Annotated in this window: 56 protein-coding genes (1 of these 56 cut by a window edge); 29 read left to right on the top strand and 27 right to left on the bottom strand. The window is 71.4% G+C overall.

All coding sequences use genetic code 11. The features are described 5' to 3' along the window. Nucleotides 1–12 precede the first annotated feature (12 nt). The 7 genes from mobF (at nt 13) to SPOPO_RS0124435 (ending at nt 6,995) form a co-directional block, all read left to right on the top strand. Entirely contained in the window at nt 13–3,198 is a 3,186-nt protein-coding gene (mobF, locus tag SPOPO_RS0124465; RefSeq protein ID WP_028985088.1) for a MobF family relaxase, read from the top strand. A gap of 395 nt (nt 3,199–3,593) precedes the next feature. Next, nucleotides 3,594–3,818 carry an excisionase family DNA-binding protein gene (locus SPOPO_RS0124460; protein WP_019877809.1) on the top strand — a complete coding sequence of 75 codons (225 nt, stop codon included), beginning with the start codon at nt 3,594–3,596 and terminating at the stop codon, nt 3,816–3,818. Between the two features lie 121 nt (nt 3,819–3,939). Beyond that, a complete protein-coding gene (locus tag SPOPO_RS0124455) occupies nt 3,940–5,136 on the top strand; it encodes a tyrosine-type recombinase/integrase (RefSeq protein ID WP_019877808.1) in 1,197 nt (398 codons plus the stop codon). Between the two features lie 74 nt (nt 5,137–5,210). Continuing rightward, complete coding sequence (locus tag SPOPO_RS0124450) at nt 5,211–5,453, top strand: DUF433 domain-containing protein (protein WP_019877807.1); 243 nt, start codon at nt 5,211–5,213, stop codon at nt 5,451–5,453. After that, complete coding sequence (locus SPOPO_RS0124445) at nt 5,450–5,818, top strand: DUF5615 family PIN-like protein (RefSeq protein WP_019877806.1); 369 nt, start codon at nt 5,450–5,452, stop codon at nt 5,816–5,818. The genes SPOPO_RS0124450 and SPOPO_RS0124445 overlap by 4 nt, the downstream gene beginning before the upstream one ends. A gap of 304 nt (nt 5,819–6,122) precedes the next feature. Then, entirely contained in the window at nt 6,123–6,428 is a 306-nt protein-coding gene (locus SPOPO_RS0124440) for a type II toxin-antitoxin system Phd/YefM family antitoxin (protein ID WP_019877805.1), read from the top strand. A 3-nt stretch (nt 6,429–6,431) separates the two neighbouring features. Then, complete coding sequence (locus tag SPOPO_RS0124435; protein ID WP_019877804.1) at nt 6,432–6,995, top strand: type II toxin-antitoxin system RelE family toxin; 564 nt, start codon at nt 6,432–6,434, stop codon at nt 6,993–6,995. A gap of 297 nt (nt 6,996–7,292) precedes the next feature. Here the strand turns inward: SPOPO_RS0124435 and SPOPO_RS0124430 are convergent, their stop codons facing one another. Further along, nucleotides 7,293–7,847 (bottom strand): hypothetical protein, encoded by a 555-nt coding sequence (locus SPOPO_RS0124430; protein WP_156870213.1) that lies wholly within the window; start codon nt 7,845–7,847, stop codon nt 7,293–7,295. A gap of 160 nt (nt 7,848–8,007) precedes the next feature. Here SPOPO_RS0124430 and SPOPO_RS0124425 point away from each other — a divergent pair, with 160 nt between their 5' ends. Together SPOPO_RS0124425 and SPOPO_RS35360 are read left to right on the top strand one after the other, a co-directional pair. Continuing rightward, nucleotides 8,008–8,334, top strand: a complete 327-nt coding sequence (locus SPOPO_RS0124425; RefSeq protein WP_156870211.1) for a hypothetical protein — start codon at nt 8,008–8,010, stop codon at nt 8,332–8,334. Between the two features lie 134 nt (nt 8,335–8,468). Then, nucleotides 8,469–8,963 carry an excalibur calcium-binding domain-containing protein gene (locus SPOPO_RS35360; protein WP_028985083.1) on the top strand — a complete coding sequence of 165 codons (495 nt, stop codon included), beginning with the start codon at nt 8,469–8,471 and terminating at the stop codon, nt 8,961–8,963. On the opposite strand, the gene SPOPO_RS0124415 is transcribed toward SPOPO_RS35360, so the two are convergent. Further along, nucleotides 8,964–9,452: a hypothetical protein gene (locus tag SPOPO_RS0124415; protein ID WP_156870207.1), complete on the bottom strand. Its 489-nt coding sequence runs from the start codon at nt 9,450–9,452 to the stop codon at nt 8,964–8,966. A 40-nt stretch (nt 9,453–9,492) separates the two neighbouring features. Further along, nucleotides 9,493–10,287, bottom strand: coding sequence for an alpha/beta hydrolase (locus SPOPO_RS0124410; RefSeq protein ID WP_019877800.1), 795 nt, complete (start codon nt 10,285–10,287; stop codon nt 9,493–9,495). Between the two features lie 152 nt (nt 10,288–10,439). Between SPOPO_RS0124410 and SPOPO_RS0124405 the strand changes: the two genes are divergently transcribed. The 4 genes from SPOPO_RS0124405 to SPOPO_RS0124390 all read left to right on the top strand — a co-directional run bounded on the left by SPOPO_RS0124405 (nt 10,440) and on the right by SPOPO_RS0124390 (nt 15,624). After that, on the top strand, nt 10,440–11,393 hold the full coding sequence (locus SPOPO_RS0124405) for a helix-turn-helix domain-containing protein (protein ID WP_019877799.1): 954 nt from the start codon (nt 10,440–10,442) through the stop codon (nt 11,391–11,393). Between the two features lie 54 nt (nt 11,394–11,447). Further along, complete coding sequence (locus tag SPOPO_RS0124400; RefSeq protein ID WP_019877797.1) at nt 11,448–12,647, top strand: phosphodiester glycosidase family protein; 1,200 nt, start codon at nt 11,448–11,450, stop codon at nt 12,645–12,647. A 193-nt stretch (nt 12,648–12,840) separates the two neighbouring features. Then, nucleotides 12,841–14,280 (top strand): phosphodiester glycosidase family protein, encoded by a 1,440-nt coding sequence (locus SPOPO_RS0124395; RefSeq protein ID WP_019877795.1) that lies wholly within the window; start codon nt 12,841–12,843, stop codon nt 14,278–14,280. An 87-nt stretch (nt 14,281–14,367) separates the two neighbouring features. Beyond that, nucleotides 14,368–15,624: a phosphodiester glycosidase family protein gene (locus SPOPO_RS0124390; RefSeq protein WP_019877794.1), complete on the top strand. Its 1,257-nt coding sequence runs from the start codon at nt 14,368–14,370 to the stop codon at nt 15,622–15,624. Nucleotides 15,625–15,658: 34 nt separating this feature from the next. On the opposite strand, the gene SPOPO_RS33280 is transcribed toward SPOPO_RS0124390, so the two are convergent. Together SPOPO_RS33280 and SPOPO_RS0124380 are read right to left on the bottom strand one after the other, a co-directional pair. After that, nucleotides 15,659–16,462 (bottom strand): DUF2817 domain-containing protein, encoded by an 804-nt coding sequence (locus SPOPO_RS33280; protein ID WP_019877793.1) that lies wholly within the window; start codon nt 16,460–16,462, stop codon nt 15,659–15,661. 30 nt (nt 16,463–16,492) lie between these two features. Continuing rightward, complete coding sequence (locus SPOPO_RS0124380; protein ID WP_019877791.1) at nt 16,493–16,747, bottom strand: hypothetical protein; 255 nt, start codon at nt 16,745–16,747, stop codon at nt 16,493–16,495. A 496-nt stretch (nt 16,748–17,243) separates the two neighbouring features. Here SPOPO_RS0124380 and SPOPO_RS0124375 point away from each other — a divergent pair, with 496 nt between their 5' ends. Both SPOPO_RS0124375 and SPOPO_RS0124370 read left to right on the top strand, forming a co-directional pair. Then, entirely contained in the window at nt 17,244–17,948 is a 705-nt protein-coding gene (locus SPOPO_RS0124375; RefSeq protein ID WP_019877790.1) for a hypothetical protein, read from the top strand. 221 nt (nt 17,949–18,169) lie between these two features. Further along, nucleotides 18,170–18,982 carry a hypothetical protein gene (locus tag SPOPO_RS0124370; protein WP_156870205.1) on the top strand — a complete coding sequence of 271 codons (813 nt, stop codon included), beginning with the start codon at nt 18,170–18,172 and terminating at the stop codon, nt 18,980–18,982. A gap of 62 nt (nt 18,983–19,044) precedes the next feature. On the opposite strand, the gene map is transcribed toward SPOPO_RS0124370, so the two are convergent. Beyond that, nucleotides 19,045–19,914 carry a type I methionyl aminopeptidase gene (map, locus tag SPOPO_RS0124365; protein ID WP_019877788.1) on the bottom strand — a complete coding sequence of 290 codons (870 nt, stop codon included), beginning with the start codon at nt 19,912–19,914 and terminating at the stop codon, nt 19,045–19,047. Between map and SPOPO_RS0124360 the strand changes: the two genes are divergently transcribed. Continuing rightward, a complete protein-coding gene (locus SPOPO_RS0124360; RefSeq protein ID WP_033385182.1) occupies nt 19,913–20,695 on the top strand; it encodes a helical backbone metal receptor in 783 nt (260 codons plus the stop codon). The two genes, map and SPOPO_RS0124360, sit on opposite strands and share 2 nt — an antisense overlap. On the opposite strand, the gene SPOPO_RS0124355 is transcribed toward SPOPO_RS0124360, so the two are convergent. Both SPOPO_RS0124355 and panB read right to left on the bottom strand, forming a co-directional pair. Continuing rightward, a complete protein-coding gene (locus tag SPOPO_RS0124355) occupies nt 20,591–21,457 on the bottom strand; it encodes a hypothetical protein (RefSeq protein WP_028985081.1) in 867 nt (288 codons plus the stop codon). The genes SPOPO_RS0124360 and SPOPO_RS0124355 overlap by 105 nt on opposite strands. 60 nt (nt 21,458–21,517) lie before the next feature. After that, the gene (panB, locus tag SPOPO_RS0124350) at nt 21,518–22,417 is read right to left on the bottom strand and encodes a 3-methyl-2-oxobutanoate hydroxymethyltransferase (protein ID WP_019877784.1); all 900 of its coding nucleotides are present in this window, start codon (nt 22,415–22,417) and stop codon (nt 21,518–21,520) included. A gap of 224 nt (nt 22,418–22,641) precedes the next feature. Here panB and SPOPO_RS31465 point away from each other — a divergent pair, with 224 nt between their 5' ends. Both SPOPO_RS31465 and SPOPO_RS0124340 read left to right on the top strand, forming a co-directional pair. Then, nucleotides 22,642–23,064, top strand: coding sequence for a cyclic nucleotide-binding domain-containing protein (locus tag SPOPO_RS31465; protein WP_019877783.1), 423 nt, complete (start codon nt 22,642–22,644; stop codon nt 23,062–23,064). A 178-nt stretch (nt 23,065–23,242) separates the two neighbouring features. Next, nucleotides 23,243–23,929, top strand: a complete 687-nt coding sequence (locus tag SPOPO_RS0124340; RefSeq protein WP_084671515.1) for a Crp/Fnr family transcriptional regulator — start codon at nt 23,243–23,245, stop codon at nt 23,927–23,929. A gap of 5 nt (nt 23,930–23,934) precedes the next feature. Here the strand turns inward: SPOPO_RS0124340 and SPOPO_RS0124335 are convergent, their stop codons facing one another. Continuing rightward, a complete protein-coding gene (locus tag SPOPO_RS0124335; RefSeq protein ID WP_019877781.1) occupies nt 23,935–25,686 on the bottom strand; it encodes an NAD+ synthase in 1,752 nt (583 codons plus the stop codon). Between the two features lie 111 nt (nt 25,687–25,797). On the opposite strand from SPOPO_RS0124335, the gene SPOPO_RS0124330 reads away from it, so the two are divergent. Continuing rightward, the gene (locus SPOPO_RS0124330; RefSeq protein WP_019877780.1) at nt 25,798–26,004 is read left to right on the top strand and encodes a hypothetical protein; all 207 of its coding nucleotides are present in this window, start codon (nt 25,798–25,800) and stop codon (nt 26,002–26,004) included. Nucleotides 26,005–26,022: 18 nt separating this feature from the next. Here SPOPO_RS0124330 and SPOPO_RS0124325 read toward each other — a convergent pair whose 3' ends face one another. Further along, complete coding sequence (locus tag SPOPO_RS0124325; protein WP_156870203.1) at nt 26,023–26,970, bottom strand: hypothetical protein; 948 nt, start codon at nt 26,968–26,970, stop codon at nt 26,023–26,025. A gap of 102 nt (nt 26,971–27,072) precedes the next feature. Between SPOPO_RS0124325 and glnA (SPOPO_RS0124320) the strand changes: the two genes are divergently transcribed. Beyond that, nucleotides 27,073–28,410 (top strand): type I glutamate--ammonia ligase, encoded by a 1,338-nt coding sequence (gene glnA / locus SPOPO_RS0124320; protein ID WP_019877777.1) that lies wholly within the window; start codon nt 27,073–27,075, stop codon nt 28,408–28,410. A gap of 294 nt (nt 28,411–28,704) precedes the next feature. On the opposite strand, the gene SPOPO_RS0124315 is transcribed toward glnA (SPOPO_RS0124320), so the two are convergent. Then, entirely contained in the window at nt 28,705–29,214 is a 510-nt protein-coding gene (locus SPOPO_RS0124315; RefSeq protein ID WP_019877775.1) for a PadR family transcriptional regulator, read from the bottom strand. A gap of 43 nt (nt 29,215–29,257) precedes the next feature. On the opposite strand from SPOPO_RS0124315, the gene SPOPO_RS0124310 reads away from it, so the two are divergent. Together SPOPO_RS0124310 and SPOPO_RS33275 are read left to right on the top strand one after the other, a co-directional pair. Beyond that, nucleotides 29,258–32,266, top strand: coding sequence for a bifunctional [glutamine synthetase] adenylyltransferase/[glutamine synthetase]-adenylyl-L-tyrosine phosphorylase (locus SPOPO_RS0124310; protein ID WP_033385181.1), 3,009 nt, complete (start codon nt 29,258–29,260; stop codon nt 32,264–32,266). Beyond that, nucleotides 32,263–33,513 (top strand): MFS transporter, encoded by a 1,251-nt coding sequence (locus SPOPO_RS33275; RefSeq protein ID WP_019877773.1) that lies wholly within the window; start codon nt 32,263–32,265, stop codon nt 33,511–33,513. The genes SPOPO_RS0124310 and SPOPO_RS33275 overlap by 4 nt, the downstream gene beginning before the upstream one ends. Here the strand turns inward: SPOPO_RS33275 and SPOPO_RS0124300 are convergent. Together SPOPO_RS0124300 and SPOPO_RS0124295 are read right to left on the bottom strand one after the other, a co-directional pair. Further along, entirely contained in the window at nt 33,495–34,142 is a 648-nt protein-coding gene (locus tag SPOPO_RS0124300; RefSeq protein ID WP_019877772.1) for a response regulator, read from the bottom strand. The genes SPOPO_RS33275 and SPOPO_RS0124300 overlap by 19 nt on opposite strands. Nucleotides 34,143–34,155: 13 nt before the next feature. After that, nucleotides 34,156–35,436 (bottom strand): sensor histidine kinase, encoded by a 1,281-nt coding sequence (locus tag SPOPO_RS0124295; RefSeq protein ID WP_019877771.1) that lies wholly within the window; start codon nt 35,434–35,436, stop codon nt 34,156–34,158. A gap of 204 nt (nt 35,437–35,640) precedes the next feature. Here SPOPO_RS0124295 and SPOPO_RS0124290 point away from each other — a divergent pair, with 204 nt between their 5' ends. Next, entirely contained in the window at nt 35,641–37,857 is a 2,217-nt protein-coding gene (locus tag SPOPO_RS0124290; protein ID WP_051098703.1) for an MMPL family transporter, read from the top strand. Nucleotides 37,858–37,920: 63 nt separating this feature from the next. Here SPOPO_RS0124290 and SPOPO_RS33270 read toward each other — a convergent pair whose 3' ends face one another. The 4 genes from SPOPO_RS33270 to SPOPO_RS0124270 all read right to left on the bottom strand — a co-directional run bounded on the left by SPOPO_RS33270 (nt 37,921) and on the right by SPOPO_RS0124270 (nt 41,146). Beyond that, nucleotides 37,921–38,808 carry a hypothetical protein gene (locus SPOPO_RS33270; protein WP_019877768.1) on the bottom strand — a complete coding sequence of 296 codons (888 nt, stop codon included), beginning with the start codon at nt 38,806–38,808 and terminating at the stop codon, nt 37,921–37,923. A gap of 152 nt (nt 38,809–38,960) precedes the next feature. Continuing rightward, the gene (locus tag SPOPO_RS0124280) at nt 38,961–39,686 is read right to left on the bottom strand and encodes a Clp protease N-terminal domain-containing protein (protein WP_019877767.1); all 726 of its coding nucleotides are present in this window, start codon (nt 39,684–39,686) and stop codon (nt 38,961–38,963) included. A gap of 52 nt (nt 39,687–39,738) precedes the next feature. Then, nucleotides 39,739–40,500: a L,D-transpeptidase family protein gene (locus SPOPO_RS0124275; protein ID WP_028985078.1), complete on the bottom strand. Its 762-nt coding sequence runs from the start codon at nt 40,498–40,500 to the stop codon at nt 39,739–39,741. A 40-nt stretch (nt 40,501–40,540) separates the two neighbouring features. Beyond that, a complete protein-coding gene (locus tag SPOPO_RS0124270) occupies nt 40,541–41,146 on the bottom strand; it encodes a hypothetical protein (protein ID WP_019877765.1) in 606 nt (201 codons plus the stop codon). Between the two features lie 65 nt (nt 41,147–41,211). Here SPOPO_RS0124270 and SPOPO_RS0124265 point away from each other — a divergent pair, with 65 nt between their 5' ends. Further along, nucleotides 41,212–41,787, top strand: a complete 576-nt coding sequence (locus SPOPO_RS0124265) for a peroxidase-related enzyme (RefSeq protein ID WP_019877763.1) — start codon at nt 41,212–41,214, stop codon at nt 41,785–41,787. Between the two features lie 59 nt (nt 41,788–41,846). After that, nucleotides 41,847–42,506 carry a DUF6226 family protein gene (locus SPOPO_RS0124260; RefSeq protein WP_019877762.1) on the top strand — a complete coding sequence of 220 codons (660 nt, stop codon included), beginning with the start codon at nt 41,847–41,849 and terminating at the stop codon, nt 42,504–42,506. 9 nt (nt 42,507–42,515) lie between these two features. Here SPOPO_RS0124260 and SPOPO_RS0124255 read toward each other — a convergent pair whose 3' ends face one another. Further along, the gene (locus tag SPOPO_RS0124255; RefSeq protein ID WP_028985077.1) at nt 42,516–43,274 is read right to left on the bottom strand and encodes an alpha/beta fold hydrolase; all 759 of its coding nucleotides are present in this window, start codon (nt 43,272–43,274) and stop codon (nt 42,516–42,518) included. Nucleotides 43,275–43,282: 8 nt separating this feature from the next. Further along, on the bottom strand, nt 43,283–44,161 hold the full coding sequence (locus SPOPO_RS0124250; RefSeq protein WP_019877760.1) for a homocysteine S-methyltransferase family protein: 879 nt from the start codon (nt 44,159–44,161) through the stop codon (nt 43,283–43,285). A 90-nt stretch (nt 44,162–44,251) separates the two neighbouring features. Between SPOPO_RS0124250 and SPOPO_RS33265 the strand changes: the two genes are divergently transcribed. After that, nucleotides 44,252–44,860, top strand: a complete 609-nt coding sequence (locus tag SPOPO_RS33265; RefSeq protein ID WP_019877759.1) for a TetR/AcrR family transcriptional regulator — start codon at nt 44,252–44,254, stop codon at nt 44,858–44,860. Nucleotides 44,861–45,032: 172 nt separating this feature from the next. Next, a complete protein-coding gene (locus SPOPO_RS0124240; RefSeq protein WP_342672922.1) occupies nt 45,033–45,380 on the top strand; it encodes a GatB/YqeY domain-containing protein in 348 nt (115 codons plus the stop codon). Nucleotides 45,381–45,856: 476 nt separating this feature from the next. Here the strand turns inward: SPOPO_RS0124240 and SPOPO_RS0124235 are convergent, their stop codons facing one another. Together SPOPO_RS0124235 and SPOPO_RS0124230 are read right to left on the bottom strand one after the other, a co-directional pair. Next, the gene (locus tag SPOPO_RS0124235; protein WP_245541752.1) at nt 45,857–47,287 is read right to left on the bottom strand and encodes a DUF222 domain-containing protein; all 1,431 of its coding nucleotides are present in this window, start codon (nt 47,285–47,287) and stop codon (nt 45,857–45,859) included. A gap of 115 nt (nt 47,288–47,402) precedes the next feature. Then, nucleotides 47,403–47,972, bottom strand: coding sequence for a hypothetical protein (locus SPOPO_RS0124230; RefSeq protein WP_169577228.1), 570 nt, complete (start codon nt 47,970–47,972; stop codon nt 47,403–47,405). 24 nt (nt 47,973–47,996) lie between these two features. On the opposite strand from SPOPO_RS0124230, the gene SPOPO_RS31445 reads away from it, so the two are divergent. Then, a complete protein-coding gene (locus tag SPOPO_RS31445; RefSeq protein ID WP_156870199.1) occupies nt 47,997–48,233 on the top strand; it encodes a hypothetical protein in 237 nt (78 codons plus the stop codon). Between the two features lie 180 nt (nt 48,234–48,413). Here the strand turns inward: SPOPO_RS31445 and glnA (SPOPO_RS0124220) are convergent, their stop codons facing one another. After that, nucleotides 48,414–49,838 carry a type I glutamate--ammonia ligase gene (glnA, locus tag SPOPO_RS0124220; protein ID WP_019877753.1) on the bottom strand — a complete coding sequence of 475 codons (1,425 nt, stop codon included), beginning with the start codon at nt 49,836–49,838 and terminating at the stop codon, nt 48,414–48,416. Between the two features lie 257 nt (nt 49,839–50,095). Here glnA (SPOPO_RS0124220) and SPOPO_RS0124215 point away from each other — a divergent pair, with 257 nt between their 5' ends. Further along, nucleotides 50,096–50,563, top strand: a complete 468-nt coding sequence (locus tag SPOPO_RS0124215) for an RDD family protein (protein WP_019877751.1) — start codon at nt 50,096–50,098, stop codon at nt 50,561–50,563. On the opposite strand, the gene SPOPO_RS0124210 is transcribed toward SPOPO_RS0124215, so the two are convergent. The 5 genes in view from SPOPO_RS0124210 to sucB are tightly spaced (at most 53 nt apart) and all read right to left on the bottom strand, a layout consistent with a single transcriptional unit that may run on beyond the window. Beyond that, on the bottom strand, nt 50,560–51,282 hold the full coding sequence (locus tag SPOPO_RS0124210) for a DUF4191 domain-containing protein (RefSeq protein ID WP_019877750.1): 723 nt from the start codon (nt 51,280–51,282) through the stop codon (nt 50,560–50,562). The genes SPOPO_RS0124215 and SPOPO_RS0124210 overlap by 4 nt on opposite strands. 53 nt (nt 51,283–51,335) lie before the next feature. Then, nucleotides 51,336–52,268 (bottom strand): lipoyl synthase, encoded by a 933-nt coding sequence (gene lipA / locus SPOPO_RS0124205; protein WP_019877749.1) that lies wholly within the window; start codon nt 52,266–52,268, stop codon nt 51,336–51,338. Further along, complete coding sequence (gene lipB / locus SPOPO_RS0124200; protein WP_019877748.1) at nt 52,265–52,963, bottom strand: lipoyl(octanoyl) transferase LipB; 699 nt, start codon at nt 52,961–52,963, stop codon at nt 52,265–52,267. Before lipB ends, lipA begins: the two co-directional genes overlap by 4 nt. Nucleotides 52,964–52,990: 27 nt before the next feature. Beyond that, the gene (locus tag SPOPO_RS0124195) at nt 52,991–53,872 is read right to left on the bottom strand and encodes a TIGR01777 family oxidoreductase (protein WP_019877746.1); all 882 of its coding nucleotides are present in this window, start codon (nt 53,870–53,872) and stop codon (nt 52,991–52,993) included. An 11-nt stretch (nt 53,873–53,883) separates the two neighbouring features. Next, nucleotides 53,884–55,215, bottom strand: partial view of a 2-oxoglutarate dehydrogenase, E2 component, dihydrolipoamide succinyltransferase gene (sucB, locus tag SPOPO_RS0124190; protein WP_019877744.1) — the 3' portion only. 480 nt of this gene lie beyond the right edge of the window; 1,332 of the gene's 1,812 nt are visible here — the last part of the coding sequence; its start codon lies beyond the right edge, outside the window; it ends in the stop codon at nt 53,884–53,886.

Raw genomic sequence — 55,215 nt, 5'->3', positions numbered from 1 at the left:
AGGCGTTCGCGAGTGTTGAGTTCGGCCAAGATCGGGACGTCGTCGTGGCGGTACTACACGGCCGGCGTGGCGTGTGCGGCGACGGACTACTACATCGGGGCAGGCGAGGCGCCGGGCCGATGGTCGGGTCGCGGCCTGGCGGAGCTGAGCCTGGACTCGGACGCGACGGTGAGCGAATCGGAGCTGGAGGCGCTCTTCGCCCGGGCGCTGCACCCGGTGACCGGGGAGCGGTTGGGCCGGGCGTGGCGCCGGGATGGCGTGACCGGGTTCGACCTCACCTTTTCGGCGCCGAAGAGCGTCAGTTCCTTATGGGCCCTGGGCGATCCGGACACCGCGAGTTCGGTGCGCGCCGCGCACCGGGCCGCCGTGGCGGCGGCGCTGACGTACCTGGACACGCACGCGTCCTGGTCGCGGCGGGGGATGGACGGGGTGGAACAAACCGCGTCCGCGGGGCTGGTCGCCGCCTCGTTCGAGCACCGGACCAGTCGGTGCGGGGATCCGCAGTTGCACACCCACGCGCTGGTGGTGAACAAGGTCCGCTGCGCGGACGGGCGGTGGCGCACCTTGGATGCCACCGAGTTGTACCACCACAAGAAATCCGCCGGAATGGTTTATCAAGCGGCGCTGCGCAGTGAATTGCACGCCCGGGTCGGCGTGGTGTTCGAGGAACCGAATGCGCACGGCCAAGCCGAAATAGCCGGTATCCCGGCCGGGTTGTTGAAGCTGTGGTCGAAAAGGGCCGCACAAATCGAACCCGAAGCCGCGGTGAAAATCGCCGAATACGAGAACTCCCTCGGCCGGTCCCTCACCTCCGCCGAGCAGGCGGCGGTGACCAAGGCCGCGGTGCTGAAGACCCGCCCGGGCAAGACCCACCCCGATCAGGCGACCCTGGGACAGGCCTGGGCCGACGAGGCGGAGCGCGCCGGCTACCGCCGTGAGGAGATCCTCGCGAACGTCCGGGCCGCGGCCGTCGACGCGCCCCTGGCTCCTACCTGCGAGCGGGAGGAGGTGGCGGCTGCCGCGGTCGCGGCCGCCGCTGGGGCGCGGGCCACGTTCTCCCGGGCCGACGTCGCCGGCCAGGTGGCGGCGCGGGTGCCGGTCGATGGCCGCGGCGCGGCCGAGGTCCTGCGCACGGTCGAGGCCCTGACCGACCGCGCCCTCGGCCTGGACGAGGCGGTGTCGGTCGGGCGGCAGCCGCACGGGGTCACCGCACGCGCGTCGGATGAGCGGTGGGCCGGCGCCGAGGTGCTGGCGGCCGAGGCGCGGGTGCTCTCGCTGGCCGACCGCGGTCGCGGCGGCGGCTACGGTCGGGTTCCCGCCGCGTCGCTGGTCCTCGCCCTGGAAGACGCCGGCCTGGACGCCACCCAGCGGGCTGCGGTGTGGGCCATCGCCGAGGGCGGGGACTTCCTCTCGGTGCTCACGGCCCCGGCCGGTGCGGGCAAGACCCGCACCCTCGGGTTGGCAGCGGAGGCGTGGAGCCGTGCCGGTCACCGCGTCCTCGGGCTGGCCCCGTCCGCGCGCGCGGCCGCCGAACTCGCCGACGCGACCGGCTCACGCACGGACACCCTCGCCAAGTGGGTCTATGACCACGCCCGGCGCGGGCGGATGCCGGCCGACGCCCGCGCCCGTGTCGTCCTCGACGCCCGCAGCGTGGTGATCGTCGACGAGGCCTCGATGGCCAACACCCACGCCCTCGACACCCTGATCACCGCCGCCGCCCGCGCCGGCGCCAAAGTCGTCCTGGTCGGTGACCCCGCCCAGATCGGGGTCGTCAACGGACCCGGCGGCATGCTCGCCGCCCTCGCCGCGGCCGGGCACGGCATCGAACTCGCCGGGGTGCACCGGTTCCGTCAGGACTGGGAACGCGACGCATCCCTCGCCCTGCGCCGCGGCGATCCCGCCGGGCTGACCGCCTACCGCGACCAAGACCGTCTGCACGCGTGCGCCGACGGCGACGGGGCTCTCGACGGGGTGCACGCGCAGTGGGCGGCCGAACGCGCCGCCGGGCGGGAGGTGCTGATGATGGCCCGCACCCGCGCCGACGTCGACGCCCTCAACACCCGCGCCCGCGCCACTGCCCAGGCCGCCGGCGACATCAGCGGGCCGGTCGTGCGCCTCGGTGAGCGGGACTGGCAAGCCGGAGATCTGCTGCGCACCCGCCGCAACGACCGCACCCTGCCTGCGGGGGACGGGCACGTGCGCAACGGCGACCGGTGGCGCGTCCTCACCGCACAACAGGACGGCCTGCTCGTCGAGCACCTCGACCGCGGCGACCGGACCTTCCTGCCCGCCGCCTACGCCGCAGCCCACGCCGAGTACGGCTGGGCCGCCACCATCAACGCCGCCCAGGGCGCCACCGTCGACGTCGGCCTGGTCCTCGTGCGCCCCGGGATCGACCGGGAACACCTCTACGTCGCGCTCACCCGCGGCCGCGACGCCAACCACGCCTACATCACTCCCGACACCGCCACGGACCTCGACGACCGTCACGGATTGCCACTGGTCGGACGATCCGGCGCGACGGACCAGGAGCGCGCTCTCGATGTGCTCGCCACCGCGCTGGCGAGCAGCGGCGCGCAGGACGCCGCCCACACCGCCCGCGAGAACGCACGCGTCCGCCCGGCCGAACAGGCGCGCCGCGCCGCCGAGGACGCGGCACGCCGAGCGGCCGAACCGGGCCTGCCCGCCGAACACGCCGCCCGGCCCACCGAGCTGACACTGCGCCAGCAACGGCGGGACCAGCTCAACCACGAGCAGCGCGAGCACCGGCAGGCCGCAGCCGCCGCTCGCATCGAACTCGCCGGTACCTCCTGGCTCCGTCCCGCGCGCCGCCGCGACCTCGCCGCCACCATCACCGAGCACGAGCAGGCGCTGCTCGGCAACATCACCGCAGCCGCGCAACTCCACCGGGAGATCGACGAACTCACCCGCCAACTCGCCGCCGACGCCCGTAGCCGCGAGACAGAGCACCGCGCGCGGGCCCTCCAGCACACAAGCGCCAGGTCCGCGCGAAGCGAGGTCTACCTCGCCCCGGCGGCCTCAGTGGAAACGATTCCGCGGCTGTCGGCGCGGACACGACGCGCCCTCGAAAGCGCCGCTGCCCGGGACGCGTTCCGTTCACCGGAGCGCAGCAGTCGGAGAGCGCACGAACACATGCACGACCGCGGCCGAGACGACGCTCCCGGGATCGGATGGTGAGGTCCAGGGATGGACAATCTGGGAGCCGCCAGCGTGGTGTGCAGCCCGTCCCCAAGGACCCGTCCAGCTCTTCGGGGCTGCTGCGTATCCCCGTGACAGCCACCAGGTAAGGCCGGTGTTATCCACCCGGATGACTGGTCGTCAACTTCCCGCTGTGCTCGGCAGTCGCCATCGTGGACACGTACGGACCTCCCCGGACCATCACAGCCGCCGACCGAAACTGACGGACGCTCACTCCGATCCGGACCAACCCCCTGGGCGACCGGACGGCCAGCGCATGTCAAGCATCCTGACAACCGGTGGGCAAGCATCCGGGCAACCACCAACAGGCACCCTTCGTGCCTGAACTAGCCCGGCCGCGGCCGGTGCCGACCCCGACAGCGAAGGACCAAGCCATGCCCGCAGTTCCGGACCCCCGACCCCGCCAAAACGCCGTCGCCGGTGACCTGCTCAGCGTCCCACAAGCGGCCGAACGCCTCGGCACGCCCGTGCGGTTCATCCGGCGACTCATTTCCGAGCGCCGAATCCGATTCTACAAAGTCGGGCGCTACGTCCGCCTCGACACCCACGACCTCGACGCCTTCATCGCCTCCGGCCGCGTCGAACCCGAGAACAAGTGACGGCCCTGGCCGCAACCGTCGATGACATCCGCTCTCGCGCGACCGAGGCGTCTTGTCGCCAGCCCGTCGTACCCTTCGAACGCTCCGCCGAACAGCCCATCACGGGCGAGGAGGCCTAGTCATGGCACATGTCGAAGACCGCTGGGAGAAGCAGGCCGACGGCGGCGTCCGCGTGCGGACCGACCGCTACGGCAAAGGCGACCGATGGCGGGCTCGCTACTTCGACCCGAACGGCCGGGAGCGCGCACGCACATTCGCACGCAAGGCTGATGCCGAGCGGTTCCTGGCTGGGGTGGAGGCGGACAAGTCGCGCGGGCTCTACGTGGACCCCGCCGCCGGACGGATCACGCTGCAGGAGTACGCCACGTCCTGGCAGGCAGCGCAGGTCCACCGGCGCACGACCGCCGCCGCCTTCGACTCCCACCTGCGCAACCACATCCTCCCGCTGCTCGGCCACCGCCCGATGGGAGCCATCACCCGTTCCGAGATCCAGGGCTGGGTCAAATCCCGCTCGGACGTGCTGGCACCCACGACCACCACGCTCGTGTACTCGGTGCTGCGCATGATCTTCCGCGCCGCCGTGGCCGACCGGGTGCTGGCGATCAGCCCGTGCGAACGGATCACCCTGCCCAAGGCGCCACCCCGCGAGGTCACGCCCCTCCCGGCCGAGGCGGTCGCCGGGCTCGCCGCCGCCGTGCCCGAGCGGTACCGGGCGCTGCTGATCTGCGCGGCCGGCACCGGGTTGCGCCAAGGGGAGGTCCTCGGACTGCGTCGCGACCGCGTCGACTTCCTGCGCCGGACCCTGACCGTGGACGGGCAGTTGATCCTGATGCCCGGAGCGCCCCCGTACCTGGCGCCACCCAAGACCACCGCCAGCTACCGGACCGTTCCCTTGGCCGACGTCGTGCTGGACGCGCTGGCCGCGCATGTGGCGGCCGTCCCGGCCGCGCTAACGCCTGACGCCCGCGGCCGTTCGGTCGAGCTGATGTTCAGCGACGACCACGGCCGGCCGATCGGGCGAACCTGGTTCCACCGCACCGTCTGGCGGCCTGCGGTGCTGGCGGCCGGTCTCCCGGCGGGCAGTCACTTTCACGAGCTGCGGCATTTCTACGCCTCCCTGCTCATCGACGGCGGGGAGAGCGTGAAGGTCGTCCAAGCCCGACTCGGCCATGCCACGGCGGACGAGACCCTCAACACCTACGCCCATCTGTGGCCGGACACCGAGGAACGGTCCCGGGCTGCGGTAGATGCCGGTCTCGGTCGTTCCCTGGCCGCCAGCCAGCCCAGAGAAGGGCAAGCGCGCAGGTCCGGGGACTAATGCGGGCAGCGACGCGGGCGACGCCGTAACCTTGGAAAGCCACGGCCGGACGGGCCGCGGCAAAACGTGGGCGAGTGGTGGTCGTGACGGTCTTCGAACGCATCACGGTGGAGCCGGGGAAGATGGGCGGCCAGCCGTGCATTCGCGGTTACCGCTTCACCGTGGCGCATCTGGTCCGACTGGTAGCCGCGGGCCAGAGCTTCGAGCAGATCCACGAGGACTTCCCGTTCCTCGAAGCCGACGATGTCCGCGAGGCCCTGCAGTACGCAGCGGCCGCGTCTGAGGTGACGATGCTCCCGTTGCAGGACAGCGCTTGAGGTTTCTGGTCGACCAGAACCTTTCGAGCGCGATCTGCCAGCCCCTGGCTTTGGCGGGTCACGACGTCGTTCACGTGCAGTCGGTGTCGCTGGACCGGGCCGACGACGCCCAGATCCTGGAGTACGCGGCGCAGGAACGGCGCATGATCATCAGCTCCGACACCGACTTCGGAGCGCTTCTCGCCGCCAGCCGCTCGCGAGGGCCCTCCGTGGTGTTGACCAGGGAAGTGTCAACTCTTCCTGTCGGCGAGCTCGCGAGGCTCTTGGTGGCCAACCTTCCAGCCGTGGCTGAGGACCTCGAGGCGGGCGCCATCGTGGCGGTGACGGCTTCGGCGATTCGGGTTCGGAAGCTGCCCCTGCCGTAGCCCGGCGGGTTGCTGGACAGACGCTGACGGACCGTCATAAACCGCTGCGGACCGCGGTGTCTCGTCGAGCTGTGACGGCCCAGAGACGGCCCAGACGGGCCTGTGGACGACAAAACCGCAGGTCAGGGGCCTACTCGGACGTATCGCCACAGAATCCGGCTTACAGGCCGGCTCGTCGCCCCGAGGTTACTCACAGGTCGCTCTTGGTACCGGCACGAGCAGATGCACGACGACTTCGCGTCCCCGAAACAGTCGGCGTCCGCGAGGCTGGAAAATCTACACAGAACTATGTATAGTTTCCGGTATGAGTCTTGCTGCGGCCGAGCCGCTGCCGATCGCCGAGGCAAGTCGGCGCGGCGTCTCCAAGCTGGTCGCCGATGCCGAGAACGGCCATGCCACGATCCTGCGCAGGCACGCAGAGCCTGTTGCTGCCGTGATCAGTTTCCAGGAGCTGCAGCGCTTGCAGGGCCTTGAGCGGGACCTGGTCGATCTCGCTTTGGTCCTGGCCCGCGCAGCCACGGACACCGGCCGCCGGACCTCTCTGGACGAGGCGATCGCGTCGATGGGGTTCACGCGCGACCAGCTGGCGTCTCTGGACGATCCCGCGTAGCGCGTGCCGCCGAGGAAGCGCGGTGGGCAATCCGGACCCGCCGAGGTCTGGCTGACCGAGCCGGCGATCGAAGACCTGCGACGCCTGGACGGCGCGCCGCTGGTGTGGGCACTAAAGAAGATGGTCCTGCTCGAGACCGACCCCCTCGCAGGCGAACCTCTGCTCGGGTCACTGGTGGGCTACCGCAAGCTCGTGGTCGGCAACCGGGACTGGCGGATCGTCTGGCGGGCTACCACTGATGAGCGCGGGACGCTCACTGTCGAGGTCGCGGAGGTGTGGGCCGTCGGTGCCCGTGCCGACGGCGAGGTCTATGCCGAGATGGAACGGCGCGTGGCTTCGCTGGGGGAGTCGCCCGTGCGGCGGTCCCTGGAAGCGATCGTCGGCGATCTGGGCAAGGCCGCACGAGCGGTCGAGGTCAGCCCGGTCGCGGCTGCCCCGTCGGCCCCCGAGTCGTGGCTGGTCGACCGATTGGTGCACACGGCCGGCCTGCGCCGCGCCGAGGTCTTGGCGATGACCAGCGAACAGGCCGTGGATGCGTGGACGGACTTCATCACCCGCCAGCGCTGATCCGACCCAGAGGCCGACCCATCGCCGGTGACTGACGGTCACTCAGAAACAGTCACGGATCATGGCGGACTGCGTCGGACCGGCGAAGTGGTGACGGCCCAGAGACGGCCCGGGCGGGTCTTGCGCACCACAAAACCGCGTCAGAGGCGCGACCTGATGTATGGCCACAGGATCCGGCATACAGGCCGGCTCGTCGCCCCGCACTCCGCACCGCCGCTGGTGAGGTGTCAGTGCTCGGGGAGAGGGCAGACCGGCTCTGCGCTCACTTGCAGCCCGGTGCAGCCTCATAGGTCCACCTCAATGCGGCGGCGTCCCGCCGAAGAGAAGAAGGTCTCGTTCGTACCAGCCGTCGAACTCGACGCGCGTGATCTCGTCGAGTGGCCACTGCGAGACGGTTCCCGCCCATTCCCCCGTCGGGCTGATCTCGGCGAGGGTCACGGTTGATTCGCTCCAGCCGATGGGTACACCGATGTAGCAGGTGTCCGACGACTCCTCCTCGAACTGGAGGTTCACCAGAGTCGCCGCCGCGTGAGCCGACTCAATGACGCCGCGGGTTGAGGACAGGTCAACCGAAGTGTCCGGACCTGCCGGTGGCCACAACCCGGCGGCTTCCAGCCCGCGTCGTTGCAGTTCGTGTTGCCGGCTGGTGACCACGCGGTGCACATCCCCGATCCGTAGGGCGAGGAACCCGATCGGCCGGTTGTGCTCCAAGCGTTGGAGGAGTACCCACTCATCGCCGACGTCCAAGACGTATCCGTCGAGATCCTCGGCGAAAGTGTTGCTGCGGTTCAGGCGCACATTCCGCAGATCCTCGACCGCCTGTTTCAGCCGTGCCCGGATTTCGTCGACCACGCTCGGCAGTATGCCGCGGTTGCCGGCTGCGGATCGCGATCCAGCCGTTCAGCCGATGGCCATGTCGGTGGCTGCGCTGTCCCATGGTCGCGAGGGGGCGCCACGGGCGCACCGGCTCATGGGCGCAGATGGTCGGTGAGGTCGGGTGCGAGTTGGACGGTTGACGACGGAAGCCCTCTTATGGGTCCTCGGCTTCTCGGTGTACGTCGCGGCGCTGGTCGTGCGTCACCACGTGCTCGGAGGTACGACCAGTTGCGAGCTGCTCGCCAGCACCTCGAACTACGGCGAGCCGGCGTGGACGTGGCTCCCGCCCGGAACCACCTGCACGTACACCGTCTGGGACGGGCACTACGGCACGACCTTCACGACCGGGCCGGGGCCGTGGACCTACGTCCTCCCCACCCTGCTCAGCTGCTGGGCGCTCTTCATCCTCCGGCGCCGCCGCGTGTGGCGTGTGAAAGAGATCGAGGACGAGCTCGCGTCCTGACCGTCCAGCGCCAGGCCCCGCGATGATCACCGGTTCGGCCCATGCGTCCGAACCGTTCGGCCGACGCGAATCGGACGCGACCGGCCCGACCATGACAGGACATGTCGGGGGCATCGAACCGGGGGCAATGGCGCATGCGCGCAAACGTCAAGAGCTGGGTGTGCGCGTTCGCGTCCGCCGGGGTGATCGTGGTCGGGCTGTCCGGGTGCGGGGACGAGGCGTCGGCGGATCAGCCGGCGTTCCTGGTCCCGGCCGCCGCGGAGACGACGGCGGCGTCACCCACGCCTGAGCCGACCCCTGAGCCGACCCCTGAGCCGACCCCTGAGCCGACCCCGGAGCCGACCCCGGAGCCGACGGAGAGCGCGACGCCGTCGAGCACGCCCGAGCCGGTCGAGACCCCGGTCCCGACGCCCGTCCCGACCCCGGTTGCCACTCCGGTCGCGACGCCGAAGCCGACCCCGAAGGCAACGCCGAAGCCCACGCCGAAGCCCACGCCGAAGCCGGCGCCGGCGGCGTACTACGCCAACTGCACCGAGGTCCGGAACGCCGGCAAGGCTCCGATTTTCCGCGGGCAGCCGGGCTACAGCAGCAAGCTCGACCGCGACGGCGACGGCGTCGCCTGCGAGTGATCAGGACTCGTCGAGCTCCGCGCTGACGCCCCACTCCCCGCCGACGCAGTCGAGGCCGGGGGGAGGGGTGGTGGTGAGGGTGTCGAGGCCGACGGCGTCGACGAGGGCGTCGAGGGCGGAGATCGGGGTGCGGGCGTCGAGGACGCGGCCCCCGCGTTCGGTCAGGAGCCGCCGGGCGGCGGTGAGGAAGGTCTGCTCGTCGGTGACGACGAAGTCGGCGCGGACGTCGACGCTGAGGCGGGTCGACTCGCCGTCGACCTCCTCGAGGTCCCAGTCGTCGTCCTCAGTCTCCGGGATCGCGAAGACCGTGCCGTACTCGTCGGTGACCTCGGCCACGGCCTCGTCGAACGCGGCGCCGGCGAGACGGACCGCCTCGGCGCGGGCCTCGACGGCTTCCGGGTCGTCTGCTGCCATCGTGGTCGTCAGCGCCAGCGCGCGCAGCGCCGCGACGACCTCGTCCAGTCGCCGCTCGATCTCCACCGCAGTCATCGTCGCCCTCCCGTTCGTCGAACGGGAACGACGCTAGCGGCTACCAGCCGGCGTGCTTGACGGCCCACTCCAACGCGTGGTCCGCGATCTCCTCCCAGCCCGCCTGCGCCGGGAGCAGATGGGCGTAGCCCTCGTACTCCTCGACCTCGGTCACCGTGAGCTTGGACTTGTAGTGCTTGGCGTTCGAGCGCTGGACCGACGGCGGCATGATGTGGTCCTCGCTGCCGGAGACGAACAGCAGCGGCGCGCGGTCGTCGTTGCCGTAGTTGACGTGGATGTCCTGCGGGCCCGGCATGAAGTTCGCGAGCACGCTGTTCCAGAGCACCCGCCCCGACGCGGGGATGTGGTACCGCTCGTACAGCGCGAGCGACTCCTCCTCGGAGAACGTGTTGGTGAACGCGTACCGCCACTGATCCGGCGTCAGACCCACGGCCCTGTGGTGGTTGGCCGGGTTCTTCAGCACCGGGAACGTCGACTTGATCTGCGAGAGCGGCGTGACGTGGACGCCCTCGGTCGGCGCGGAGTTGAACGCGACGGCGGCCGCGCCGTATCCGCGGTCGAGGAGCACCTGCGTGAAGGCGCCGCCGGCCGAGTGGCCCATCAGGATCGGTGGCTCGTCGAGCGCCGCCACCACCGACGTCAGGTGCTCGATGATCGCCGGCGCCGTCAGCGTCTCGATCGGCGTCGGGTCGGCGTTGAGCGCCTCGACCTCGACCTCGAAGCCGGGGTACGCCGGCGCGATGACCTGATATGCGGCCGCGGTGTAGCGCGCGACCCAGTGCTCCCAGCTGCGAGGCGTCACCCAGAACCCGTGGATCAGCACGATCGTCTTCATGTCAGGAGCCCCTTCGGAGTCGGCGGTCTCCCGGCGGCGGTGTCCTCCGTCGGGAGGGATCTGTGCGGGAACCTAGGAGTCCTGATCCGCGCCGGATCGGCTGACGGTGCCGCGCCGTCGGCCCACGCTGCCCGGGGAGGAGGTGCGGGGGTTTGCTCGTCCTCGACACCGCCACGCTGCCCGAACGCGACCGGCGGGAGGCGCTCGTCTCGACGCTGCGGGAGACCTCCGGCGCGTCCCGCGTGACGCTCGAGGACCCGGAGCCGGTGACCGCACGGCTCGACCTGTGGGTCTTCGGCAACGCCGCCATCTTCCGCACCGCCTCCACCGGCGTCGCGATGCTGCGGACGGCCAAGGCGGCGCGCTCCGCCTCCGGGGAGCACGTCGCGATCGGCGTCCAGGAGTTCGGCGTCGCGCACCACCGGGAGGGTTCGGCGGCGCGTACGGTCTCCGCCGGGTCGGCCGTCGTCATCGACGTCGCCCGGCCTTTCGAGTACCGCTGGCGCTCCTGGGGCGCGGCACGGTCGCTCAACGTCCCGCACGCCGACCTCGCGCTGCCCATCGACGTCGTCGTCCGGGCCGGGACGCGGCTGGCGACGAGCCCCCTCCACCGTCTGGTGCTCCGTCACATCGCCGACCTCACGCGCGACGCCGACGCGCTGAGCGCCGGCCCCGGGGCCGAGGCCCTCGGCACCGCGAGCGTCGAGCTGGTGCGGGCCCTCATCGTCACCGCGGGGGACGGCGCGCCGAACGCCCGCGACGTCCTGGAACAGACGCTGATCACCCAGGTCCGCGCCTACGTCCGTCAGCACCTGACCGACGTCGACCTGACGCCGGAGTCGATCGCGGCCGCGCTGTCCGTCTCACCGCGGCACCTCTACCGGGCCTGCGCGGCCGCGAACCTGCGTCTGGAACCGTGGATCATCGAACGGCGCCTGGAACGGGCCAAGGCCGAACTGGGACATCCCGCCTCCCGGCACCGCACGATCGCGGGAATCGCGCGCCGCTGGGGTTTCCGGGACCCGACGCACTTCTCCCGCCGCTTCCGCGAGGCCTACGGCGTCCTGCCCAGCGAGTGGCGCCGGATGTGCGCCGAGGAACGGTGAATCTCTCCGAGGAGAATCCTTCAGCCATCGGGGTGAGGCTCCGACAAGGCCAGTGTGAAGATCCGGACCGCCCTGACCCCCGCCCTCGCTGCCGCGCTCGTGCTGCCGGCCGCCGTCCTGACCGCGGCCCCCGCCGCGGACGCCCGGTCGTGCAAGGCACCGACGGGGATCCTCCGGACGCCGGTGGACAAAACGATGTCCCTGCCCGGCGGCGCGACGGTCCGCATCTGGGACACCGGTGACCGCAAGCGCAACATCGACGAGGTGCGGATCGTCGCGGTCCGCATCCAGAGGGGCAGCTTGATCCCGCGGGCCGTCACCGCCTCGACCCTGTCGAAGGCCGCGACGCCGAAAACCCAGGCCGCGAAGGCCAACCGCGCCGTCGTCGTCGTCGTCAACGGGGGAGTGTTCGACCCCAGCGGTCCGTCGATCCCGGTCCGGTCGCAGGTCCTCAACGGCGCCGTGCGCAAGGGCACACGGGCGGTCGACCAGGGCATCGCGCTCTACGAGAAGAGCCGCACCGCGGAGTGGACGCTGCACAAGACCGTCGGCACGGTCAGCACCGGTGCCCACGGCAGCCGCGAGGTCGGAAACGTGAACTGGCAGTCCCTGCCCGGCGACGGTGTCGCCGTCTACACGCGAGCCTGGGGCACCTCGGCCCACCCCGCCGGAAACCGGACGGTCGTGGTCAAGAAGGGCAAGGTCACCAAGATTCTGACGAGCCGTAAGGCGGGGGCGAAGCGGCCCGGCAGCGGCGAGACCTGGTTGACCGCGCGCAACGGCAGCGGCACCGCCTCCTGGCTTCAGGGCCTGCGCGTGGGCGAGGCCGTGACGGTCTTGACGCAGCAGTCCGGCGTGCTCCCGTTCCTCGACGGCCGCCCCGGTGTCGGGCGGCCCGACAGCCTCGTCGGGGTCAGCTCCGCGATGGTCCGGTGGGGCCAGAACCTCGCCGGCTGCGGCTCCCGCGACGAGACCCTCCGCCCCCGCTCCGGGCTGATGTGGACCGCGAACGGCGACCTGATCGTCGCCGCCGTCGCCGGTCGGCCGAACGCCGCGGCCGGGGGCGCGACCGCCCACCAGTGGGGCGAGTACATGAAGCAGCTCGGCGCCGTGCACGCGGTGAACCTCGACGGCGGGACGTCCACGACCCTGCTCGTCCGGACCAAGGTCGGCGGCCCGCTGATCCGCCTCGACCGGTCCGGCGGGTCCTTCCAGCGGGCCGTCCCGGACGCACTCACCTTCCAGGTGCCGTAGGCGCGCGAATCCGCGTTCCTGCAGGCATTTCACAGCTACCGGCCTCCGTCCGGGTGACACGCGTCCGCGCTCTCCCACGACTTGATCAATAACCGGAAGAACTCCCCCCGTCGGCACCAAGATCACGCACACTTCGGGTGGGGGATCGGTGCGCAGCGGAGCGCACCGGCAGCCGATGCGGGTGGGGGTCTGCATGGGCAGCAACACGGGTCGCAACGTCCGGCGGTGCACGGCGCCGACCGTGGCCGCGGGTGCGGCGATGGCGATGATCGGCGCGTACGCGACGGCGACCATGGGGTCGTCCGAGGCGTCCGTCCCGGACCTGGGCACCCTGCCCGGGGAGCACCGGGCCCTGCCCCTGCTCGGGCTCGACGACATCGAGCCCTACGAGGTCGGTGAACTCCTCGCCGGCCTGTCCGAGCGCACCGCCGCCCGCTTCCTCCCCGAGGACGTCGCCGCGCCGGTCCCGACTGCCGCCGCCGCGCCCCAGGTCCGCAACCCCGACAAGGGGAGGGACGTGCCCGCCGGCTGCCGGCCCGCGACGAAGCTGCTGCGCCAGGACCCGGTGAAGCGGTTCAACCTCCCCGGCGGCGCCTCGGTCCGCATCTGGGACACCGGCTCCAAGTCCAATCCGATGCACGAGACCCGCCTGGTCGCCGTCCGCATCCCCAAGGGGACGCTCGCCCCGTCGGTGCTCACGCCGTCCTCCGCGCTCGGCGCGCTCGCGACCCCGGCCTCGATGGCCGCGGGGGAGAAGAAGGCCGTCGTCGTCATCAACGGCGGGGTCTACGACACCAGCACGAAGATCCCGACCGGCGCGGTTCAGGTCGGGTCCAAGCCGCGCAAGGCCGACAGCCTCGGCACCCGGGCCATCGCGATCTACGACGGCCTGAAGTCCGCCGTCGTCGCCCGCACCGGGCTCACCGGCGTCCTCGCCTCCGACTCGGGCGAGATCCCGATCGCGGCGATCAACTGGGAGCAGCTCTCCAAGCAGGGCATCACCGCCTACACGCGCAGCTGGAACGCCAAGAAGCACCCGGCCGGCCCGCGGACCGTCGTCGTCCGCGGCGGCAAGGTCCGGGCCGTCCTGTCCAAGGCGGCCGGGATGCGCCGCCCCGCCTCCGGCGAGACCTTCCTGACCGCCCCGCGCGGCACCAGGTTCGCCAAGGCGCTCCAGGCCCTCCGCGTCGGCGACAAGGTCTCGCTGTCCACCGCGGTCGAGAGCGTCCGCGAGGACTTCGCCGAGCGGCCCGCCCTCGAGGCGCCCTCGGCGGTCCTCGGCGTCAGCGCTGCGCTCGTCCGCTACGGCCACGTGACCGCCCCCTGCAGCGCCCGGGACAACCAGCTCCGGCCCCGCAGCGCCCTCGCCTGGACCGCCGACGGCGACATGCTCGTCGTCGCGGTCGCCGGCCGGGCGATCTCCGGCGGCACCCGCTTCGGCGGCGCCTCCGCCTACGGCTGGGGCCAGTACCTGCAGCAGCTCGGCGCGGTGTCCGCGGTCAACCTCGACGGCGGCGGCTCGACGGCCCTGCTGGTCCGCCGCTCCGCCGGCGGGAAGCTGGAGCGGCTGGACCGCAGCGACAAGGACGCCCAGCGGCCGGTCGCCAACGCGCTGGCGTTTCGGACCGACTGACCTCCGCGCGGATACGGAGGCTCGCGGCGTAAATCCGTCCTTTCCCAGCCAGACCGGTGATCATGGTCGGCGGGGAGGGGGACGAACGTGGACGGATGGCTCCGGCGGGCCGGTGTGCCGGCCCTGACGGCCGTCGTCGCGCTGACGGCGCTCGGCCCGGACGGGGCCGCGGCCCCGCACGCGGCGACGACGGCGCTCGCCCCGTCCCCACCCGTCGTCGCCGCCGGGTCGGCCGCCCCGGCGGAGTGCCGGACCCCCACGACGCTGGTCCTCGAGTCGCCGAAGCAGGCGTTCGAACTGCCCGGCGGGGCGACGGTGCGGATCTGGCAGAACCGGCTGACCAAGAAGCGGACCAAGCGCTTCGTCGCCGTCACGATCCCGGCCGGGACGCTCGTCCCGCGGGCGCTCGCCGCCCGCAACCTCACCCGCCCGGCGAAGCCCGAGAACCAGGTCGCCCCCCACCCGAACGCCGCCGTCGCGATCAACGGCGCGGTCTACGACACCAAGACCGGCGTCCCGCGCCGCGCGCTGGTCGTCGACGGCGAGATCCGCAAGGCGAGCAGCGAGGAGAGCCAGGGCCTCGCGCTCTACTCGGACACCCGCTCGGCCGCGTGGGTCCTGCAGCAGCTCGCCGGCGAGGTGCGGACCTCGCACGGGTCGCTCCCGCTCGGGGCGATCAACTGGCAGGAGCTCTCGATGGCGGGCGTCAGCGCCTACACCCGTGCCTGGGGTCCGCGGGCGCATCCGGCCGGGCGGCGCACCGTCGTCGTGACCGACGGACTCGTGACGGCGATCCTCGGCGGGCAGAAGCGGCCCCGCACGCGCCCGGGACCCGGCGAGCTCCACCTGACCGCGCCGGACGGGACGATCCACGCCGAGGCCCTCAAGCAGCTCGTGCCCGGTGACCTCGTCAGCCTCGCCACCGATCTCACCGGCGACCGGCCCTTCGAGACCGGCCGCCCGCCGGTCGGGGAGCCCGACGGGCTGATCGGCGTCAGCTCCGCGCTGGTCCGCCGCGGGGTGAACTACGCCGGCTGCGGCGGCCGCGACAACAAGCTCCGGCCCCGCTCCGCGCTCGCCTGGACGGCGAACGGCGACCTGATCGTCGCCGCGGTCTCCGGTCGCGGGAAGAAGGGCAAGGGCACCGCCGGCGCGAGCGCGAGCCAGTGGGCGGAGTACCTGCTGCACCTCGGCGCCGTCTCCGCGGTCAACCTCGACGGGGGCGGGTCCACGGCCCTGTTCGTGCGCCGCTCGGTCGGCGGGCCGCTCGTCCGGCTCGACCGGACCTGGGGCGGTCAGCGCAAGGTCGCCGACTCCCTCGCCTTCGAGGTCCCGACGCCCTGAGGCGGTCGAGGCGGCCGGGGCACCCCCAGTCACGTCAGCGCAGGCGGCCACCGACGGCGGCGACGAGCCCACGGACCGCGGTCCGGCGGAGGTAGTTCCTGGCCGGCCGCGGCCCGAACTCGACGGTGATCGCCTCGCCGGCGTGGGTGGCGTTGAACCAACCCGTCAGCGTGCCCCGGCACGGCCCGCCGCAGTCGATGTCGCGGCGCGGCAGCTTCAGCTCGCGGCTCAGCGCGCGGGCGAGACCCCGGCCCTTGTTCACGCTCGTGTCGACCGCCGCGAACGGCTGGTGGAGCGAGACCACGACGTCCGGGTCGACGCGGTCGAGGAAGCGCATGATCGCCTTCGTCTCGCGCTCGGACGCGGCCGTGCGCCCGGCGCCGGAGACCGAACGGCTCCAGCGGTGCGGGAAGTTGCGGTTGAGGTCGACCCCGCGGGCGTTGGCCCGGCGGCCGGTCGCGGCCCCGTCCGGGTTGAGGACCGGGATCACCCACAGGTCCACGCGGGTGACGGTCTGGGCGGTGTCGCGCAGCCTCCGGAGCGTCAGCCCGGGCGCGCGTTCGGAGCCGTGCATGACGCCGAGAAGGACGACGGTCCGCGCCGCGTTCGCCTCCCCGAGGCGGTAGGCGCGGATCTGGCGGCCCCGGACGGTCGTCCCGATCGTCCGGACCTCGGCCACCGCCGACCGGGTCGAAGCCTGGTGGTCGGACGCAGAGTCGGAGGTGGCGGTCGGGGTGGCGGCCGGTGCGGCCGACCCCGGTGTGCTCAGCGGTGCGCTCAGCGCGATCGCGGTGGCGAGCCCGCCCGCGATCAGGGCGGGCAGCGGCCGGAGGTGCATCCGGCCAGCCTGCCATGCGCCGCGGTGGTGTCAGCCCCAGGTCGAGCCGTTCGACTCGGCGGGGGACTTCGCCGCCGGGGCGTCGATGTCGGCGTCGACCGGAGCCGGCACGAAGTGGAGAACCTCGCCGCCGTTGATCGAGTACTCGGCCGCGATGTTGTAGTCGGTGAACTCGGTGACGAAGGCGGCCAGCGCCGCGTCGTAGACGTCCCCGTCCGTGCTGTCGATGACCAGCTCGACACCGTTCTCGACCGGGTAGACGAACCAGCTCTGGACACCGCTCATGTCGTGCTCCTTAGACCCCTGTTCGCGGCCCCCCGCGAAGTTGGCCCTCAGACCTCGATCCGGGTCCGGCGGTTTCCCCCTCCGGACAAGTTCAGACGTTCGTTGACCGACCATCGACCGAACGGTTGAGCCCGTCCGGATGAATCCGGACGACCGGGACGACTCGAACGCCCCCGGCCGGGGGTGGATTTGACCCGGAGCGGACCGGGGGGCCGGCCCCGGATCGGGGCTCAAGATCGACCGCTCGGTCGTCCGGTTGCGTCCGGTTGGCCCCGGCCCCATCGCGGTGTTATTACGGAGGAAGCGGACATTTCGCCGACGTCGGCATCAGCCGTTCGGTCAAGACCTGCCCATCGTTCCGCGCGGCGGTGTTGACGTGCGGTGTCATGAGGAACGCGGACCGGCAGATCTGCGTCGTAGCAGGCACAGATGATCAAGCTCGCCGGTCGCTCCGACCGCGTGCAGGCCACGAACACCGGGAAGGAACCGACCCGCCATGACCGCCACCGCCCCTTCTCGGGAGCACGGCCGGGCGCAGTCTCCGTACGCGCGTCCCGAAGCGCCCGACCGCGAGAAGAAGCCGCGGGAGTTCCGCCTCGACCGGACGGCGGCCTGGCTGGGCGGCATCGCCCTCGCGTGTGCCGTCGTGCCGATGCTGCGGTGGGCGACCATCGCGTTCGGCACCGCCGCACTCCTGATGGGCATCACGTCCCTGGGTCGTCCGAAGCGCGCCGGCGCCCGCCGCGACGTCGCCGGGATCGCCATCGCGCTCGCCGTCCTGTCCGGCTTCGGCATGGTCGCCTCGCAGACGGCCTTCAGTGCCGTCGCCGGTGAGAAGAAGAAGCCGGTCGTCAACACGGCCCCGCCGGAGGTCGTCCAGGCGCTGACCACCGAGCAGGTGCTCTCGCGCCAGGCGAAGGTCGAGATCGGCAAGGCCTCCTCGGAGCTGGACCCGTCCGGCATCAAGGAGAGCTCGCTGACGGTCTCGATCACGAACACCGGCGGCAAGACGCTCTCGTTCGACTTCGAGTTCGTCGCCCTGGACGCCAAGGGCAAGGAGATCACCCGCGACAACGCCTTCGTCCCCACGCTGGGTGACGGCAAGATCGCGACGATCAAGGTCTTCAACATCCTCGGCAACGAGATGGCGGAGAAGCTGTCCGGCGCGACCTTTCAGGTCGTCAAGGCCAGCTCGTACTGAGCCGAGAAACCCGGTGGAGCACCTCCACCGGGGCGCTCGCTCGACCGGCGCAACCGCCAGCAATCCATCCGGGCCCGGATTAAGATCGGTCACGGAGCGGCGGCCGTTCGGTCAAATTGGACCAACTCCACCTGCGCGAACCGCGCAGAAGGAGCAGGCTGGATGTGCACCATCGCGGGGGAACGCGAACGCAGTGCGCCGGGGGAAGGATCGCGGTAGCCATGTTCAGCTCGGGAAAAGGCAACACCACGGAGTCGGGACGAGAGATTCCGGAATGGATGCTGCCCGAACAGCAGGGCCGGCACTGGTACGGCCGCAAGCGGAAGTCTGACTACCGCAAGCCCACCCCCAAGGGCGGCTACGACCGCTTCCGCGGCTACGACGCGATCGTCGACGAGGACGAGGAGACCGGTCGCGAGGGCGTCGACATGCCCGCCGCGATCCTGGTCCTCGGTGGGGTCGCGCTGGTCCTGTCGTTCGTCCCGCTGATCAAGTACGTCGCGGTCCTGTTCGCGATCGTCGCCGTCGTGCTCGCGACCCGCGAGTTCGCGCGGATCGACCCGTTCGCCAAGATCAAGCTCAAGGGCAAGGACGTCCGCGACCAGCGCTTCTGCCGGATCGGCCGCTTCCTCGCGATCCTCGCCGTGGTCTCCGTCGTCGCCTCCACGCTGTGGGGCATCAAGGTCGACCGGGACAACCGCATCAAGGCCGGCGAGGGCGGCACCAGCAAGGTCCTCGAGCAGGACCTGCGCGTCGAGTTCGGCGTCTTCGAGGTCGGCCAGGACGCCGTCGGCGCCGAGACCCGTCGCCTCCCGATCACGTTCGGCAACAAGGCCGACAGCACCCGCTCGTTCGAGGCCCAGATCGAGTGCCTCGACGGCGACAACCGCCGCATCGCGAGCCAGACCCTCTTCGCGCCGAAGATGCGCGCCGGCGAGGAGCGCTCGATCGACGCGTTCGGCTACGTCGACTCCGAGACCACCCAGCAGCTCAAGACCGCGACCTGCCGCGTCGCCACCGCGAAGTCGGAGTAAGCACTTCTTCGTAGCGTCCGGCCAACTGTGGGCTATAGGCCACAGTTGGCCGGACGTTGCGGTTAAGGCAACGTGAGGATCTCGGCGCCGGAGTCGGTGACGAGGAGCGTGTGCTCGAACTGGGCGGAGCGCTTGCGGTCCTGGGTGACGACGGTCCAGTCGTCGTCCCACATGTCGTAGGACTCGGTCCCGAGGGTCAGCATCGGCTCGATGGTGAAGGTCATCCCCGGTTCCATCAGCGTCGCGTAGTGCTCGGTGTCGTAGTGGGGGATCACCAGCCCGGAGTGGAACGCGGTCCCGATCCCGTGCCCGGTGAAGTCCCGGACGACGCCGTAGCCGAAGCGCTTGGCGTAGGACTCGATGACGCGGCCGATGACGTTGATCGGCCGGCCCGGGCGGACGGCCTTGATCCCGCGGTTCAGGGCCTCCTGGGTCCGCTCCAGCAGCAGCGCCGACTCGGAGTCGATCTCGCCCACGGGGTAGGTCGCGTCGGTGTCGCCGTGGACACCGTGGATGTAGGCCGTGATGTCGACGTTCACGATGTCGCCGTCGACGAGCTCGCGGGAGTCCGGGATCCCGTGGCAGATCACCTCGTTGACCGAGGTGCACAGCGACTTCGGGAAGTGCCGGTACCCGAGCGTCGACGGGTAGGCGTCGTGGTCGCAGAGGAACTCGTGGCCGATGCGGTCGAGCTCGTCGGTGGTGATTCCGGGGCGGATGTGGGACGCGACCTCGACGAGCGCCTGCGCGGCGATCCGGCCGGCGATCCGCATCTTCTCGATCGTCTCGGCGTCCTTGATCTCCGAGCCCTCGAAGCGGTCCGGCGCCGGCTTGCCGACGTACGGCGGTCGCGGGATGTGGGCGGGGACCTGCCGCAGGGGCGAGACCTTGCCCGGGAGCACCGAGGGAGCCGGAGCGGTACGCGAAGCCATGCCTGGCAGTCTAGGTGGGGTGTCCGTACGTCGAATCGTGTCGCTGGTCCCGTCGCTGACCGAGGCCGTCGGCGAGACCGCGCCGGAGCTGCTGGTCGGCGTGACCGACTGGTGCACCCACCCACCGGGCCTGGACTGCGCCCGGGTGCGGGGGACGAAGAACCCCGACGTCGACGCGATCGAGGCCCTGGCGCCGGACGTGGTGCTCGCCGCCTTCGAGGAGAACCGGCAGCCCGACCTCGACGAGCTCCGCGCCCGCGGTCTGGAGGTCTGGGTCAGCGACATCCGCGACGTCGACTCCGCCCTGACCTCGCTCGCCGCGATGCTGGAGCGGTGCGGGCTGGGCCGGCCGGACTGGCTCGCCGCGGCCGAGGCGGCCTGGGCGCAGCCCGCCCCGACGCCGCGGCGGAAGGTCGCGGTGCCGATCTGGCGCAAGCCGTGGATGGTCGCCGGCGCGGACACGTTCACGACGTCGGTGCTCGACCGGCTCGGTCTCGACAACGTCTTCGACGACCCGCCGGCCGACGCGTCCGAGCGCTACCCGAAGGCCGACCCGGACGAGGTCCGCGTCCGCGGGGCCGAACTGATCGTCCTGCCCGACGAGCCGTACGTCTTCACCGCGCTCGACGGGCCGGAGGCGTTCCCCGGGCTGGACGTCGCGCTGGTGTCCGGGCGGCTACTGACCTGGTACGGCCCCTCGATGGCCACCGCTCGCGAGGAGCTCCTCGCCGCGATCGCCGCCGCGCGCCCCGGTGAGGACTGGGCCGTCGATCGGGGGTAGGCCCTCGCGCGGCACGAGCTGCGTGAGGAACCAGGCGAAGAGCAGGTTCAGCGCCGTGCTGCCCAGCGCGGCGCCGTAGAGGGCGGCCGTGGACGGGTCCGGGGTGTTGACGACGGTCATCGTCGGGAAGCCCGTCCCGACGAGGCCGACGACGCACGCGACCGGCCCGAGCAGGAACACCGCGGCCAGCCCGGCGGCCGGGTCGAACGAGCGCCGGATGCGGGCCGCCCCGATGCCGATGCTCGCGCAGATGCACGCGACCCCGAGCGAGACCCAGATCGGGAAGCCCGCGACGCGGAACGGGTGCGGGCCGAAGTAGTCGTAGGTGTCGAGCTGGGTGCCGGTGATCTCGGTGGCGATGGCGAACACCCACATGCCGCCGAGAGCCTTGGCAATGGTCGCCCGGGTTGCGCCGCGCTCGGTCAGGTACCAGAACAGCAGGCCGACGCCGCCGAAGAACGCGGCGTAGGAGAAGAACACCCAGACCGGCAACGAGGCGTCGAACGAGCTGTACATCGTCTGCTGGCCCGGCCGGTAGTACCACATGTTCGCGAGCCGGTTGTTGAGCGGTTCGACCATGCCGGCGAGCAGGGTGCCGGCCACGATCGCGGCCGGCGTCGGAGTCCGCCAGCGCCGGCCGAGCCGGAACGCGCAGACGAGGAAGACCGCCAGACCTGCGAAGGTGCCGACGGTCATGATCGCTTGCCCCGTGGTGTTCACCGGCTCGGCCGCCGGGGGTACCGGCAGGGAGGTCAGCAGCATGTGAGCCAGTTAACACCAGCGTTGAACAGCTCGTCAACGCTGGTGTCGACTGGGCTCGCGTCAGTGGTAGCTGTGCTCGTGGGTCGGGAACGTCCCGCCGACGACGTCGGCCGCGTAGGCCTTCGCCGCCTCGGTGAGCACCCCGCGCATGTCCGCGTACCGCTTGACGAAGCGCGGCGTGCCCTCGCGCAGGCCGACCATGTCCTGCCAGACCAGCACCTGGGCGTCGCAGTCCGGCCCGGCGCCGATCCCGATCGTCGGGATGCGCAGTTCGGCCGTGATCTGCTTCGACACCTCGGCCGGGACCATCTCCAGGACGACCGCGAACGCGCCCGCCTCCTGGACGGCGTGGGCGTCGGCGAGCACCTGCTCCGCCGCCGAACCCCGGCCCTGGACGCGGTAGCCGCCGAGGCCGTGCTCGCTCTGCGGCGTGAAACCGATGTGGCCCATCACGGGCACGCCGGCGTCGACGATCGCCCGAATCTGGGGCGCGACGCGGACGCCGCCCTCCAGTTTCACGGCGTGGACGTTGCCCTCCTTCATGAACCGGATCGCCGTCTCCAGCGCCTGCTGGGGCGAGACCTGGTAGGACCCGAAGGGCAGGTCACCGACGATCAGCGCCCGCTTGCTGGCGGCGACCACCGACCGGCACAGGGGGAGGAGCTCGTCGACGGTCACCGGAACAGTCGTCTCGTAGCCGTAGACGTTGTTCGCGGCGCTGTCGCCGATCAGCAGCACGGGAATCCCGGCCGCGTCGAAGATCTCGGCCGTGTACATGTCGTACGCGGTGAGCATGGGCCAGCGTTCGCCGCGTTCCTTCATCGCGTGCAGGGCGGGCACGCGGACGCGTTTCGCCGGCGGGAGATTGCCGTAGACGGGGGCGGTCTCAGCGACGGTCGCCGACTCGCGGGTCGTGCCCGACGGGGCGTCAGATCGATCGGGGGTTGGTGCGGAGGTCATCGTCGACTCCTTGGAAGGGGTGCCTCGAGGCCTCCCGGTGAGGTCCCCGGACTCTCTCAGGGTAACCGGGCGCGATGAGTACAAATACCCACGCAGGCGGGCCCAGGTGCGCAGCCGCTTCTCGTGCTTTGGCGGAAGCTGATTCTGGCGCCGGGCGGCATCCCGTTCCGGCACCCGGGCCGAACCCTTGAGGGAGGTCCGCAGTTCCCGCCTAAGGAGTACCCGTGTTTCCCAAGCGCGACGCCCGGATCGACGCAATTGCCGACCTCGAGATCTTCGCCGGCCTGGACCGCAGGCAGCTGGCCAAGATCGCCTCGCTCAGCACCCAGGTGACCCTGCCCGAGGGCAGCGTCCTGTGCCGCCGCGGCGAGCGCGGCCGCGAGGCCTTCGTGCTCGTCGAGGGTTCGGTGGCCGTGTGTGTGGAGGACCAGGCTCTCGCCGTCCTTCGCCCCGGCGCCGTGTTCGGCGAGATGTCCCTGCTCGACGGCAAGCCCCGCGTGGCGACCGTCACGGCCACCTCGCAGGTCTCCGTCCTCGTGATCAGCCCGCTCGAGCTCGCCTCGCTGCTGGAAGCCGTTCCTGCGGTCCGTAGCCGCATCTTCTCCACGCTCGGCGCCCGCAAGAAGGACCTCACCGCCGCCGCCTGACGCACCGACAATGTCCGGGTGCGTGACCCACACCGCACCCGGGACGTGAGCTGCGCCGCAGGGTCGCGCGGGCTCGCTCACATCGGGGGACGGTTCCGCGCGGGCGGGCGCGGAATCTCACACCGAGCTGCCCGGATTCAGTAGGGTCCGGGCAGTTCGGCGTGCCCACAATGGAGGAGTGACGACCTTGACCGCCCCGGCGCCGACCGAGGGCTTCCTCGATCGGATCGGCCCGGAGCGCGCCGCTGCCCTCGCCGCGATCGGCACCCGCCGTGGCTACCCCGCGGGCGCCATCCTGTTCCTCGAAGGCGACGTCGCGCACGAGGCGGTCGTCGTCCTGGCCGGTGAGCTCAAGGTCGTCGTGGGCTCCACCGAGGGCCGCGACGTCGTGCTCGACATCTACGGCCCCGGCGAACTGATCGGCGAGTGGTCCGTCATCGACGGCAAGACCCGCGCCGCCACCGTCACCGCCCTCACCGACGTCGAGGTGCTGACACTGCCCGCCGAGGCGTTCCGCGAATTTCTCGACACGCACCCCGCGGTACGCGAGGCCCTGCTGCTCGACACCATCGGCCGCCTGCGCGCACAGGTCCGCCACCAGCTCGAGTTCGGCGCCGGCGACGCGATGGGTCGCGTGTGCGCGCGCCTGGCCGAGCTCGCCGACCGCTACGGCTACCTCGACGGCACCACCACCGTCATCCACTCACCGCTGAGCCAGGCCGACCTCGCCGCCTGGACCGGCCTCTCCCGCGAGGCCGTCGTCAAGGCACTGCGTCAGCTCCGCAGCATGGGCTGGATCTCCAACCGCGGCCCGGACATCACCGTCCACGACATCGAGCGTCTGCGCCGCCGCGCCACGCACTGACGCAACTAATCGGGGACGCGCTCGCGCCAGCCGTTGGTGATCGGGAGCCGGCGGTCGCGGCCGAAGGCGCGCAGCGAGATCTTCGTGCCCGGCGGGTACTGGCGCCGCTTGTACTCGGCGATGTCGACCAGGCGCAGGATCTTCTCGACCAGTTCCTGGTCGAAGCCCGCGGCGACGAGGTCCGCCGCGGAGGCGTCCTGCTCGATGTAGTCGTCGAGGAGGTCGTCGAGGACGACGTAGTCGGGCAGTGAGTCCGTGTCGAGCTGACCGGGCCTCAGTTCTGCCGACGGCGGCTTGGTGATGGAGTTCGGCGGGATCGGCGGCGTCTCACCGCGCCGCTCGGCCTCGGCGTTGCGCCACTCCGAGAGCTTCCACACCATCGTCTTCGGGACGTCCTTGAGCGGCGCGAAGCCACCGACCGCGTCGCCGTAGATGGTCGAGTACCCGGTGGCGAGCTCGCTCTTGTTGCCGGTCGCGAGCACGAGATGCCCCTCGGCGTTCGACAGGCCCATCAGCGTCACACCGCGAACGCGCGCCTGCAGGTTCTCCTCGGCGAGACCGGAGAGCTTCAGGCCGTCCTGGAACGCGTCGACCATCGGCGCGATCGGCACCGTGCGGAACTGGCACCCGGTGCGGGCGGCGAGGTCGTCGGCGTCGGAGCGCGAGTGCTCGGACGAGTACGCCGACGGCATCGAGACGCCGTGGACGTTGGCCGCTCCGACGGCGTCGCACGCGATCGCCGCGACCAGCGCCGAGTCGATACCGCCCGACAGGCCGAGCGTCACCGAACGGAATCCGTTCTTGCGGACGTAGTCGCGCAGCCCCGTCACGAGCGCCGCGTAGACCTCGGCCTCGGAGGCGAGGCGCGGACCGACCGCGATCTCGTGAACCTCCCACTCCGGCAACGGGTCCGCGGAGACGACAACGCGCTCGACGGTGACGTCGCCGGCGCCGAGGTCCACCGGATCGGTGGCCGCGGGCAGGTCGAGGTCGACGACGAGGACGGCCTCGTCGAACTGCGGGGCCCGCGCGAGGGTCTGGCCGGTGGGGGAGACCACGAGCGAGTCACCGTCGAAGACCAGTTCGTCCTGGCCGCCGACGAGGTTGACGTAGGCCAGCGTCGCCTTCGCCTCGGCGGCCCGGCGGGCACAGAGTTCGAGGCGCGTGTCGTCCTTGTTCAGCTCGTACGGCGAGCCGTTGAGAACGACGAGCAGCCCGACGTTCGCTCCGCGCGCGGCGGCGACCGGGCCGCCGTCCTGCCAGAGGTCCTCGCAGATCGCGAACGCGACGTCGATGCCGTGCAGTCGCACGACCGGCAGGACGTTGCCCGGCACGAAGTAGCGGAACTCGTCGAACACGCCGTAGTTCGGCAGGTGGTGCTTCGCCGACCGGATCACGACGCGACCGCCGTGCAGCACCGCGAGCGCGTTCTCCGGCGACCCGGCCGGGCGGCCGAGCTTCGGCCGGGCCTGCTCGTCGATGTCGAGGTACCCGACGACGACCGCGACCTCGCCCAGGCCTTCGTCGGCCAGTCGCCGCGCGAGTCCCTCGAGCGCCTCGCGGGACGCGCGCTGGAACGACCGCCGCAGCGCGAGGTCCTCCACCGGATACCCCGTCAGCACCATCTCGGGGAACGCGACGAGGTGCGCGCCGGCGGCGGCGGCCTCCTGCGCCCGCGCGAGCACGAGATCGGTGTTGGCGGCGATGGCGCCGACGGTGGCGTTGACCTGGCACAGCGCGAGACGAAGCTGGGGCATGCGATTCAGCGTAGGCGGCGTCTCGTGGTTGCCCGCCGACGGCGTTCTGCGGAAGGGTGAACGGGCGGCGCGGTCCGGCGTCGCGAGGTCGGACGGACGGTGGGAGATCCGATGGGCGACATCGCGAGCAAGGTGGACAAGGCCTACGAGGGCATGAGCATCGCGGAACTGGCGAAGGCTCCGGTCGCGGCCCTGCAGGGCGTCAGCGAGAGCGACGCGCAGCACCTCAAGGAGGCGTTCAACATCTCTACGATCGCCGACCTCGGCACGAACAAGTACTTCACGTGGGCGCAGGCGATCGCCAAGCTCGCGGAGTAGGCCTCCGAGGAGGTCGATCTAGCGGCCGTTGCCCGTCGCCGGGCGGTACCAGCGGTAGGTGCCGTCCGGCCGGACGGACAGCGGCGCGCCGTAGGAGTACGTCACCACGACGCGGTTGTGCAACGGCGCCGTGAGCGTGACCGACACCGACCGGCGGTACGACGACATCCGGCAGTTCGCCTGCCGGTTGTGTCCCTTGCGGTGCTCGACGGCCCCGATCGCGACGGCGGTCGCGGTCTCGAGGAACACCGGCGTGTAGTCGGCGCGGCAGTTCCCCTGCCCGGAGGCCGCGCCGAGGAATGAGTAGGTGAGCCGGAGCCCGTCCGGGCTCAGCGTCACGTCACCCTCGGCGTCGGTCGGCACCGGCGACCGGTAGAGGCCGTCCTCGTCGACCGCCAGCACGATCGCCGGCGCGACCATGCGCGGCCCGAACGTGATCGCCCAGGCCGGGAGCGTGCGCCGCCCCCGGTCGGTGTCGAACGTCCGGCGCGTCAGCCGGATCGCGCTGATCGTCGCCGGCTCGGCGGTCTCGTCGGCCGTCCGGAGCTGCTCGTCGCGGAACGTGCCGGCCAGGGCGCGGCGCAGCGTCGCGACCGCCTCCTCGGCGGACGTGACGCCGAAGCCGTCCAGGCGCGGCGGGGTGGTCGTCAGGCGGTCGGGCAGGACCCAGCGGCCGCGTAGCCGGTCCGGGTCGGAGCGCAGCGCGATCGGGATCGTCACCGGGTCCAGGACCAGGAGCGGCCGGACGGCGGCGCCCACCGGAAAGTCCCGCCACGGGGCCGTGGCCTGCAGCGGGTCGGTCAGCGGAGCCTCGGTGCGGTCGGCCGGATCGGGCATCAGCCGGGGGTCCGGAGTGTTGTCGGGCAGCGCGAGGCCGAGCGCGACGAAGCCCACCACGGCCGTCGCGCCCACGGCCAGGTAGCGGCGCCGGTGCGTCCGGCGTGTCGTCTCCGTGCCCATGGTCACTTCCCCCAGCGTGCCACCCCGGTGAGTCCGGTCCGTAACCGCGACGAAACACCAGCCGGACAGGCTGCACCCCGACAGGTGTTATCCGTGAGAATGGCGCGTATGGACAAGCAGACCGAATTCGTGTTGCGCACCCTTGAGGAGCGCGACCTGCGCTTCGTCCGACTGTGGTTCACGGACGTCCTCGGCTTCCTGAAGTCGGTGGCGATCGCCCCGGCGGAACTCGAGGCGGCCTTCGCCGAGGGCATCGGCTTCGACGGCTCCGCGATCGAGGGCTTCGCCCGCGTCCACGAGTCCGACATGCTCGCCAAGCCGGACCCGGCCACCTTCCAGGTGCTGCCGTGGCGGGCGGAGGCGCCCGGGACCGCCCGCATGTTCTGCGACATCCTCCAGACCGACGGGACGCCGAGCTTCGCCGACCCGCGGTACGTCCTCAAGCGGACGCTCGCGAAGGCCAGCGACCTGGGCTTCACCTTCTACACGCACCCCGAGATCGAGTTCTACCTGTTCGACAAGCACCCGGCGACCGGTGAGCGTCCCTCGCCGATCGACCACGGCGGCTACTTCGACCACACCATCCACGGCGCCGGGCACGACTTCCGTCGGCACGCCATCACGATGCTGGAGTCGATGGGGATCTCGGTCGAGTACAGCCATCACGAGGGCGGCCCCGGCCAGCAGGAGATCGACCTCCGCTACGCCGACGCGCTCTCCACCGCCGACAACATCATGACGTTCCGCATGGTCATGAAGGAGGTCGGTCTCGAGCAGGGTGTCTTCGCCTCGTTCATGCCGAAGCCCTTCACCGAGCACCCCGGCTCGGCCATGCACACCCACCTGTCGCTGTTCGAGGGCGACCGCAACGCCTTCTACGAGGCCGGCGCCGAGTACCAGCTCTCGAAGGTCGGCCGGGCGTTCATCGCCGGCCTGCTCAAGCACTCCGCCGAGATCACCGCGGTCACCAACCAGTGGGTGAACTCCTACAAGCGCCTCTGGGGCGGCGGCGAGGCCCCGTCCTACATCTGCTGGGGCCACAACAACCGCTCCGCGCTGGTCCGCGTGCCGATGTACAAGCCGACCAAGGGCCAGTCCACCCGCGTCGAGGTCCGCTCGATCGACTCCGCCTGCAACCCCTACCTCGCCTACGCCCTCCTCCTGGCCGCCGGCCTCAAGGGCATCGACGAGGGCTACGAGCTCCCGCCGGGCGCCGAGGACGACGTCTGGTCGCTCTCGGCCTCCGAGCGTCGCGCGCTCGGCATCGACCCGCTGCCCCAGAACCTCGCCGAGGCCATCGCCCTCATGGAGCGCAGCGAGCTCGCCGCCGAGACCCTCGGGGAGCACGTCTTCGACTTCTTCCTCCGCAACAAGCGGCGCGAGTGGGAGGAGTACCGGATGCAGGTCACCCCGTTCGAGCTCGACCGGTACCTGCCCGTCCTGTAGCGACCCGGCAGCGAATCTGTAGCGCGGACCACAAAAAGTCGTAGTTGCACTGTGACTAATCGGAAGTTACAGTGCAACTACGACATGAACTACGCCGACGGCGCGGCACCTTCACGCAGGCCCTGAGAGGGAATCGGGCGGATTCCTCCAGGGCCTGCGCCGTGCCTGGACACCGCGCCGTGCCTGGACACCGCGCCGTGCCTGGACACCGCGCCGTGCCTGGACGCTGCCGCCGATGTCAAGAAAGGGTGACACCCCTTACTGCGCAGTAAGGGGTGTCACCCTTTCTTGACATCAGGGGCGGCGGAGGCGCTGGATCGCGGACAGGACGCCGCGAGCCATCTCGGCGCGCCAGATGGCGACGAGGTCGTCGCGGTCGGCGTCGGAACGCTTGCTCAGGGCGTCGGTGAGGTCGGCGAAGACCTGGTACTGCTCGTCGATGAACGGGGAGCGGGGCAGGCCCATCCGCTCGCGGAGCATGAGCTTGATCAGCAGCTCGGAGCGGGCGTCGCGGAGATGGTCGACGGGCTGGTCGAGCCACTCGCGGGCGGCGGCGGAGCCGGCCGGGGTGACCTGGAACGGGGTGCGGCCCGGGCCGCGGGAGCCGGTCTCGACCTCGCCCGCCTTCGCGAAGCCGGCGTCGGCGAGCTGCTCGATCGCCCGGTACACCTGCGGCCGCGACACCGACCAGGCGCGACCGAGCTCGGCCTCCGGCGAGAGCATGCGCGCGAGGGCGAAGCCGTGCGCCGGCCCTTCGACGCACAGGACGCCGAGGACGACGCGAGCGTGAACCTGCAACTCCACGGCTCCAGCATTTCATCGACGGGGCCGCACTAAGTTGATCCCCGTGAGCGCGCCAGATCCGTTCCGTTCCCGAACGGCCACGACCGAGGCGCTGCTGGCCCGGATGGGCTTCCAGGACCGCGAGCAGGCGCTGCGGCAGATGGCGCTGCCCGGCCTGGATCTGGCGTCCCGTCCCGACCGGCTCGCCGCGTTCGCGGACGCCGGTGACCCCGACCTGGCGCTGGCCACGCTGACGGCCCTCGCCGAGGTCACGGACGCCAAGGAGCTGCGCGCGGCGCTCGAACGTTCCGAGGTCTTCCGGCGGCGCCTGATCGCCGTCCTCGGCGCCTCGCAGGCCCTCGGCGAGTTCCTGCTCCGCCACCCCGAGGACTGGCGGCTGCTGGAGAAGGACGCCGGGTCACCGGACACCCCGTACTACCTGCGCGCCGCGATGCTCGAGGCCGTCGGGGCGAACCCGGACGAGGCCGAGCCCGTCGCCGACGACGCGGGGGAGACGACCTACGACCGGCTCCGGGTCGCGTACCGCCGCTGGCTGCTCCGCCTCGCCGCGCGCGACCTGACCGGCGGGTCCGGGCTCGAGGAGGTCTCGGCCGAGCTCGCGGATCTCGCCGGCGCGACCCTCGAGGCCGCGCTCGCGATCGCCCGCGCCGGCCTGCCCGAGGATGCGCCGCGCTGTCGGCTCACCGTGATCGGCATGGGCAAGTGCGGCGGGCGCGAGCTCAACTACGTCAGTGACGTCGACGTCGTGTTCGTGGCCGAAGCTCGCGAGGTCGAGGGTCAGGGCGAACCTGACGAGGCGTCAGCGATGCGAACGGCGACGCAGCTGGCCTCTGCGATGATGAAGGCCTGCTCCGCCTCGACGGCCGAGGGCACGATCTGGCCCGTCGACGCCGCGCTGCGGCCCGAGGGCAAGCAGGGCCCGCTGGTCCGCACGCTCGCCAGCCACGTCGCCTACTACGAGCGCTGGGCGAAGACCTGGGAGTTCCAGGCGCTGCTCAAGGCGCGCCCGGTGGCCGGGGACCGCGCGCTCGGCAAGGCGTACATGGAGGCGGTCGGGCCGCTGGTCTGGAAGGCCGCGAACCGCGAGAACTTCGTCGCCGACGTCCAGGCGATGCGCAAGCGGGTCGAGGCGACGCTCACCCCCGCCGAGGCGGAGCGGCAGATCAAGCTCGGCCCTGGCGGTCTGCGCGACGTCGAGTTCGCCGTGCAGCTGCTGCAGATGGTGCACGGCCGCGGCGACGACACCCTGCACAGCGGGACGACGCTCTCGGCGCTGGCCGCGCTCTCGCAGGGCGGCTACGTCGGTCGCGAGGATGCGGCGCGCCTCGACGATGCCTACCGGTTCCTGCGCACCCTCGAGCACCGCATCCAGCTCTACAAGCTCTGGCGGACGCACGTGCTGCCCGACGGCGACGCGGACATGCGCCGCCTCGGCCGGGCGATGGGTCTCAAGGGCGACCCGAAGGCGGAGCTCACCGAGACCTGGCGCAAGCACGCCCACGAGGTCCGCCGCCTGCACGAGAAGCTCTTCTACCGGCCGCTGCTGATGGCCGTGTCCCGCGTCTCGGAGGCCGAGACCCGCTTGACGACCGAAGCGGCGCGGGCGCGCCTGTCCGCCCTCGGCTACGCCGACCCGGCCGGCGCGCTGCGGCACCTGGAGGCGTTGACGTCCGGCCTGAGCCGGCGGGCGTCGATCCAGCGGCAGCTCCTGCCCGCGATGCTCGGCTGGTTCGCCGACGCGCCCGATCCCGACGCGGGTCTGCTGTCGTTCCGTCAGGTCTCGGACGCCCTCGGCGAGACGCCCTGGTATCTCCGGCTGCTGCGGGACGAGGGCATGGCCGCCGAGCGGCTCGCGCACCTGCTCGCCAGCTCGCGCTTCGCCGCGGAACTGCTGCAGCGCGCGCCCGAGGCGATCCAGATGCTGGCCGACGACACCGACCTGCGGCCCCGCGACCGCGCCGCGCTGCTGACCGAGGTGAACGCGGCGGTGGCGCGGGCACAGAACGCCGAGGCGGCCGCGATCGCGGCGCGCGGCATCCGCCGGCGCGAGCAGTTCCGGATCGCCGCCGCCGACGCCCTCGGCCTGATCGATGTCACCGACGTCTGCGAGGCGCTCAGCGACGTCGTCGCCGCGACGCTGGCGGGCGGGCTCGCCGCGGCCACGCGGTCGGTGGTGGGGGACGGCGACCCCGTAGTGCGCATGGCGGTCATCGCGATGGGTCGGCTCGGTGGGCACGAGATGAGTTACGCCAGCGACGCGGACGTCATGTTCGTGCACGAGCCGATGCCGTTCGTCGAGGACAAGCCGGCGACCGACGCGGCGCACGCGATCGCCAACGAACTCCGCCGGCTGATGCAGATGCAGGCGCCCGAGCCGCCGCTCGAGGTCGACACCGACCTGCGGCCGGAGGGGCGCAACGGCCCGCTCGTGCGGTCGCTGCAGTCCTACGAGCAGTACTACTCGCGCTGGTCGAGCGACTGGGAGGCCCAGGCGCTGCTGCGGGCGGAGTTCGTCGCCGGTGACCCGGAGCTCGGTGAGCGCTTCACGGCGCTGATCAATCCGTTGCGGTACCCCGTAGGAGGTCTGACCGAGGATCAGGTCCGCGAGATCCGCCGGATCAAGGCGCGCGTCGAGTCCGAGCGGTTGCCGCGCGGCGCCGACCCGTCGATCCACACCAAGCTCGGCCGCGGCGGGCTCGCGGACGTCGAGTGGGTCGCGCAGCTCCTGCAGCTGCAGCACGGGGCGAAGATCGAGGGTCTGCGCACGACCCGGACCCTCGCGACGCTCGAGGTGGCCCGCGATCACGACCTGATCACCGCGGCGGACATGACCGAGCTGGCGACGGCGTGGAAGCTCGCGACCCGCATCCGGAACGCGATCATGCTCGTCCGGGGCCGCCCGGCGGACAGCCCGCCGACCGGCGGCCGGGAGCAGTCCTCGATCGCGCGCATCCTCGGGTATCCCGTCGACGAGACCGGCCGGATGCTCGACGACTACCGCCGGGTCACGCGCCACGCGCGCACGGTCGTGGAGCGGGTGTTCTACGGGTGAGTGACGGCCGGGGACGGCCTTGGCGGCAGGCCGAGTTCCGTTCCCTGATCGCGGCGCAGGTCACCGGGGAGATCGGTGACCAGTTCGCTCGCGTCGCCGTCGCGGGCATCGTGCTGGAACGGTCGGGCAGCGCGCTGTACTCGGCGCTGGCCTTCATGGTCAGCTACCTGCCCGGCATCGTCGGGTCCGTCGCCCTCGGGCCGCTGGCGGACCGGCTGCCGCGCCGGGCGCTGATGATCTGGTGCGACCTCGCGCGGGCCGTCGTCGTCGCGGTGCTCGCGCTGTGCGTCGCCACCGAGGCACCGCTGTGGCTGCTCACCGGCCTGCTGCTGTTCGCCGAACTCTTCAGCGCGCCCTTCGACGCCGCGCGCGCGGCGCTGGTGCCCGACGTCCTGACCGATCCCGCCGACTTCCACGCCGGGTCCGGTATCTCCCGCACGCTGTTCCAGCTGAACCAGACCGTGGGCCTCGCCCTCGGCGGTCTCGTCGCGTACGGGGCGTCGGCGCAGCTGGCGTTGTGGCTCGACGTGGTCAGCTATCTGGTGTCGGCGTTCATCCTGACTGTCGGCGTCCGGCACCGACCGGCCGCGCTCGCCGGGGCGCCGCGCGGGCCGGACGTCCGCGTGGCCGTCCGGGCGGTCCTGGCCGATCCGGTCCGCCGCGTGTTCATCGCTCTCGGCTGGGCGGCCGGCGGGGTGCTGATCGCACCCGAGGCGGTGGCGCTCGCGTACGCCGTCGAGCACGACTCCGAACGGATGGGCGGCGCGCTGATCGCGTCGCTGCCCGCGGGCGCGGCGCTCGGTGCCTGGCTGATCGCGCGCTACCCGCCGATCGTGGCCGTCCGGATGATCCGGCCGCTGCTCGCCGCCGGCTGCGTCCCGCTGCTGTTGTCCGGCCTCGACCTCGGCGTGTACCCGACGATGGCGCTGTGGTTCGCGGCCGGCATCTGCCAGGCGTTCCTGCTGCCGATCATGGTCGTCGTGACGCTGCTGACCCCGCCCGAGCGCCGCGGCGCGGTCGGCGGGCTCGCCGCCGCCGGGTTCAACGCCGCGATCGCGATCTCGTTCGTGCTCGCCGGTTGGGCCGCCGACGTGTTCACCCCCGCCGACTCGGTCTTCGCCGCCGGGACGCTCGGCCTGTTCGTCCTCCTCGCCGCCCATCTCGCGTGGCCGGGCCGCGAACTGGACGCGGTCCTGGACCCCGCGCCCGCGACCCAGGAGTCGCCGAGTCAGGAACCGTCGAGGTAGGCCAGCACCGCGAGGACGCGGCGGTTGTCGTCGTCGCTCGGTGGCAGGTTCAGCTTGGCGAAGATGTTGGCCGTGTGCTTGGCGACGGCGCGTTCGGTGACGACGAGCTTGGCGGCGATCGCGGCGTTCGAACGGCCCTCGGCCATCAGCCCGAGCACCTCGTGCTCACGGGGCGTCAGTTCGCCCAGCGGGGTCTGCCGGGCGGGGCGGGCGAGGAGTGCGGCGATGACCTGCGGGTCCATCGCGGTCCCGCCCTCGGCGACGCGGCGCACCGCGTCGACGAACTGGTCGGCGTCGAGCACCCGGTCCTTGAGCAGGTAGCCGATCCCGCCGTTCCCGTCGGCCAGCAGTTCGCGCGCGTAGAGCTGCTCGACGTGCTGGGACAGCACGAGGATCGGCAGACCCGGCGTGTGCCGCCGGGCCTCGAGCGCGGCCTGGAGGCCCTCGTCGGTGAGCGTCGGCGGGAGGCGGACGTCGACGACCGCGACGTCGGGCTTCTCCTCGCGCAGGGCGGTCACGAGGTCCGGGCCGTTGTCGACCGCCGCCGCGATCGTGAACCCGTACGCCTCGAGCAGCCGGATCAGGCCGTCACGCAGCAGGAAGAGATCCTCCGCCAGCACGACCCGCATCCGCTCACCCTAACTACCGGGCGCCGGCGGGAACCTCCATCGTGACGATCGTCGGACCGCCGGTCGGGCTCGCGACGTCGATCCGTCCGTCGAAGGTCGACAGCCGCTTCGCGACGCCGGCGAGGCCGGTCCCGCGGGTGGGGTCGGCGCCGCCCCGGCCGTCGTCGCCGACGGTGATGCGCAGCGTCTGGCCGTCGTGGCGCAGGTCGATCCAGATGCGGCTCGCGCGGGCGTGCTTGATCGCGTTGGTCAGCGCCTCCGAGACCGCGAAGTACGCCGCGGACTCGACCGGGTCGGGCAGCCGGGTCGGCAGCGTGACGGTGACCTCCGTCGGCGCGGGGGAGGCGAGCGCCAGCGCGCGGACGGCGTCGCCCAGACCGCGTTCGGCGAGGACCGGGGGCAGGATTCCCCGCACCAGGTCGCGGAGCTCGTTGAGTGCCGCGACCGACGCCGTGCGGGCCTCGGCGATCATCGCCTTGGCGCGTTCGGGGTCGGAGTCCATCAGGTGCTCGGCGGCCCCGAGGCTCATCCCCATCGCGACGAGCCGGGCCTGGGCGCCGTCGTGGAGGTCGCGCTCGATGCGCCGGATCTCGGCGGCGGAGACGTCGACGGCCGTGCTCCGCGTCTCGGTCAGTTCACTCACCCGGCGCAGCGCCTGCTCCTTCGTCGGGGCGAGCAGACTGCGGGTGATCGCGCCGGACAGGCGCAGCACGTACGGCGCGAGCGTCAGGCCGAGCAGGACGAAGGACGTGCCCAGCAGACCGGCGCCGAACGCGCGGGACCAGCTGGTGACCTTGATGAAGGCGTACCACTCGCCGCCGGTGTTTTCGTAGATCGGACGCCACACCCCGGCGGTGAGCACCCAGCCGTAGATGCCTTGGCCCACGAGGGCGACGGGCAGCAGCACCAGCGCGAAGCCGAGCGTCGCCGTCCACAGCAGCCAGAGCAGGTCCCGCCACGTCGCCGGGTCGCCGAGCACCCAGCCCGCCTTGCGTATCGGGCCGCCGAGGATCGGCGCCGGCTTGTAGGGCCGGTCGATCGTGCCGCCGAACCAGGTCGGTCCCAGGCGCCGCAGGAAGTCGGTGACCGAGCGGTTCAGCGCGGCGACCCACGGGACGACGAAGAGCCCGATACCCAGGGCGGGGATCAGCGCCAGCGACACCACGGTGAGCGCGAACAGCACCAGTGCGACCGGCGGCGCCACCACCGCGAGGGCGAGCAGCCGCAGGGTGGCGAGGCCCCCGCGACGGGCGAAGTCGGCCGCCGTCGGCTCGGCGGTGGTGGGCTGCGACATGACTCCAGCATCGTGCCCCGCGCGGTGCGAAGCACTGGCCCCGACACCCGGATTCCGGGGTGTACCTACCTACACCCTCCGGCGGGACCTTGCTCCCACGGATACGGGTGGTGGACGGCTGGGGGCGAGCAGCGAATTTCCCGAGCATCGATGACGGCGGTTCCGGACGGACCGTCAGGGGTCGTCAGCGAAGGGATCCGCGAGATGAAGACGCACGGGGGCGTCGCCGCCCGCCTGGGTGGCTGGAGCGCCCGCCACCGCAAGTCAGCCATTGCCGGCTGGCTGTTGTTCGTCGTGTTCGCCACCGTGCTCGGCGGCATGGTCGGGCAGAAGGAACTCGCCGACCACGAGATCGGCGCGGGCGACTCCGCCCGGGCCGACCGCATCCTCGCCGAGTCCGGCATCGAGAACCCGGCCTCCGAACTCGTTCTCCTGCACAGCGCCGAGCCGGACGGCTGGCGCGCCGCCGCCGACGAGCTGACCGGGAAGCTGCGCGAGCTCGCGCAGGTCGCCTCGATCGACGAGACCCTGCCCTCCGTCGACGGCCGCGACGGGCTCGTCCGCTTCGACCTCGCGGGGGACTACGACACGGCGGTCGAGGAGAAGAACGCGCAGCCGGTGTTCGACGTCGTCGACGCCGTGACCGCCGCGCACCCCGAGCTCGAGGTGCACCGCGTCGGCGACGCCACCGTCGAGAGCTGGTTCACCGAGATCATCGCCAAGGACTTCGCCAAGGCGGAGTGGACGGCGGTCCCGCTCGCCCTCGGCATCCTCCTCGTCGCCTTCGGCGCCCTGGTGGCGGCGGTGATCCCCGTCCTGCTCGCAGTGACGGCCTTCGTCGCGGCGCTGGGTCTGCTCGGGGTCGTCAGTCAGGCGGTACCGGTGGACGACGCCACGGCGTCGGTGATGCTGCTGATGGGCCTCGCGGTGGGTGTCGACTACGCGATGTTCTACCTGCGCCGTGAGCGCGAGGAACGCGCCGCCGGACGCAACCCCGAGACCGCACTGGCGATCGCCGCGCAGACCTCGGGGCACTCGGTCCTGGTCTCCGGCGTCACGGTCATGGCGGCGATGGCGGGCATGTTCCTCACCGGACTCTCGCTGTTCGAGGGCTTCGCGGCCGCCACGATCACCGTTGTCTGCGTCGCGATGCTGGGGTCGGTCACGGTCCTGCCGGCCGTGCTGTCCCTGCTCGGCGATCGCGTCGAGGCCGGCCGCCCCGGGTCCTGGGCGCGCAAGCTGACGCGGCGTCCGGCGCGTACCCCGAGCGGTCGCGGCGGGCGTTGGGTCGGCACGATTCTGAAGCCGGTGACGGAGCGTCCGAGGATGGCGGCCGGTCTGGGCGCCGGCGCGCTGGTCCTGCTCGCCCTGCCGGCGGTCACGATGAACACCGAGCAGCTCGACGTCGAGCAGCAGGCGCCGGGTGCGCCGATCGCGGTGGCGTACGGCGAGCTCACCCGCGCGTTCCCGACCGGTCCGCTGCCGGCGCAGGTGGTCCTGAAGGTCTCCGACCCTGCCGACCCGCGCGTGGACCAGGCCCTGGCCGCGTTCCGCGACCGCGTCGCGGGCTCGGACAGCTTCGGGGAGCCGATCGAGGTGACGACCCATCAGGAACAGGGCATCGTCACGATCGACGTCCCGCTCGCCGGCGACGGTGGAGATGACATCTCCAAGGACGCACTGAACGAACTCCGGGACGAGGTCGTGCCGGACACCCTCGGCGCCGCGGCGCTGGGGGAGGGCTCGGAGGCCTACGTCAGCGGGATGCTCGCGTCGAGCGTGGACTTCGACCACCAGCTGCGCAAGGGGCTGGTTCCGGTCCTGCTCGGGCTCGGCCTGATCACCTTCGCGGTGATGGCGTTCGCGTTCCGCTCGTGGGTGATCGGCGCGACCTCGCTGGTGCTCAACCTGCTCTCGGTGGGCGCGGCGTTCGGCGTCATGACCGCGGTGTTCCAGCACGGCTGGGGGGCGGGCCTGTTCGGGACGCAGGGCGTCGGCGCGATCGAGGCCTGGATCCCGATGTTCGCCCTGGTGATCCTGTTCGGCCTGTCGACCGACTACCACGTCTTCGTCGTCTCGCGGATCCGCGAGGCGGTGGAGCACGGCATGGACACCACCGCCGCCGTCCGGCACGGGATCACCCGCACCGCCGGCGTGGTCACGAGCGCCGCGGCGATCATGGTGGCTGTGTTCGCGGTGTTCGCGACGCTGTCGATGATGGACTTCAAGCAGATGGGCGTTGGCCTCGCCGCCGCGGTCGCCATCGACGCGACGCTGATCCGCATCGTCCTGCTACCGGCCGTCATGACCCTGCTCGGTGACCGCAACTGGGGTCGGCGCCGGCCGGTCCGCCCGGTCGCCCCGGTCCCGGGCGAGGTCCTCGACCCGGTCTACGGCCAGCCGGTGTCGCTGACGCACTGACGACGCACGGACGAACGGCCCCGCCGGAGATCCGGGCGGGGCCGTTCGGTCGTTGCGGGTGGGTCAGTCGGTCTGCTGGTCGTCGACGATCTCGCGGTCGTTCACGCTCTCCTTGAGGTCCACGTCCGTGTAGGCGAACCGGGCGAGCGCCGGGCACACCGCGTCCGGCTGGCGCGGGTCGCTGCCGGAGTACAGCGCGACGCGGATGACCTCCTTGGCGTAGATCACCTTCACGCTGTCGAGCACCGAGCACGGCTCCACGCCGGTCATGAAGTAGATCCGCACGGTGTCGGAGTCGAGCATCTCGTAGCGGTCCCACGTGATCGCGTGGACGTTCGCCTGGCCGGGCTTCGGCGTCAGGGCGATGGCCGGGGCGTCCCCGCGCATCTTGCCCGCGGGCGCGTCCGGCGCGGGGCCGGGGTCGGCGCCGCCGTCGGTTCTACCGCTCTTGGTGTCGGCATCCGGTGCGCCGTCGGCGATCTGACGGTTCCCCAGGTCCTCGGTCAGGTCGACCTCGACGGCCTTGAGCTTCGCGATCTCGATGCAGACCGCGTCGGGCTGCTTCGGGTCGGACCCGGAGAACAGGCTGATCGTGACGTCCTTGGCTCCGTACTTCACCTTGACCGAGTCGAGCACGTCGCACGGCTCGACGCCGCCGTAGAAGGTGACGAGGACCTTGCGCTCGCTGAGCGACTCCGCCTTCTCCCAGACGACCGGCCGCAGGTTTTTCATCCCGGGCCGCGGCTTCACGATCTCGGGCGTCGGCTCCTCCGGAGTGTCCGATCCCGGCATCGCGTCCGCGCTCGCCGGCGCGTCCTGGGCGCTGTCGCCACCCGCGGGCGCACTGGTCCCGCCGGCGTCGTTCGCGGCCTCGACCTTGTCGTCGTCGCCCCCGCACGCGCCGAGCATCAGCATCAGGCTGACCCCGGCTGCCGCGACCATCCGCTTCATCGCTTGTCCCTCCCGTAACGGCCGCGCCCATCCTGACGCTTGCGCCTTCCTGGCACGAGGACGCCACGGGGGTGCGTTTCGTTCACCGGCGTCGCCGATCCGTGATGCGACGGGCGGCGAACGGGTCGATTACGGGACGTACCGGGGCGCGGTCAGGCCTTCAGCGAGTTCAGCATCGCGACGAGGTCGGTCTCGATGCGTTCCTTCTCCAGGCCCAACCCGGACAGCACGCCGGAGCCGTTCTCGCCCTCCAGCAGGGCGAGCAGCAGGTGCTCGGTCCCGATGTAGTTGTGGCCCAGACGCAGTGCCTCACGGAACGTCAGTTCGAGCGCCTTCTTCGCCTCGGAGTCGAACGGGATCAGTGCCGGGCTCTCCTCCGCGCCCGGGGGGAGCACCGCGGTCGCGGCGGCCCGAACGGCGTCGGCGTCCGCGCCGTAGGTCTGCATCGCCATCATCGCCAGGCTCTCCGGCTCGGACAGCAGGCCCAGGACCAGGTGCGCGGTCGTGATCTCGGTGTTCTTGGCCCGGTGTGCCTCGTTCTGCGCGGAGACCACGACGTTGCGCGCCCGCGGGGTGAACTTCGCGAATCCGGCGTTGGGGTCCATGTCCGCGGGCGTCGCGGGCTCCTTGGGCACGAACCGCTTCTGCGCGGCCTGCTTCGAGACGCCCATGGCCTCGCCGATCTGCGTCCACGACGCCCCGGACCGGCGGGCCTGGTCCACAAAGTGCCCGATCAGGTGGTCGGCCGTCTCGCTGAGCGTCTGCGCCGCCAGCACCGCGTCGGTCAATTGCTCCAGCGGGTCCTCGTGGACCCGCTTGATCGCGTCGATGAGTTCGTCGAGTCGGGCGGGCGGGTCGAGCTTCGTCGGCTTCGTCATATGTCGAGTCAACCTCGAGTTGACGGCTGCGTCAACCTGGGGTTGACGTGGGTCAGCGGACGATTGTGATCCGGTCGCCGGACTGGAGCTGGGACAGAATCGTCACGAGCTGGGCCTTCGTGATCGAGACACAGCCGGCGGTCGGGCCGCGGCCGCTGTTGACGTGGAGGAAGATCCCCGAGCCCCGCTTGCGGACCCGCTTGTCCGGGGCTCGGTTGAAGTTGATCACGACGACGTGGGCGTACTGCTTGCCGTAGTCGAGGAGGCGCTCGGAGCCGTTCGCGCCGCGGGTGGTCACGGCGAAACCGCCCTGCTTCTGGTTGCGCAGGTGGTTGTAGTACTTCGAGTTGTTGTCCTGCACCCACCAGTCGCCCTGGCGGACCCGGTGGTACGGCAGGGCGGTGCCGGGGTTCGCGGCGATGCCGAACGCCTCGGTCATCGTGTACGTGCCGGTCGGGGTCGTCATCGTGCCCTGGCGGCGGGTCTTGCCGTTCATGACGCCGTTCGCGCCGAGCCAGGCCTTCCTGGTCCCGACGACCTTCGTGAAGCCGCAGGGCGTCTCGTCCCGGACCCAGAAGGTCAGACGGGCCCGCTGGCGGCTGACCTGGTCGACGACCGTCCGCGTCTTCTCCGTCGCCCGGACCGTCATCGAGACCCCGCCGAGCTTGACCTTGCAGGTCTGCCAGACGGCAGCCGGAGCCGCGGGCGCCGTCGGGGTCGCCGCGACCGGGGAGGCCGGCGTGGCCGGAGCCAGCGCGACCGCCAGAGCCATCGACAGGCCGATCGAGCCGGATACCGCCGTCCTCCGTCGCATGGGCGGATTCTCGCAAACGGAACCCGGTTCGGTCCGCAACTCAGCCGGACGCGAGGGCCCGGCCCTCGGCGAGGAAGGCGTCGAGGGCGGACCCGGGCAGGGCCCGCAGCGGCCGGGCGGCGCCGAACGGGGCGTTCCAGAACTCCCCGGTGCGGGGTGTCCACGGGCCGACGTAGGCGTACGGCTCCGCGATCAGGCCGTCGCCGGGGGAGACGCCGTAGTTCACCTCGCCGGCGGAGATCCCGACGTCGAAGTGCTCCGGCCACAGGACCGGCGTCTCGCCCGGGGCCAGCCGGCGCAGCGCGGCGTCGCCCCGGCGCAGGCAGTGGAGAACCTCCGCGGCGGCGTCGGCGTCGACACGTAGGCGCTCGGCCGGGTCGACGCCGGTGTAGTCCGTGTACAGGCCGGCGGCCGGGCCGGCGTCGATCCCGGCCGCGGCGGCGAGGTCCGTGATCGTGGCCCCGTCGAGCGGGAACGGGCTCCCCGCGGCGGCGAGTGCCGTCCCGGCGACGGCCGACGCGGGCTCGGTGACGGTGGCGAAGCCGTCGGCGGTGACGCGCAGCCGGATCGTCCCGCTCGCCCGGTACTGCGGCCCGGCGAGGAGCTGTTCGGCGACGGCGTGCAGCGATCGTCGCGTGGCGTCCACGGCGGCACTCTCCCAGCCGCGTGCGGGTGACCGCCAGAGTGCGGGTCTGGCGTAGCGTCGCGGCCATGACGGAGCAGATCAGCCGATTCGGCCACGTGGAGCTCGACGACCTGCCGGAGGACCTGCGGGAGCGGATCGCTCCCATCGCGGAGAAGTCGGGGTTCGTGCCCAACGTCTTCCGCGCGCTCGGGACGCGGCCGCGCGAGCTGCGCGCCTTCCTCGACTACCACGACGCGCTCATGGACTCCGACGAAGGACTGTCCCGCGCGGAGCGGGAGCTCATCGTCGTCGCGACGTCGGCCGCGAACAACTGCACGTACTGCGTCGTCGCGCACGGAGCCGTGCTGCGGATCCGCGCGAAGGACCCGCAGATCGCCGACCGGGTCGCCGCGAACCCCTACACGGTCGCGCTGACCCCGCGTCAGCGGGCGATCGTCGACCTGGCGCTGATTCTCGCCACCGCGTCCGACCAGCTCACCGCCGACGACCTCGACCTGGCCCGGGCGGCCGGGCTGACCGACGACGAGATCTGGGACATCGGGGCGATCACCGCCCTGTTCGCGATGTCGAACCGGCTGGCACACCTCGGGGCGATCGAGCCGAACGACGAGTTCTTCACGATGGGCCGTCTACCGCGCTGATCGCCCGCTCGGCGCCCGTTCCCGCGCATTCCGGCCGTGGCGGACGTAAGGTCTTCGCCGTGGATTCCTCGGTTCTGCGCGCGGCGACGCGCGACGCGTTCAAGAAGATCAGCGTGCACACCCCCGGCTGGGAGGACCCCCGCCCCAACGGCGAGCCCCCGGACGACGCCGACTACGAGAAGTGCGACGACCCCGGCAAGTTCCGCATCCTCGCCGCCCGCGCGGAGGCCTGGAGCGAGGCACTGACCCAGACCGGTCTGGCCGAGCGGGAGAACCTGGAGCCGGCGGAGGACCTGTGGCGCGAGCTCCCCGAGTCGCCCCCGGAGATCCGCATCGTCCGGCTGCGCCCGAAGAAGGCCGCCTCCGTGCCGCTGGTGTTCGGGTTCGGCTGGTTGATGGGCGAGCCCGAGGCGTACGTCGTCGTGGGGGCGGGGGAGCCCGCGGCCGTCATCTCGCTGCAGCCCCAGTGTGCCTGCGACGCCTGCGACATCGGCTCGGACCTGCTGGTCCAGGACTTCGACGACATCGTGATGAACATCGTGAGCGGCCAGCTCGTCCACGTGACGACCGACCAGTTCACGATCCACACCTCGCCGCAGGGTCCGGTCGTCGACGGTCAGGTGGCCGGCCAGACCACCGCCGACCTCGAGCAGCTCTTCGCCGACGCCCGTGCGGGCAAGTCCCAGTACCCGTCGGTCTACGGCGCCCGGTGGTGGTGACGTCCGACGTCAGTCGGTCAGGAAGTCGCCGATCGCGGCGGCGAGCTCGGGGCGGGTGACCGCGCCCATGTGGGTGCCGGGGATCGGGAGGAAGTAGCCCTCCCCGAGGGCGTCGGCGAGCCCGGGGCCGGAGCCGTTGTCGTCCTCGGTCCCGAGGATCACGGCGGTGGGGACGTCGATCGCCGCGAGGTCCGCGGGGGAGTTGGCGACCTGCGTGTCGACGACGTGCACCAGGGCCTTCGGATCCCCGCCGGTGGTGCGCAGGAACGCCTGGGTGAGGAACTCTGGCGTCCCGTGGGGGTAGGCCTCGGTCGCGGTGAGGACGTCGAGAAAGTGCTGCCGGTTACGCAGCGGGTGGAGCATGCCGTCGAGGCCCATGCCGGCGACGATGGCCCGCCGCGGCCGGGCCCCGCGCACGAGCATCCGCACGACCGTCCGCGCCCCGAGCGAGTACCCGCCGAGGTCGTAGTCGGTCAGCCCGAGGTGCTCGAGGAGCGCCTCACCGTCCTCGGCGAGCATGTCCGGGTAGTACGCCGACGCCTCGTGGGGTTTCGCGCTCTCCCCGTGGGCCCGCAGGTCCGGCATCACCACCCGGAACCCGCGCTCGGCCAACGCCGCCGCGTGCCCGTACTTGATCCAGTTGACGAAACCGTTCGAGAAGAACCCGTGGATCAGCACCAGCGGCCGACCCTCACCCACCTCCCGGTACGCGAGCTCGGCACCGTCACGGCCTTGGAAGTGCTGCACGGGGAGATCCACGCGGGCCATTCTCCCCGTCAGGCCGACCGGACTCCCCACAGGAGTGCGACGTGGGAGGAGTCCGTCCCGCAGCAGCCCCCGAGGGTGGTGACGCTCGGGAGGTTCGCGAGCAGAGCCTCGGTGGAGGAGCGCAGCAGGGGGCGGTCGCCCTCGTCGAGGACCTCCATCGCGTCGAGTTCGGCGTGGGTGAGGGTCGAGGCGTTCGGGCGGAACACCGTGATCCGCTGTTGCCAGTCTCCGCCGTCGAGGCCGGGGGAGACGTGGGTCGGGTGCGCGCAGTTGACCCCGTACCAGTCCGGCGCCTCCGCCGCGTCGACCGAGGCGATCGCGGCGCTCAGCGGCGTGCCGTCGGGCAGGCGCCCGTCGGTCTCGACGGTGAACGAGATGCCGACCGGCAGACCGGCGGCCCGCGCGGCGCGGACGATCCCGATGGCCTCGCCGGGTCCGGTCATCGTCATCGCGTGCACGACGTCGGCGCCGGCGGCGGCGAAGGCGTTGAGCTGCGGCGCGTGGTACTCCGCCGCCTCGTCCGCCTCGGTGCCCGCGGCGACGTAGCCGTCACCGCGCGGGCCGACGGAGCCGCTCACGCGCAACGGGACGTCCGCCGGCGTGCGGCGGACGAGTTCGACCGCGGCCTGGTTGACCCGGTCGAGCGCCGCCGCGTCGTAGCCGACCTTGGCGGCCCAGTCCGGGTTCGCGCGCCAGGTGGGCGTCTCGAGCACGAGTCCGGCGCCGGCCGCCGCGGCGATCGCGACGTACCGCACGAAGTAGTCGGTGAGCAGTTTCCGGCCGTTCGAGTCCTCGACGAGAGGGAACGCCGCGAACTCCGGGAGGTCGACCCCGTGGTGGAACAGCAGGTCGGTCTCCAGTCCGCCGTCGGTGACCCACTGCAGCATGTCCGTCTCCCTTGAGTCGTTCCAGACTGTTTGGTCTGGTCACGTGGCGGGTTATTCGTACCAGACTGTCTGGTCTGGTTCAATGGGTTAATGCCCCGCGACGGAACAGCCACCAAGGAGCGGATCCTCGACGCCGCCGAGAAACTCTTCGAGACGAACGGCATCGCCGCGACGTCCGTGGACCAGATCATCGAGGCCTCGGGCACCTCGAAGGGCGCGTTCTTCCACCACTTCGCCACCAAGCGGGCGCTGTCCCAGGCTCTGGTGGAGCGCTACGTCGAGGCCGACCTGTCGATGCTTGCGAAGGGCCTCGACGCCGTGGCCGACGTGACCGACCCGGTCGAGCGCGTCCTCGGCTTCCTCCGGTTCTACGAACGGTGGGCGATCGAACTCGTCTCCGCCGACTCGGCCTGTCTCTACCTCGCGGTGCTCACCGAGAAGGACCTCCTCGACGACACCACCTCCGGTGCCGTGGAGCGCGCGATCATCGGGTGGCGCGTCGAGTTCGCGGCGCTCCTCCGCGCCGCCTTCCGGGCCCGCGGCCTCGGTCGCAAGGTCAACGCCGACGACCTCGCCGACCACCTGTTCGCCACCTTCGAGGGCGGCTACCTGCTCTGCCGCACCTTCCGCTCCGCCGACCCGATGCGGGGCCAGCTCCGCGTCTTCCGCCAGCTCGTCGAGGGGTTGCTGACGGCCTGAGTTGCCGCTGTCCATGAACTGAGTGGACGAGTTGCAACGTGAGTCAACACCTGAGGCGGCTCATGCGCCTCTGGCGTTTCAACTCGTCCACTGGGTGCATGCGTCGGCCCGTGAGAGGGTGCGTCGGGTGAGCGAGCTCCGTGCGCGGCTCCGCGCCGACCTGGTGGCGGCGATGAAGACGAAGCAGCCCGAGGTCGTCAGCGCTCTGCGCACCACGCTGGCGGCGATCGACAATGCCGAGGCGGTCGCCCCTGCCGACGGAGTCGGCCCCGCCGGGAGTGAGCACGTTGCCGGCGCCCAGCACGGGGTCGGCTCCACCGAGGCCACGCGGCGCGCCCTCACCACCGTCGACCTCGAGGCGATCGTCGCCGCCCAGGTCGCCGACCGCCTCGCCGAGGCCGACCGCTACGACCGGCTCGGTCGGCCCGATGCCGCCGATCGGCTCCGGGGCGAGGCTGATGCGCTGCAGATCTACCTGCCGCCTGACCCGGCAGTGACCGCGGACCAAGATCGCCCATAGTCTCGGGGCACTGTGCTCTGCGTCGGCGGCTTGACCAAACGCTTCGGTGCACTCTCGGCCCGCATAGTTGAGCAGGTTCTGCTGGCCCGCGGCACCCGCATCGGCTGGCGTGACGCCGTCGGCCCCGCCCGTTCCCGCTGAGACCCGCCGAGGCGTCACGTGCTCGGCAGGAGGCAGAACTCGTTGCCGTCGGGATCGGCTCGAAGTGCAGGAGGAACCCGGTGTCGTCGGTTGGGGCGAGCGTCCGGCCCGTGGGCTTGGTCTCCCCCAGTAGCCCGCCCCAAAACCGGGCCAGGCCCGGCGGGTCGTGGGCGTCGAACGTCAGCGCCAGCAGGTCGCAGGCCATTGCCAGATCGTCGACTTGGCGCAACAACAAGTCAAACCGGTTTGGTGCACAGGTGTAGTCCGCCGCCGGCCGTGCGGCCGATGGATCGCCGGAGATGTCATCTCCGAGGGCGCCGCGAGGCGGCTTGGGGTCACGGCCCGCGGTCAGGGTCGTCCTCGTCAGGCGGGAGTTTGAGGCCGTCGCGGACGAGTTGCCAGTGCGCGTTGCGTCTTGGCTTCTGTTCGGAATCAACCCACTTCGGGGGGATCATCTCCGGATGGCCATCGGCGGCCATCCGCACTCCCCAGCCCTTCCCTTGCAACGCGGTCAGTGGTTGCGGTGGGTCTCTGCGCGGTGATGATCGGATCAGATAGTGCCCGTGGGAGCACACCAGGGCCATCTTGTCCACGTCGGTCGGGCCGTCGTCCCGGTCCCACCACTCAATATGGTGCGCTTCACACCACGCCGCCGGCCGGGTACAACCCTCGCCGATGCACCCGATGTCGCGGGCGACCAGTGCGGCCCACTGGGCGGGGGTGGCGGTGCGGACCTCGCGGCCCATCGCCAACGGCACCCCGAGCGTGTTGGCCACGATCGGGGTGATCCCGGCGTCGTAGGCGATCCGCTGCACGGTGGCGATGTCCAGATCTTCACCGGTGGCGGTGCGGGCGAAGGGATGTCCGGTGTCGCCGGCCATGGTCTCCACGGTCGCGGTGACGTGCAGGTGCGGGCGGACGCCGTGGGACGGGGGCAGGTCACCGAAACGGAGGAACTGGCGGAACACGTCCCCGAGCGCGTCATGGCGCCGCTGCGGCGCCGAGCGCTCATCGCGTTGGCCGTTCACGGCGGGTCGCGGGGCGGCGAGGGGGTCGAGGGCGGCCTTGACCAGGGCGGCGACCTCGTCGGTGAGCTCACCGCGGATGCGGTGCAGCCCGTTGCCCAGATCCGTGATCGTCAGCGACCGCTTGCGCTGCGCGCGGGCCGCGCGCTTGGACTCCGCGGGGGCGTCGCCGGTGGGGTCGTCCGGGTCCGGTGCCGGGGGCTTGCCGTCCTCGTCGATGACCTCTTCGATGTGCTTACCCAGGCGCAGGATCGCCCCGGGGTCCGCGCCGTGGGACTTGGCCAACAGAAACGTCTCCGCCTTCGCGAGTTCCGATGCGGAACCGACCGCTTCGATCTTGCGCAGACTCCGCGCGACCGCACGGGCCTGGTCGCGATTGAGCTTTCCGTCGGCGAGAGCTTCGACGGTGGCGGTGCCCTTGCGGGAGAGGATGTCGGCGTCCTTGACGCGCGCCCGCGCTTCGGCCGGGTGCAGGTTCAGCTTCTGGCCCAGCCAGACCGCGGTCGAGATCTTCCCGTCCTGCAGGGAAAGCCCGCGGACATCGGCCTCGCGCACCGCCCGGACACCGACAGCGGCGACGGCGGAGTCGAGCTCGGACTGCGCGCGGACCATCAGTTCCAGATCCGCGTCCGTGAGCGTCCAGACCTCGTCCGCGGTGAGCATCGCCGCCACCTTGCGGACGTCCTCGACGGCACTGGCGATCGTCGCCAGTGCCGGATGCATCCCCACCCCTGCGGACATGCCACGATTCTACCCGCGTTCGAACACATGTTCTAGTGCTGTCAAGACCTCATTCGCCCCTACTGTCACTACTTTCTGACTCGGCGTCAGGGACCTGAGGGCCCATCAAGTCCGCTCAGGGGACGGGGCCGAACTCGGGGCCGTACAACGCACCCGACCGTACGAACGCGCTCACTCCCTCCGCCGCGCCCGAGGGCGTCGGTTCGCAACGAGGCAGAGGGATGCGTGCGGTCTGACCGCACGGAAGAACCGGGATCGCGACGGCGTCCCGGTCGGCGTCGACGAGAATCCGATTGCCGAGCGGGTTCTTGAGCGGCACATCCAGAGGCGCCATGGCGTTGTCGTCGCACGGAACTGCCGGCGCGGCCGGGTCACGCTTGATACTGACCGCCACCGTTCGCTTCGTTTCGTCGACTTCTGCGTAGTACCCGGACAGACACGACTGCGGGTAGTTCACGAAGGCCTCGAACGGGCGGTGGAACTTCAGCGCCAGCCCGTCGGGGGAGATCGCAACACCCCGATCGTCCCGCTGGGCGGACTCGACTTCGTCGTCGAACGTCATGTCCGGCCCGAAGCGCGCTGTTGGTGCCACGGCGAGTACGAACCAGATCCTCGAACGCCACGTCCGGAGGAAGTAGCTCCTTGGCCCGGTGCCCGTTCCTTGATTGCGCTTGGTGGCGGGCACCGGGTCAGGGTTTACCTTCACGGCATGGGTGGACTGAAGAACCGTGACGATGCCCGCCGCCGACGCGCGGCCGAAGCCGTCTTGGCGTATGTCCGCGATGAGGACGCCGACATCCTGAACATCACCCAAACTGCCGTCGAAGATGACCCGACGTCGGCGGCCTTGCACCTGACCGCCCTCGCCGGACGCGCCGTGACCCTTCTCGCGGAGTGCTCAGGTGAGTCGGTTGAAGCTGTGATCGAGCGGCTGTCACGGCAGTGATGCCCCAATGTCATCCCACAGAAAATCCCACACCGTTGGCGATCATGGAAAACGGCCCCCGACCTGCCCCGTCGTCCGGAAAGTTGCACCAGGGGTGCCATTTCCGCAGTTCAGAAGGGTTCTGAACCTTCAGACAGGTGCAGGTCAGGGGCCGTGATCGAACGACCTGAGAGCTAGGGCCTAAATGTCGAAGTACAGCTCGAACTCGTGGGGGTGGGGACGGAGGCGGATGGGGTCGACCTCGTTGGCCCGCTTCCACGCGACCCAGGTCTCGATCAGGTCCGGGGTGAAGACGCCGCCCTCGACGAGGTAGTCGTGGTCGGCCTCGAGGGCGTCGAGGACCTTGGGCAGCGAGTCCGGGACCTGGGCGATCTCGGAGAGCTCGTCCGGGGGGAGCTCGTAGAGGTCCTTGTCGACCGGCAGCGGCGGCTCGATCTTGTTCTTGATGCCGTCGAGGCCGGCCATGAGCATCGCCGAGAACGCGAGGTACGGGTTCGACGACGGGTCCGGGACGCGGAACTCGATGCGCTTGGCCTTCGGGTTGGAGCCGGTGACCGGGATACGCACGCAGGCGGAGCGGTTACGGGCCGAGTACACCAGGTTGACCGGTGCCTCGAAGCCCGGGACCAGACGGTGGTAGCTGTTCATCGACGGGTTGGTGAACGCCAGCAGCGAGGGCGCGTGGTGGAGCAGACCACCGATGTACCAGCGGGCGGTGTCGGACAGGCCGCCGTAGCCGAGCTCGTCGTAGAACAGCGGCTCGCCGTTCTTCCACAGCGACTGGTGGCAGTGCATGCCCGAGCCGTTGTCGCCGAAGAGCGGCTTCGGCATGAAGGTGACGGTCTTGCCGTTGCGGGCGACGACGTTCTTCACGATGTACTTGAAGAGCATGACCTTGTCCGCGGACTTGGCCATGGTGTCGAAGCGGTAGTTGATCTCCTGCTGACCGGCGGTGCCGACCTCGTGGTGGGCGCGCTCGACGCCGAGGCCGAGCTTGTCGAGCTCGAGGCAGATCTCGTCCCGCATGTCGGCGAAGTGGTCGACCGGCGGGACCGGGAAGTAGCCACCCTTGTAGGGGGTCTTGTGACCCTGGTTGCCACCCTCCTCGACGCGGCCGGTGTTCCAGGCGCCCTCGATGGAGTCGATGTAGTAGTAGCCGGCGTTCTGCTTCGTCTCGAAGCGGATGTCGTCGAAGATGTAGAACTCGGCCTCGGGCGCGAAGAACGCGGTGTCGGCGATTCCGGTCGCCTTCAGGTGGGCCTCGGCCTTGCGCACGATCTGGCGCGGGTCCCGGCTGTAGGGCTCGCCGGTGTAGGGGTCGACGATGCTCATGTTGATCACGAGCGTCTTGTTCGCCCGGAACGGGTCGATGAAGGCCGTGTCCAGGTCGGGGATCAGCTTCATGTCCGACTCGTGGATCGCCTGGAAGCCGCGGATCGAGGACCCGTCGAACATCTGGCCGTCGGTGAAGAAGTCGGCCCCCACGGACTGCGCCGGGACATTGAAGTGCTGCATGACACCCGGGAGGTCACAGAACCGGACGTCGACGAACTTCACGCCTTCGTCGGAGATGTATTTGGTGACCTCTTCGGCGTTGCTGAACATCCGTCCTCCTTGCCCGGCCGACCCGGCGGGGGCTGTGTCTGACCATGTGTCTAACCGTGGGGTGGTGCTGGTGCTCGACCAGTTCCCAGGACCGTACGAGTGGGCAATGTCGCGCCCGTGTCCCGAATGTTTCACCGGTGTTACGGCAGATTCTCGGTCGCTGGCCAGGGCCCTGAAGCCGGGGTCCATCCAAGCGGTGTGAGGGCTCGCGCGCCACCCCGGGACGTCCGTCCGGGCCCGCCGGTTACCGTTGCCCTGTGGTGGACCGTCGCGCACTGGGTGGCTGGCTGTCCGGTCCCCGGTCGGTGGCCGAGGCGGCCGGGATCGATCTGGGCTACCCCGGACAGCGTCTGGGACTGCCCGAGGAGGGCCCCAACGCCGTCGGCGGGATGACCCGCCGGCTGGGCGCGACGTTCATCGACTGGACGATCGCCCAGTTCGTCGTCCTCGGCGCCATGCCGGGCTCCACGGCGGGGGAGCGGGCCGCGCCGATCCTGCTCGTGTTCGTCCTGATCAACCTGGCCATGGTCACGACGATCGGCGCCGGGATCGGTGGCCGCTTGCTCGGCCTGCGCGTCGCCCGCCTGGACGGCGGCAACCCGATGCTGCCCGCGGTGGCGATCCGGACGCTGATGCTCGCCCTCGTTGTCCCGGCCCTGTTTATCGACCGGGACTACCGCGGGGTCCACGACCGGCTCGCGCGCTCGATCGTGGTCCGCCGCTAGCGCATCTTCGGGTTCTGGCCCTTCGGCATCCGCATGTTCCGGGGCATCGGGCCCTTGGGGATCGGGACGTTCGCCATCAGGTCCCCGACGGCCCGCAGGCGGTCGTTGACCTCGACGACGTCGGCGCCGCGGATGGTCTTCGGCAGCTTCTGCAGGAACCGGATCAGCTTCGGCAGCGGGATCTCGCCCTCGCCACGGCCGACGACCAGCGTCGTGACCGGGACGTCCTGGACGAACCGGTTCATGCGCTTGCGCTCGGCCTCCAGCAGCTGGTCGACGCGCTGGGAGTTGCCCTCACCGATCAGGACGATGCCCGGCCGGCCGACGGCGCGGTGGACGACGTCCTGGCTCTTGTTCACCGCGACGGCGGGGGTGACGGTCCAGCCGCCCCGGCGCATGGTGTTCAGCGCAGCCGCGGCGGCGCCGGGCTGGCCCTCGATCTCGGTGTACGCGGCCTTCTGGACGCGCTGGCCGAAGAGAAACAGCAGGCCGAGGACGCCGAACATGAAGCCGACGATCCCCGCGATGATCGGGTGCAGGAACAGCACCGTGATGCCGAAGAACACCGCGAAGCCGATGACGAAGCCGAGCACCAGCCACAGCGGCAGGAGCTTGTCGACCCGCGCCGTCATCTTGTAGGCGTCGAAGATCTGCCGGACGCGGCCGCCGCCCGGCTTCGCCGCCTTGGCGGCCTTGTCTTTCTTCCTGCCGAATGCCATGACTGTTCCGCCGGGCCCTTCTCGTCGTGTCCGAGGCAGGATACGCAGGGCGCTCAGGCGCTCTGTTCGCGTGCCTCCACGGCCTGCCGGTACAGGCGGCCCGCGCGGTAGGACGAGCGCACCAGCGGCCCCGACATCACGCCCGCGAACCCCAGCCGTTCGGCCTCGGCGCCGAGCTCGGTGAACTCCTCGGGGGTGACCCACCGCTCCACCGGGTGGTGGCGGGCGCTCGGGCGCAGGTACTGGGTGATCGTGAGCAGGTCGGTGCCGGCCTCGCGCAGGTCGCGCATGGTGGCGAGGACCTCGTCGGGCTCCTCGCCGAGGCCGAGGATCAAATTGGACTTGGTCACCAGTCCGGCCTCGCGCGCGGCGGTGATCACCCCGAGTGACCGGTCGTAGCGGAACGCGGGCCGGATCCGGCGCATCAGGCGCGGCACGGTCTCCAGGTTGTGCGCGAACACCTCGGGGCGGGACGCGAACACCTGCGCGAGCAGGTCCGGCTCGGCGTTGAAGTCCGGCGCGAGCAACTCGACCCCGCAGCCGGGGACCGCGGTGTGGATCGCGCGAACGGTCTCCGCGTACAGCCAGGCCCCGCCGTCGGGCAGGTCGTCACGGGCGACGCCGGTGATCGTGGCGTACCGCAGGCCCATCGTGAGCACGGACTCGGCGACCCGGCGCGGCTCGTCCCGGTCCAGCTCGACCGGCTTGCCGGTGTCGATCTGGCAGAAGTCGCAACGGCGGGTGCACTGGTCACCGCCGATGAGGAACGTGGCCTCGCGGTCCTCCCAGCACTCGAAGATGTTGGGGCAGCCCGCCTCCTGACAGACCGTGTGCAGGCCCTCGTCCTTCACCAGTTTCGTCAGGGCCCGGTACTCCGGCCCGGTCCGCAGCGTGGTCTTGATCCACGGCGGCTTGCGCTCGATCGGGGTCTCGGTGTTCCGGACCTCCAGTCGCAGCAGCTTGCGGCCCTCGGGAGCGATCGTCATGCGACAACTCCCAGCGCGCCGTGCAGTGCCAACGGGGCCCGGGTCACCGACTCCGAGCCGAGGGCCTCCAGCAGGCGACGCTCGACCACCGGCACGACCTCGGCGACCGGCACCGGACGCCCGAGTTCCTTCGTCAGCGTCGTGACGCCGGCGTCGGAGATCCCGCACGGCACGATCCGTGAGAACCAGCCCAGGTCGCAGTCGCAGTTGATCGCGAAGCCGTGCATCGTCACGCCCTTCGCGACGCGGATCCCGATCGCGGCGACCTTGCGGTCCGGGTCCAACGGGCCCGTGCCGGGCACCCACACCCCACTGCGGCCCGGCACGCGCTGCGCGTTCGCCAGACCCAGGTCGGCGCAGGTCGCGATGATCGCGGCCTCCAGCTTGCGGACGTAGTCGACGACGTAGACGCCGTCGGGCAGCTTCACGATCGGGTAGCCGGTCAGCTGCCCCGGCCCGTGCCAGGTGATCTTCCCGCCGCGGTCGACCTCGACCACCGGGGTGCCGTCCCACGGCCGGTCCTGCGGCTCGGTGCGCTTGCCCGCGGTGAACACCGGCTCGTGCTCGAGGAGGATCACGGTGTCCTCGACGGTGCCGTCGGCGCGCGCGGCGTGCAGCTCCCGCTGAAGCTCCCACGCCGGCTCGTAGGGCACCGGAGTCCCGCCGAAGCCGTGGAGGAAGCGGAGCGCGGACACGTCGTCAGTCTAGGTCGGGATCGGTTCTCAGGCGGCGGCGCGGATCGCGGCCTCGATCGTCGGGTGCTCGAAGGAGAACCCTGCCTTCGACAGGACCGCCGGCACGACGCGCTGGCTGCGCAGCGTCTCGGTGGAGAACTCGCCGAGGACGACCTTGAGGGCGATCGCCGGCACCGGGAACAGCGTCGGCCGGTGCAGGACGCTGCCCATGGCCTTGGTCACGTCGGCGTTGGTGACGGGCTCGGGCCCGGTCAGGTTCACGGGGCCGGAGACGTCGGAGGTCAGCAGGAACTTCAGCGCCCGCACGTGGTCGGTCAGGGAGATGAAGCTCCAGTACTGGCGGCCGTTGCCGAGCTTGCCGCCGAGCCCGAACTTGAAGATCGGGAACAGTCGGCCCCACGCCCCGCCCTCGCGTGCGACGACGAGGCCGGTGCGGAGGTAGCAGACACGGATGCCCGCGTTCTCCGCCGGCGCCGCGGCCGCCTCCCAACGGACCGTCAGACGGGCCAGGAAGTCGTCCGCGGGGCCGAAGGTCTCGTCGACCTTCGTCTCGCCGTGGTCGCCGTAGAACCCGATCGCGGAGCCCTGCAGCAGCACTCGCGGCTTGGGGTCGAGCGCCGCCAGCGCGGTCGCGAGCGTGTGCGTCGGGTTGACCCGGCTGTCGACGAGGGTGCGCTTGTACGACTCGCTCCAGCGCTTGTCGCCGACCCCGGCCCCGGAGAGGTTCACCGCGGCCTCGACGCCGGCGAGCTTGCCGGGGGAGAGCGGTTGCTCCGGGTCCCACGAGATCTCGTCCGCGCCCTGCGGGGCCCGCCGGACCAGACGCAGCACCTCGTGCCCGTCGGCGCGCAGTGCGTCGACGAGCGCGGTGCCGATCAGTCCGGACGAGCCGCAGACCGCGATCTTCATGGGCGTGCCCGTCAGAGGCCGAGTTCGGCCTCGAACGCGCCCTCCTCCAGACGCTGCTTCACGGTGGTGAGGAACCGGGCGGCGTCGGCCCCGTCGACCAGGCGGTGGTCGTAGGTCAGGACGAGCATCACCATCGACCGGATCGCGATCGTGTCCCCGCCGGAGGGGTCCTCGACGACGACCGGACGCTTGACGACCGTGCCGGTGCCGAGGATGCCGACCTGCGGCTGGTTGATGATCGGGGTGTCGGTGAGCGCGCCCCGGCTGCCGGTGTTGGTCAGCGTGAACGTGCCGCCGGACAGGTCGTCGGGGGCGATCTTGTTGTCGCGGGTGCGCGCGGCCAGGTCGTTCATCGACCGGGTCAGGCCCGAGACGTTGAGTTCGTCCGCGTCCTGGACGACCGGGACCAGCAGACCCCGCTCGGTGTCGACGGCGATGCCGAGGTGCACCTTCGGGTGGTAGGTGATCTCGCCCTTCTCGACGTCGATCGAGGCGTTCAGCTTCGGGTGCTGCTTGAGGGCCTCGATGGTCGCCTTGGCGAAGAACGGCAGGAAGTTGAGCTTCTGGCCGGTCTGGGCCTCGAAGGACGCCTTGGCCTGCTGCCGCAGCCGCGCGATGCGGGTGACGTCGACCTCGACCCAGCACGACAGCTGCGCGGAGAGCTGCAGCGACTCGACCATGCGCGCCGCGATGACCTTGCGCAGCCGCGACATCGGCTCGACCGTGCCGACCTGCGGCGCGGCGACGACCGGCCGCGGGGCGGCCGGGGTCGCGACCGGAGCCGCCGACGGGGCCGGAGCGGCCGCGGCCGGGGCGGCCGTCGCCGCTGACGCCGCGCTCCTGGCGGCGTCGAGCACGTCCTGCTTGCGGATGCGGCCACCGACGCCGGTGCCGACGACCGTGCTCAGGTCGACGTTGTTGTCCGCCGCGAGACGGCGCACCAGCGGGGTGACGTAGGTGCCGACGTCCTCCGCCTGCCCGTTCCCGCTGCTCGCCGGAGCCGCGGGAGCGGCCGCCGGAGCCGCGGGAGCGGCCGGGGCCGGGGTGGGAGCGGCCGGGGCCGGGGTGGGAGCCGGCGCGGGCGCCGGGGGCGCCGGAGCCGCCGCGGCCGGGGGTGCGGGGGCGGGGGTCGGCTCGGGAGCGGGAGCCGCCGGAGCCGGGGCGGGAGCGGCCGTGGCCGCGGGAGCCGGGGCGCTCGCGCCGGAGCCGATGACGCCGAGCTCGGCGCCGACGGCGACGGTCTCGTCCTCGCGGACGGTGATCTTGACCAGGACGCCGGCGGCCGGGGCGGGGATCTCGGTGTCGACCTTGTCGGTCGAGATCTCCAGCAGCGGCTCGTCGGC

The organism is Sporichthya polymorpha DSM 43042 (assembly GCF_000384115.1).
GTDB lineage: Bacteria > Actinomycetota > Actinomycetes > Sporichthyales > Sporichthyaceae > Sporichthya > Sporichthya polymorpha.
Note: the sequence above shows the minus strand (reverse complement) of the source record. Positions and strands in the feature narration are given on the sequence as shown.

Coding starts and splice junctions, on each gene's coding strand:
- SPOPO_RS35360 (WP_028985083.1), top strand. CDS start 8,469: ATGCGCGCAAACGTCAAGAGCTGGGTGTGCGCGTTCGCGTCCGCCGGG.
- SPOPO_RS0124290 (WP_051098703.1), top strand. CDS start 35,641: ATGAAGACGCACGGGGGCGTCGCCGCCCGCCTGGGTGGCTGGAGCGCC.
- SPOPO_RS0124235 (WP_245541752.1), bottom strand. CDS start 47,287: ATGTCCGCAGGGGTGGGGATGCATCCGGCACTGGCGACGATCGCCAGT.
- SPOPO_RS0124460 (WP_019877809.1), top strand. CDS start 3,594: ATGCCCGCAGTTCCGGACCCCCGACCCCGCCAAAACGCCGTCGCCGGT.
- SPOPO_RS0124380 (WP_019877791.1), bottom strand. CDS start 16,747: ATGAGCGGTGTCCAGAGCTGGTTCGTCTACCCGGTCGAGAACGGTGTC.
- SPOPO_RS33265 (WP_019877759.1), top strand. CDS start 44,252: ATGCCCCGCGACGGAACAGCCACCAAGGAGCGGATCCTCGACGCCGCC.
- SPOPO_RS0124370 (WP_156870205.1), top strand. CDS start 18,170: ATGTTCAGCTCGGGAAAAGGCAACACCACGGAGTCGGGACGAGAGATT.
- SPOPO_RS0124280 (WP_019877767.1), bottom strand. CDS start 39,686: ATGACGAAGCCGACGAAGCTCGACCCGCCCGCCCGACTCGACGAACTC.
- SPOPO_RS0124265 (WP_019877763.1), top strand. CDS start 41,212: ATGACGGAGCAGATCAGCCGATTCGGCCACGTGGAGCTCGACGACCTG.
- glnA (WP_019877777.1), top strand. CDS start 27,073: ATGGACAAGCAGACCGAATTCGTGTTGCGCACCCTTGAGGAGCGCGAC.
- SPOPO_RS0124195 (WP_019877746.1), bottom strand. CDS start 53,872: ATGAAGATCGCGGTCTGCGGCTCGTCCGGACTGATCGGCACCGCGCTC.
- SPOPO_RS0124295 (WP_019877771.1), bottom strand. CDS start 35,436: ATGTCGCAGCCCACCACCGCCGAGCCGACGGCGGCCGACTTCGCCCGT.
- SPOPO_RS0124300 (WP_019877772.1), bottom strand. CDS start 34,142: ATGCGGGTCGTGCTGGCGGAGGATCTCTTCCTGCTGCGTGACGGCCTG.
- SPOPO_RS0124335 (WP_019877781.1), bottom strand. CDS start 25,686: ATGCCCCAGCTTCGTCTCGCGCTGTGCCAGGTCAACGCCACCGTCGGC.
- lipA (WP_019877749.1), bottom strand. CDS start 52,268: ATGACGATCGCTCCCGAGGGCCGCAAGCTGCTGCGACTGGAGGTCCGG.
- SPOPO_RS0124210 (WP_019877750.1), bottom strand. CDS start 51,282: ATGGCATTCGGCAGGAAGAAAGACAAGGCCGCCAAGGCGGCGAAGCCG.
- SPOPO_RS0124375 (WP_019877790.1), top strand. CDS start 17,244: ATGACCGCCACCGCCCCTTCTCGGGAGCACGGCCGGGCGCAGTCTCCG.
- SPOPO_RS0124250 (WP_019877760.1), bottom strand. CDS start 44,161: ATGCTGCAGTGGGTCACCGACGGCGGACTGGAGACCGACCTGCTGTTC.
- SPOPO_RS0124440 (WP_019877805.1), top strand. CDS start 6,123: ATGAGTCTTGCTGCGGCCGAGCCGCTGCCGATCGCCGAGGCAAGTCGG.
- SPOPO_RS33280 (WP_019877793.1), bottom strand. CDS start 16,462: ATGCACCTCCGGCCGCTGCCCGCCCTGATCGCGGGCGGGCTCGCCACC.
- glnA (WP_019877753.1), bottom strand. CDS start 49,838: ATGTTCAGCAACGCCGAAGAGGTCACCAAATACATCTCCGACGAAGGC.
- SPOPO_RS0124410 (WP_019877800.1), bottom strand. CDS start 10,287: ATGAAGACGATCGTGCTGATCCACGGGTTCTGGGTGACGCCTCGCAGC.
- SPOPO_RS0124455 (WP_019877808.1), top strand. CDS start 3,940: ATGGCACATGTCGAAGACCGCTGGGAGAAGCAGGCCGACGGCGGCGTC.
- SPOPO_RS0124360 (WP_033385182.1), top strand. CDS start 19,913: ATGCCTGGCAGTCTAGGTGGGGTGTCCGTACGTCGAATCGTGTCGCTG.
- panB (WP_019877784.1), bottom strand. CDS start 22,417: ATGACCTCCGCACCAACCCCCGATCGATCTGACGCCCCGTCGGGCACG.
- SPOPO_RS0124415 (WP_156870207.1), bottom strand. CDS start 9,452: ATGACTGCGGTGGAGATCGAGCGGCGACTGGACGAGGTCGTCGCGGCG.
- SPOPO_RS0124240 (WP_342672922.1), top strand. CDS start 45,033: ATGAAGACGAAGCAGCCCGAGGTCGTCAGCGCTCTGCGCACCACGCTG.
- SPOPO_RS0124355 (WP_028985081.1), bottom strand. CDS start 21,457: ATGCTGCTGACCTCCCTGCCGGTACCCCCGGCGGCCGAGCCGGTGAAC.
- SPOPO_RS33270 (WP_019877768.1), bottom strand. CDS start 38,808: ATGAAGCGGATGGTCGCGGCAGCCGGGGTCAGCCTGATGCTGATGCTC.
- SPOPO_RS0124330 (WP_019877780.1), top strand. CDS start 25,798: ATGGGCGACATCGCGAGCAAGGTGGACAAGGCCTACGAGGGCATGAGC.
- SPOPO_RS31445 (WP_156870199.1), top strand. CDS start 47,997: ATGGGTGGACTGAAGAACCGTGACGATGCCCGCCGCCGACGCGCGGCC.
- SPOPO_RS0124255 (WP_028985077.1), bottom strand. CDS start 43,274: ATGGCCCGCGTGGATCTCCCCGTGCAGCACTTCCAAGGCCGTGACGGT.
- map (WP_019877788.1), bottom strand. CDS start 19,914: ATGGCTTCGCGTACCGCTCCGGCTCCCTCGGTGCTCCCGGGCAAGGTC.
- SPOPO_RS0124275 (WP_028985078.1), bottom strand. CDS start 40,500: ATGCGACGGAGGACGGCGGTATCCGGCTCGATCGGCCTGTCGATGGCT.
- SPOPO_RS0124395 (WP_019877795.1), top strand. CDS start 12,841: ATGGGCAGCAACACGGGTCGCAACGTCCGGCGGTGCACGGCGCCGACC.